Origin of the sequence: Ensifer sp. M14, assembly GCF_003355565.1 — a bacterium.
Classification (GTDB): domain Bacteria; phylum Pseudomonadota; class Alphaproteobacteria; order Rhizobiales; family Rhizobiaceae; genus Ensifer.
This window is the reverse complement of sequence record NZ_QJNR01000007.1, coordinates 228,620-286,290: the sequence shown is the minus strand read 5'-3', so window position 1 is coordinate 286,290 and position 57,671 is coordinate 228,620. Positions and strand designations below refer to the sequence as shown.

At 61.4% G+C, this 57,671-nt stretch carries 47 protein-coding genes (2 of these 47 running past the window's edge); 16 read left to right on the top strand and 31 right to left on the bottom strand.

The window, feature by feature from the left end; genetic code table 11:
* The 3 genes from BLJAPNOD_RS23060 to BLJAPNOD_RS23050 form a co-directional block, all read left to right on the top strand.
* Positions 1-798: the 3' portion of an ABC transporter ATP-binding protein gene (locus tag BLJAPNOD_RS23060; protein ID WP_115421609.1), read on the top strand. The gene continues 15 nt to the left of window position 1, outside the view; the window shows 798 of its 813 coding nt (coding positions 16-813); the start codon falls outside the window, past its left edge; the stop codon is at positions 796-798.
* Positions 792-1,538 (top strand): ABC transporter ATP-binding protein, encoded by a 747-nt coding sequence (locus tag BLJAPNOD_RS23055; RefSeq protein WP_115421608.1) that lies wholly within the window; start codon positions 792-794, stop codon positions 1,536-1,538. The genes BLJAPNOD_RS23060 and BLJAPNOD_RS23055 overlap by 7 nt, the downstream gene beginning before the upstream one ends.
* Before the next feature lie 192 nt (positions 1,539-1,730).
* Positions 1,731-2,435 (top strand): OmpW family protein, encoded by a 705-nt coding sequence (locus BLJAPNOD_RS23050; protein WP_077501967.1) that lies wholly within the window; start codon positions 1,731-1,733, stop codon positions 2,433-2,435.
* 111 nt (positions 2,436-2,546) lie between these two features.
* Here the strand turns inward: BLJAPNOD_RS23050 and BLJAPNOD_RS23045 are convergent, their stop codons facing one another.
* The 4 genes from BLJAPNOD_RS23045 to BLJAPNOD_RS23030 all read right to left on the bottom strand — a co-directional run bounded on the left by BLJAPNOD_RS23045 (position 2,547) and on the right by BLJAPNOD_RS23030 (position 7,275).
* On the bottom strand, positions 2,547-2,966 hold the full coding sequence (locus BLJAPNOD_RS23045) for a CBS domain-containing protein (protein ID WP_077501969.1): 420 nt from the start codon (positions 2,964-2,966) through the stop codon (positions 2,547-2,549).
* Between the two features lie 188 nt (positions 2,967-3,154).
* Positions 3,155-3,916: an FkbM family methyltransferase gene (locus BLJAPNOD_RS23040; RefSeq protein WP_077501971.1), complete on the bottom strand. Its 762-nt coding sequence runs from the start codon at positions 3,914-3,916 to the stop codon at positions 3,155-3,157.
* 99 nt (positions 3,917-4,015) lie between these two features.
* Complete coding sequence (locus BLJAPNOD_RS23035) at positions 4,016-4,480, bottom strand: Crp/Fnr family transcriptional regulator (RefSeq protein ID WP_077501973.1); 465 nt, start codon at positions 4,478-4,480, stop codon at positions 4,016-4,018.
* Between the two features lie 92 nt (positions 4,481-4,572).
* Complete coding sequence (locus BLJAPNOD_RS23030; RefSeq protein WP_115421607.1) at positions 4,573-7,275, bottom strand: ABC transporter ATP-binding protein; 2,703 nt, start codon at positions 7,273-7,275, stop codon at positions 4,573-4,575.
* A gap of 316 nt (positions 7,276-7,591) precedes the next feature.
* On the opposite strand from BLJAPNOD_RS23030, the gene BLJAPNOD_RS23025 reads away from it, so the two are divergent.
* Positions 7,592-8,266 (top strand): SAM-dependent methyltransferase, encoded by a 675-nt coding sequence (locus BLJAPNOD_RS23025; protein WP_077502092.1) that lies wholly within the window; start codon positions 7,592-7,594, stop codon positions 8,264-8,266.
* Here BLJAPNOD_RS23025 and BLJAPNOD_RS23020 read toward each other — a convergent pair.
* From BLJAPNOD_RS23020 to BLJAPNOD_RS22980, 9 genes are all read right to left on the bottom strand, one after another.
* The gene (locus BLJAPNOD_RS23020) at positions 8,244-9,410 is read right to left on the bottom strand and encodes a glycosyltransferase (protein ID WP_077501977.1); all 1,167 of its coding nucleotides are present in this window, start codon (positions 9,408-9,410) and stop codon (positions 8,244-8,246) included. The genes BLJAPNOD_RS23025 and BLJAPNOD_RS23020 overlap by 23 nt on opposite strands.
* Positions 9,407-10,651 (bottom strand): glycosyltransferase, encoded by a 1,245-nt coding sequence (locus BLJAPNOD_RS23015; RefSeq protein ID WP_077501979.1) that lies wholly within the window; start codon positions 10,649-10,651, stop codon positions 9,407-9,409. The genes BLJAPNOD_RS23020 and BLJAPNOD_RS23015 overlap by 4 nt, the downstream gene beginning before the upstream one ends.
* A 4-nt stretch (positions 10,652-10,655) precedes the next feature.
* Positions 10,656-11,873 (bottom strand): glycosyltransferase family protein, encoded by a 1,218-nt coding sequence (locus BLJAPNOD_RS23010; protein ID WP_077501981.1) that lies wholly within the window; start codon positions 11,871-11,873, stop codon positions 10,656-10,658.
* A gap of 75 nt (positions 11,874-11,948) precedes the next feature.
* The gene (locus BLJAPNOD_RS23005; protein ID WP_115421606.1) at positions 11,949-13,124 is read right to left on the bottom strand and encodes an ABC transporter permease; all 1,176 of its coding nucleotides are present in this window, start codon (positions 13,122-13,124) and stop codon (positions 11,949-11,951) included.
* Positions 13,121-14,119 carry an ABC transporter permease gene (locus tag BLJAPNOD_RS23000; protein WP_077501985.1) on the bottom strand — a complete coding sequence of 333 codons (999 nt, stop codon included), beginning with the start codon at positions 14,117-14,119 and terminating at the stop codon, positions 13,121-13,123. The genes BLJAPNOD_RS23005 and BLJAPNOD_RS23000 overlap by 4 nt, the downstream gene beginning before the upstream one ends.
* Position 14,120: 1 nt before the next feature.
* Entirely contained in the window at positions 14,121-16,022 is a 1,902-nt protein-coding gene (locus BLJAPNOD_RS22995; protein WP_115421605.1) for an ABC transporter substrate-binding protein, read from the bottom strand.
* Positions 16,019-17,911, bottom strand: a complete 1,893-nt coding sequence (locus tag BLJAPNOD_RS22990; protein WP_077501989.1) for an ABC transporter ATP-binding protein — start codon at positions 17,909-17,911, stop codon at positions 16,019-16,021. Before BLJAPNOD_RS22990 ends, BLJAPNOD_RS22995 begins: the two co-directional genes overlap by 4 nt.
* Positions 17,912-18,033: 122 nt before the next feature.
* Positions 18,034-18,984, bottom strand: a complete 951-nt coding sequence (locus BLJAPNOD_RS22985) for a polysaccharide lyase (RefSeq protein WP_077501990.1) — start codon at positions 18,982-18,984, stop codon at positions 18,034-18,036.
* Positions 18,985-18,992: 8 nt separating this feature from the next.
* A complete protein-coding gene (locus BLJAPNOD_RS22980; RefSeq protein ID WP_077501992.1) occupies positions 18,993-20,342 on the bottom strand; it encodes an adenylate/guanylate cyclase domain-containing protein in 1,350 nt (449 codons plus the stop codon).
* A 388-nt stretch (positions 20,343-20,730) separates the two neighbouring features.
* Between BLJAPNOD_RS22980 and BLJAPNOD_RS22975 the strand changes: the two genes are divergently transcribed.
* The gene (locus BLJAPNOD_RS22975) at positions 20,731-22,068 is read left to right on the top strand and encodes a nucleotide sugar dehydrogenase (protein ID WP_199566016.1); all 1,338 of its coding nucleotides are present in this window, start codon (positions 20,731-20,733) and stop codon (positions 22,066-22,068) included.
* Here the strand turns inward: BLJAPNOD_RS22975 and BLJAPNOD_RS22970 are convergent.
* Positions 22,058-23,218 (bottom strand): DUF3095 domain-containing protein, encoded by a 1,161-nt coding sequence (locus tag BLJAPNOD_RS22970; RefSeq protein WP_115421604.1) that lies wholly within the window; start codon positions 23,216-23,218, stop codon positions 22,058-22,060. The two genes, BLJAPNOD_RS22975 and BLJAPNOD_RS22970, sit on opposite strands and share 11 nt — an antisense overlap.
* Positions 23,219-23,545: 327 nt before the next feature.
* On the opposite strand from BLJAPNOD_RS22970, the gene BLJAPNOD_RS22965 reads away from it, so the two are divergent.
* A complete protein-coding gene (locus BLJAPNOD_RS22965; RefSeq protein WP_077501997.1) occupies positions 23,546-24,376 on the top strand; it encodes an MBL fold metallo-hydrolase in 831 nt (276 codons plus the stop codon).
* Here the strand turns inward: BLJAPNOD_RS22965 and BLJAPNOD_RS22960 are convergent.
* The 6 genes from BLJAPNOD_RS22960 to BLJAPNOD_RS36440 all read right to left on the bottom strand — a co-directional run bounded on the left by BLJAPNOD_RS22960 (position 24,363) and on the right by BLJAPNOD_RS36440 (position 33,066).
* Positions 24,363-25,133, bottom strand: coding sequence for a polysaccharide deacetylase family protein (locus BLJAPNOD_RS22960; RefSeq protein ID WP_115421603.1), 771 nt, complete (start codon positions 25,131-25,133; stop codon positions 24,363-24,365). The genes BLJAPNOD_RS22965 and BLJAPNOD_RS22960 overlap by 14 nt on opposite strands.
* 5 nt (positions 25,134-25,138) lie before the next feature.
* The gene (locus BLJAPNOD_RS22955) at positions 25,139-26,227 is read right to left on the bottom strand and encodes a glycosyltransferase family 4 protein (protein ID WP_115421602.1); all 1,089 of its coding nucleotides are present in this window, start codon (positions 26,225-26,227) and stop codon (positions 25,139-25,141) included.
* Positions 26,228-26,301: 74 nt separating this feature from the next.
* The gene (locus BLJAPNOD_RS22950; protein ID WP_244611056.1) at positions 26,302-26,586 is read right to left on the bottom strand and encodes a hypothetical protein; all 285 of its coding nucleotides are present in this window, start codon (positions 26,584-26,586) and stop codon (positions 26,302-26,304) included.
* 133 nt (positions 26,587-26,719) lie between these two features.
* Complete coding sequence (locus BLJAPNOD_RS22945; protein WP_077502003.1) at positions 26,720-28,174, bottom strand: lytic transglycosylase F; 1,455 nt, start codon at positions 28,172-28,174, stop codon at positions 26,720-26,722.
* A 25-nt stretch (positions 28,175-28,199) separates the two neighbouring features.
* On the bottom strand, positions 28,200-30,359 hold the full coding sequence (locus BLJAPNOD_RS22940; RefSeq protein WP_077502005.1) for a mechanosensitive ion channel family protein: 2,160 nt from the start codon (positions 30,357-30,359) through the stop codon (positions 28,200-28,202).
* A gap of 118 nt (positions 30,360-30,477) precedes the next feature.
* Positions 30,478-33,066 carry an SH3 domain-containing protein gene (locus BLJAPNOD_RS36440; RefSeq protein ID WP_115421601.1) on the bottom strand — a complete coding sequence of 863 codons (2,589 nt, stop codon included), beginning with the start codon at positions 33,064-33,066 and terminating at the stop codon, positions 30,478-30,480.
* A 269-nt stretch (positions 33,067-33,335) separates the two neighbouring features.
* Between BLJAPNOD_RS36440 and BLJAPNOD_RS22930 the strand changes: the two genes are divergently transcribed.
* The 6 genes from BLJAPNOD_RS22930 to BLJAPNOD_RS22905 all read left to right on the top strand — a co-directional run bounded on the left by BLJAPNOD_RS22930 (position 33,336) and on the right by BLJAPNOD_RS22905 (position 38,410).
* A complete protein-coding gene (locus tag BLJAPNOD_RS22930; protein WP_077502009.1) occupies positions 33,336-33,794 on the top strand; it encodes a helix-turn-helix transcriptional regulator in 459 nt (152 codons plus the stop codon).
* Positions 33,795-33,823: 29 nt separating this feature from the next.
* Complete coding sequence (locus BLJAPNOD_RS22925; protein ID WP_115421600.1) at positions 33,824-35,695, top strand: SARP family transcriptional regulator; 1,872 nt, start codon at positions 33,824-33,826, stop codon at positions 35,693-35,695.
* Between the two features lie 136 nt (positions 35,696-35,831).
* On the top strand, positions 35,832-36,062 hold the full coding sequence (locus BLJAPNOD_RS22920; protein WP_077502012.1) for a hypothetical protein: 231 nt from the start codon (positions 35,832-35,834) through the stop codon (positions 36,060-36,062).
* Between the two features lie 24 nt (positions 36,063-36,086).
* On the top strand, positions 36,087-37,331 hold the full coding sequence (locus BLJAPNOD_RS22915) for a YcaO-like family protein (RefSeq protein WP_115421875.1): 1,245 nt from the start codon (positions 36,087-36,089) through the stop codon (positions 37,329-37,331).
* On the top strand, positions 37,328-38,053 hold the full coding sequence (locus BLJAPNOD_RS22910; RefSeq protein ID WP_115421599.1) for a TfuA-like protein: 726 nt from the start codon (positions 37,328-37,330) through the stop codon (positions 38,051-38,053). Before BLJAPNOD_RS22915 ends, BLJAPNOD_RS22910 begins: the two co-directional genes overlap by 4 nt.
* 75 nt (positions 38,054-38,128) lie before the next feature.
* Positions 38,129-38,410 (top strand): hypothetical protein, encoded by a 282-nt coding sequence (locus BLJAPNOD_RS22905; RefSeq protein ID WP_139353912.1) that lies wholly within the window; start codon positions 38,129-38,131, stop codon positions 38,408-38,410.
* Between the two features lie 81 nt (positions 38,411-38,491).
* On the opposite strand, the gene BLJAPNOD_RS22900 is transcribed toward BLJAPNOD_RS22905, so the two are convergent.
* The 9 genes from BLJAPNOD_RS22900 to BLJAPNOD_RS22860 form a co-directional block, all read right to left on the bottom strand.
* Positions 38,492-40,069 (bottom strand): ABC transporter substrate-binding protein, encoded by a 1,578-nt coding sequence (locus BLJAPNOD_RS22900; RefSeq protein WP_077502019.1) that lies wholly within the window; start codon positions 40,067-40,069, stop codon positions 38,492-38,494.
* Positions 40,070-40,119: 50 nt separating this feature from the next.
* On the bottom strand, positions 40,120-41,214 hold the full coding sequence (locus tag BLJAPNOD_RS22895) for a DUF917 domain-containing protein (RefSeq protein ID WP_077502021.1): 1,095 nt from the start codon (positions 41,212-41,214) through the stop codon (positions 40,120-40,122).
* Positions 41,211-42,341 carry a DUF917 domain-containing protein gene (locus BLJAPNOD_RS22890; protein ID WP_115421598.1) on the bottom strand — a complete coding sequence of 377 codons (1,131 nt, stop codon included), beginning with the start codon at positions 42,339-42,341 and terminating at the stop codon, positions 41,211-41,213. The genes BLJAPNOD_RS22895 and BLJAPNOD_RS22890 overlap by 4 nt, the downstream gene beginning before the upstream one ends.
* Positions 42,334-43,893: a hydantoinase/oxoprolinase family protein gene (locus BLJAPNOD_RS22885; RefSeq protein WP_077502025.1), complete on the bottom strand. Its 1,560-nt coding sequence runs from the start codon at positions 43,891-43,893 to the stop codon at positions 42,334-42,336. The genes BLJAPNOD_RS22890 and BLJAPNOD_RS22885 overlap by 8 nt, the downstream gene beginning before the upstream one ends.
* Positions 43,894-43,943: 50 nt before the next feature.
* Positions 43,944-45,611: an ABC transporter ATP-binding protein gene (locus BLJAPNOD_RS22880; RefSeq protein ID WP_077502027.1), complete on the bottom strand. Its 1,668-nt coding sequence runs from the start codon at positions 45,609-45,611 to the stop codon at positions 43,944-43,946.
* Positions 45,612-45,615: 4 nt separating this feature from the next.
* Entirely contained in the window at positions 45,616-46,476 is an 861-nt protein-coding gene (locus BLJAPNOD_RS22875; protein ID WP_077502029.1) for an ABC transporter permease, read from the bottom strand.
* Complete coding sequence (locus BLJAPNOD_RS22870; RefSeq protein WP_115421597.1) at positions 46,476-47,504, bottom strand: ABC transporter permease; 1,029 nt, start codon at positions 47,502-47,504, stop codon at positions 46,476-46,478. The genes BLJAPNOD_RS22875 and BLJAPNOD_RS22870 overlap by 1 nt, the downstream gene beginning before the upstream one ends.
* A gap of 186 nt (positions 47,505-47,690) precedes the next feature.
* Entirely contained in the window at positions 47,691-50,057 is a 2,367-nt protein-coding gene (locus BLJAPNOD_RS22865) for a LuxR C-terminal-related transcriptional regulator (protein WP_115421596.1), read from the bottom strand.
* Between the two features lie 122 nt (positions 50,058-50,179).
* Positions 50,180-51,079: a LysR family transcriptional regulator gene (locus BLJAPNOD_RS22860; protein WP_115421595.1), complete on the bottom strand. Its 900-nt coding sequence runs from the start codon at positions 51,077-51,079 to the stop codon at positions 50,180-50,182.
* Positions 51,080-51,188: 109 nt separating this feature from the next.
* On the opposite strand from BLJAPNOD_RS22860, the gene BLJAPNOD_RS22855 reads away from it, so the two are divergent.
* The 3 genes from BLJAPNOD_RS22855 (at position 51,189) to BLJAPNOD_RS22845 (ending at position 54,765) form a co-directional block, all read left to right on the top strand.
* Positions 51,189-51,899, top strand: coding sequence for an SDR family oxidoreductase (locus BLJAPNOD_RS22855; RefSeq protein WP_115421594.1), 711 nt, complete (start codon positions 51,189-51,191; stop codon positions 51,897-51,899).
* A gap of 424 nt (positions 51,900-52,323) precedes the next feature.
* Positions 52,324-53,361: a 2-oxoglutarate and iron-dependent oxygenase domain-containing protein gene (locus BLJAPNOD_RS22850; protein WP_115421593.1), complete on the top strand. Its 1,038-nt coding sequence runs from the start codon at positions 52,324-52,326 to the stop codon at positions 53,359-53,361.
* Positions 53,362-53,403: 42 nt separating this feature from the next.
* Positions 53,404-54,765 (top strand): PLP-dependent transferase, encoded by a 1,362-nt coding sequence (locus BLJAPNOD_RS22845; RefSeq protein WP_115421592.1) that lies wholly within the window; start codon positions 53,404-53,406, stop codon positions 54,763-54,765.
* Between the two features lie 76 nt (positions 54,766-54,841).
* Here BLJAPNOD_RS22845 and BLJAPNOD_RS35435 read toward each other — a convergent pair whose 3' ends face one another.
* The gene (locus BLJAPNOD_RS35435) at positions 54,842-54,991 is read right to left on the bottom strand and encodes a hypothetical protein (RefSeq protein ID WP_158556153.1); all 150 of its coding nucleotides are present in this window, start codon (positions 54,989-54,991) and stop codon (positions 54,842-54,844) included.
* Here BLJAPNOD_RS35435 and BLJAPNOD_RS22840 point away from each other — a divergent pair.
* On the top strand, positions 54,990-56,018 hold the full coding sequence (locus BLJAPNOD_RS22840) for an NADP-dependent oxidoreductase (protein WP_077502038.1): 1,029 nt from the start codon (positions 54,990-54,992) through the stop codon (positions 56,016-56,018). The genes BLJAPNOD_RS35435 and BLJAPNOD_RS22840 overlap by 2 nt on opposite strands.
* Before the next feature lie 38 nt (positions 56,019-56,056).
* On the opposite strand, the gene BLJAPNOD_RS22835 is transcribed toward BLJAPNOD_RS22840, so the two are convergent.
* A protein-coding gene (locus tag BLJAPNOD_RS22835) for a hypothetical protein (protein WP_147294569.1) crosses the window boundary here: on the bottom strand, positions 56,057-57,671 show its 3' portion. The gene runs 158 nt beyond the window's last position; the window shows 1,615 of its 1,773 coding nt (coding positions 159-1,773); the start codon falls outside the window, past its right edge; the stop codon is at positions 56,057-56,059.

The window sequence follows — 57,671 nt, the reverse complement described above, 5'->3', positions numbered from 1 at the left end:
TCCGTTCAAGGTCTGACCGTAAGCACCGGTGGCAAGACACTGGTTTCGGACCTGTCTTTCTCCATCGGCTCCGGCGAGCGCATGGGACTGATTGGCGAATCCGGCTCAGGCAAATCCATGACCGCAATGGCCGTCACCGGCCTGTTGCCGGCCAACATTTCGGTCGCCGGCTCGATCGTGCTCGACGGCCAGGAAGTGGTCGGCACAGATGACAAGCACTTGAACCGGTTGCGCGGAGTGGCAACCGCCGTCGTCTTCCAGGAGCCGCTGACGGCGCTCGATCCCCTGATGAAAATCGGCAAGCAGATTGGCGAACCCGTCCGCCGCAGGCTCGCGCGCGAACAGGCGCATGCGCCGCGAGGTACGGTCGAGCGCGAAGTGCTTGATCTCCTCGACAAGGTTGCCCTGCCGCAACCGGAGCGCATTGCCAACGCCTATCCGCATGAAGTGTCGGGCGGCCAGCGCCAGCGCGTCGCGATTGCCATGGCGCTCGCTTGCCGCCCGAAGCTTCTCATCGCCGACGAACCGACAACGGCGCTAGACGTCACCACACAGGCCGAAATCCTCAAGTTGCTCGACGGACTGGTGCGCGAAACGGGAATGGCGCTGCTCTTCATCAGCCATGACCTGCCTGTCGTCGCGCAGGTGGTCGAGCGCGTCATGGTGCTGCGTGACGGCGTAGCCCTCGAGGAAGGCACGGTTGGCGACATGTTCGCCAACCCGGCGCACGACTATACGCAGACCCTCGTCGACGCCGCACGGATGTTCGATGAAGCGCTTGGACGGACGGGATCATGATGCTCGACCTGCAGAATGTGAACTTCGGCTACGCCCGCCACCGCAAGGTTTTGACCGACGTGTCGTTCAGCGTGCGCGCCGGTGCCAGTGTCGGACTCGTGGGTGAGTCCGGCTCGGGCAAGACAACGCTGCTGCGATTGCTGCTCGGGCTCGAACGGCCCACCAGCGGCACCATTCGCTTCGGCGACGAAACGCTCGATCCGGCCGATAACGCGTTCATGCGTCGTTACCGGCGCGCGGTGCAACCGGTGTTCCAGGATCCCTATTCGTCGCTCGATCCGCGCCAGAAAGTGCTCGACATCATCGCCGAGCCGCTGCAATCGCTACGCATCGCCGGCCCGCGCAAGGATGCGGTGGCGCAAGCGCTGGAGTCCGTCGGCCTGCCGCTCGACGCCATGCAGCGCTATCCGCACGAATTTTCCGGCGGCCAGCGCCAGCGCATCGCGATCGCACGCGCCATCGTCGCCCGTCCACAGATCATTCTGGCCGACGAAGCCGTCAGCGCACTCGATCTGTCGACCCGCATCCGGATCGTCGATCTGTTCAAGACCCTCTCGGCAACGCTGACGCTGGTGTTCGTGTCGCACGACCTCGGCGTCGTCGCCTCGCTGTGCGAGGAGATGGTTATCCTCGAAAAGGGACAGGTGGTCGAGAGCGGCAAGACGCGCGATATCCTGGCCGCGCCGCAGCATCCCTACACCCAGCGTCTGCTCGCCAGCATTCCGCGCATGCCGGCTTGAGCGTTTCGCTCCGACAGCCGTCTCCACCCTTAACGAATCTGCCGGCAGCGACCACCGCGCCAATCGACGGATGACCTTGATCTAGAACAACCCCTCGTCGAGCGGAGTTGCCCATAGTGCCGCTGGCCGCAGATTCCCTGCAGCCACCTGCCCTAAATGGCAAATTTGAAACTCTTCTGGGGGTCCGGAATCATGTCTACTCGCTCCATCCTGCCAACTGCCGCCGCACTTCTTTTGCTGGCGGCCTCGGTCACTACGGCTCGCGCCGCGGACCTGACTGCACCGAGCGAGCCTGCCCCTGAGTTGCCGGCCGCGAGCGAGCAGAGCCCATGGATGATCCGCGCCCGCGCGCTCGCCGTGCTGCCCGAAGACAAGGCGTCACTGCAGCTGAACGGCACGTCGCTTGACGGCGAAAAGATCGGCGTCAGCAATTCGGTCGTACCCGAGCTCGATATCACCTACTTCTTCACCGACAATATCGCGGCGGAACTGATCCTGGGCACGACCCCGCACACGGCCAGGGGCAGCGGCTCGATCGCCGGCCTCGGCGAGATCGGCAAGGCGTGGCTGCTGCCGCCGACGCTGACGCTACAGTACCACGTCAATCTGACCGACACGATCAAGCCCTATGTCGGCGCCGGCGTGAACTACACCATCTTCTACAACGAAAAGGCGAAGGGCGACTTCTCCAGCTTCAATCTCAAGAACACCTTCGGCGTTGCCTTGCAGGCCGGCGTCGACATCAAGCTCGACGATCACTGGGGGATCAACTTCGACGTCAAGAAACTGTTCCTCGAACCAGAGGTCAACGCGACACTGCCGGGGGCCGGCACGGTGACGGGCAAGGTGAAGCTCGACCCGTGGCTGATCGGCACAGGCATCACCTACCGCTTCTGACGTTCTCAGCCAGCGCGAAGCGGTCGCTCCATAGGATCGATGCCACCCGAACGACTGTGCGCCTTCGTCACCGTTCAGTGGCGAAGGCGCATCCAAGCCGTCAGTCGCCTGTCATGCGTGGTGTGCGGTTACGGCTTTTACCAATCCGGTCGTCAGTTCACGGCTGCTCGCATGGGAGATGTCACCGAGCGACAGCATGCCGACCATGCGCTTTTCGTCATCGATGACCGGTAAACGCCGTATCTTCCTTGCCTCCATAAGGCGGACAGCCTCTTCGACCGTCTCGCTGGTGCGGCAATAGACGATGTCCTTTGTCATGACATCGCGCGCGGTCAGCGACGCAGCATCGTGCCCATTTGCCCAGGCCCGAACCGCGATGTCCCTGTCCGTCACCATGCCGATGAGGCGATCGTTTTCGCCGACCGGCAGGGCGCCGATATCCTCATCGCGCATGATCCTTGCGACGGTGCGCAAATCCGTTTCAGGGGCTATCCAGCGCGCGCCGGGGTGCATGGCTTCCCAAGTTCTCATCGCATCCTCCTACGGTTTGGAGGAGTGACGATAGACGAAGATCGTGGCCAATCATTGATCCGCGCAGCCGACGTATTCACCGGACGTGGCTATTTCAACTCCGGCAGGAAGTATGTCGTCGGGCCGGACGGGATGTCGGTTGCGGTGTGCTGGAAAACCAGAGACTTTTCCACCTGGGAGTGGTGAGGTTACCGTCCGCTGACTTTGGCAACGAAGAGCAGGTCGAAACCGCGGAATTCACGCCGGGCGACGGACTTCTTGAGGGCAGTCCATATCGCCTGGGGATTGTCGAGGCGAAAGCCGCTGAAGCTGCGCACCAGGCCGAAGGTCGCCATGACGGTGCGAAACGCCCTGATGATGACGGGGCCACTCAGCGAGGCGAACAGGATTTGCGGGTGCACAGCGAGCAGGACGCCCGCCGTCCGCGCCCGATCGATATCCTCGAACTGAGCCAGAGACCGGTATTCATACCCCTCGATATCGATCTTGAAGCACAACTTGTCGGTTCGCGCCATCAACTGCAATTCGGCAATCGTGATCGTTTTCGCCTTGATTGCCTGCCCTGTCTCGTCCGCGATCAAAGCCGAGGTTTCCGAACTGCCAAAGCCGCCGCCCACCGAGTTCAGCACCAGCACCTCGTCCTCGGAGAGTGCGGCATTGATCAACGTAACATCGCCCTCATTCTGCGGCTCCATTTCCTTCAGTATGCCGAAGCAGACGGGGTCGGGCTCAACAGTAATGACATTGTCGGCAATCTGAGCCGCCCAATAGGGCGTCACGCCGATCCAGCCGCCGATATCGACAAAGGTCGTTTTACCGTCGACGAGGCGCTCGATGTTCTGGAAAGTGCAAGGCTCCCACTCGCCGCTCTGAAGGCGCGTAAAGAAACGCTTCTTCTCGGGCTTGTCGGGGAAATGGACTGTTTTACAGAAGTAGGTGATCGGACGCATGGCGCTTCTCTAGCCCATATCCCGGCGAAGCGGAATCGTTTTTGCGAAGGTCTTCCATGCGGCCAGGACATGTCAACGACACGCGCCGCCGGGCTGGTTTCACGCTTCCATGCGCTCGTTGCGGCTGCGCGCTTCCGTGAGTTCTGCGGTCGTCTGGCTCAGGCGGTCCGCCAGCACGCGCATGATCTCCACCGCCATTTCGGGGAAGTCGGCCAGGAGCTTGAGGAAATCGTCCTTGCGGATGCGCAGGGCCTCGAGCGGTGTGGTGGTGCGCACTGTCGCCGTACGTGGGGTATTACAGAGAATGGCGATTTCGCCGACGATCGAGTTCTGCTCGACCTCCGCCAGCTTCAGCGGTCCGCCTGCGGTCGTCACCAGCACGTCGGCCTTCCCGGAGAGGATGACATAGGCTGCGTCACCGATATCACCCTGGTAGAAAAGGGCCTCTCCAGCGCTGTACATGACCCGATCGGAGGTAAAGGCAAGAAGTTTCAATTTTGCAGGGGGCAATCCCGAAAACAGGGTTATCCGGCGCAGCATTTCCACTTCATCCTTGAGCAACATCACAATCCGTTTCTCCCAGTATTCGGTCGGGGGCAACCTGTGTCCCGCTTCGCGGCGGGACCTTATGCTCGTGCCCTGACATTAATATTACATCAAGATGCCATTTCCTTATAGTCGGGTCCTTCGTTAGCCCCCACTTCCGTATCGTCGTCGCGAAGCAGCCGGCCATTCTCGAAAACAGCGACGCGGTCGAACAGTTCCATCACTGCCGGATTGGCAACCACCCAGACGATTGCCGGGTTGCGACCATCCTGGCGCAGAAGCGCAAAGACGTTGCGGATCACCTGTTCCTGAACGCGTTGATCGAGCGCCAGCAGCGGCTGGTTGAAGATGTAGAAATCGCAGATGCGGATGAGCGCGCGAGCCAGATCCAGCTTCTGCCGCTGACCCGCCGTCAATCGCTTCCCCCCCGCACCGACGTTAAAATCGAAGCCGAAGGCGAGCACATCGTTGTAGAGACCGACAGCCTCGAAAAGATCGCGCACGATCGCCCGGATCTTCTCCGATCCGTCGGCGTGCTTGTGGCCAATGCGCCCGAAAAGCACGTTGTCGATGATGCTGCCGGAAGCGATGTAGCGGTTCGGACGATAGTGTTCGATCATGCCTGCGAGGTCCGCCGGCAGCCCTTCGTCGAACTCGCGTCTTGCTGCGACGATCTTTGCCATGAGCTCGTCGGTCAGGAGACCGAAACGGTGGCGAGGTTCGATGTAACCGAAACACAGCCGAATGATCTTGACCTGATCGTCCTCGGCAACATCGGCGCGCGCTCGGCCGCGAACCTTCTGCAGCAACGCCTCATAGACAGGGATTTCTTCCGCTGTCATGAAGGTCAGCTGCTGGAAGAACGGGTGATCCGGCGGCAGGTCGCGGAACAGTTCGACAACGTTCTCGGCAATCTCCAGACCCATTTCGTAGAAGACGTCACGCAGGCCGACCCGCTGCAGCACTGTCTTGAAAAACGGATGCCCCTCGAGCGCACCGTCCCACATCACCTGATCGGTGATCGTGCCGAAGAGCAGGTTTTCGCCGATGGTCGCTTCGATGTTGTACGAGCCGGGCTCGAAGAACACCACGAGATCGCTGAGCTTTTCCTTTTCGAGGCGCTGCCGGAGCGCACCACGCATCTCGACGATACCAGCGGCAAAAGCTGCATTGCGGTTCGGATCTATGGTAGAGCGGACCGCGAGCGCCATCACGTCGTTGGTGAGAAGAACGGCATCGAGGACCGGCCTGATCTTGACCAAAAGATCCTCGGGCCCGGTTGCGCCAGCGGCCCGATAGTCGATCCAATCGCTATTGACGTCAAAGTGCGGGTTCCCGGCGAGCTTGGCTTCGACTAGCTCCCACTTGCGATGGACCGCACTTTCACCTTCATAACGCACTTCCGTCAACGGCGCGTGCTTCAACCCGTAGAGCAGGTTGTCACCAAGGCTGCCCTGAAACACGTAGACATCCGAGGAAGCGTAGGAGATGCGCCTGCCGGAAACCGATTCCGGCATCTCCAGAATATCCTGGCTGCCGATGAGAATTCGACCGCTCGCCGGCCAGATCAGTCGGGCGAAAGCTTCGGCCAACACCTCGCCGCCGGGCTTGAGTGCGACCGCCTCGCCGGGCTGCACCTGCAGCGAAACGTGATCGAGAAGCGTCACGCCGCCATCATCAGTCACCGTCAGGTTGACCGCTGCAAGCGCGCCACTCAAAGGCTCGGGAGTTGTCGCTGCGATGGCGTGAACCTTGGGATCGAGCAACGGATCGACGCTGAATTGCTCGACGACCTGCGCATATTTGACCTGCACGTCCTGGCGCGCCTGATCCCAGTCGATCAGCTCCTTCAGCGGCCCGGGCAGATCCTTGTAGGCGCCGATGACGGCAACGAGCTGGCCTATGTCAAGCCGGCCCTGAAGCGCGAAATAGCCACCGATCGAGTAGAACAGGAAGGGCGTCACCTGGGCGAGGAAGTTGTTGATGAACTTGACCAGAAACTTCCACTGGTAAAGGTCGTAACGGATCTTGAAGATCCGGGCGAGCCGCGATGCGATGTCGGCGCGCTCGAAATTGGAGGTGTCGTAACCCCGGATCGTGCCGATGCCGTCGACGATCTCACTCACCCGGCCGGACAATTCTCGCGCGGTCAGCTGGCGTTCCCGCCCAAGGACGAGCAACCGCTTGCGCATGCGTGGAATGATGATTGCCTGCACGGCGACGATGACGCTGGCAATCAGCCCCAGCCAGAAGCTCTGAAGCAGGATGAAGATCAAGGCCGTCATTGCCTGGCCGCCAAGCAGCGCCGGCGACACGAAGGCATCACCTGTGAAGCCGCCGAGGGGCTCGACTTCATCCTTGATCATCGTCGAGATTTCGGCCGGCTTCACCCGCTTGAAATGGGTCGGTGGAAACCGCAGCACCCGATCGACGAGTTCGAAGCGGATGCGCCGCAAGAGACGCTCGCCGAGCCGCCCCTTGAAGGTGTTGATGTAGAACTTGAAAAGGCCGTTCACCACCACAAGCAGCAGGAAGACGAGGCTCAGTGCCAGAAGCATACCTTCGCGGCCGAGCTGGAACCCGTCGAACAGGTTGATCGTCCCCAGATAGGGCAGGTCAAAGGAGATCGCCAGGAACGCCTGCGTCGCTTCCGGACTGTCGAAGCCGTCACCTTGAATGGGTCCGTTGACGATCTGCTTGGGCAGATCGAAGGACAGGAAATACGGGATCATGGAAAACGCGACGACCACCAGAATCCAGAGCTGGTCCTTGCGCGTATGGGTCCAAATGTAGCGGGAGAGGCGTGCTTCCATGTTTCTGGCAACGGGACCTTATTGAACACTACGATGTGTGCGGCGAGGGCTGCCACCATACCCGGCCACGATATGCTTGCTTACCGCGCATTTCGACTGAACCGCCCGGCCTTTGGCCGCGAACGCGTTTCGGCAAAATCTAATCCGGTTTCGAATCCGGTTTATTAGATTATGCAGGTGCAAGAGAAATCCGCAATGGACACCTGCCTTCACCTTTGAGACCCGAGATCGAATTCCATGGCAAGAGATGGAACTGGTACGAAGGGAGAAGAGCGCCCTTATTGCACTCGAATGCCCGCCAGCTTACAACGGCAGCATGAAACACGCCAGCCACCACCCTACTCCTGCGAGCGACTGGTACGAAAATGCTTTCGACCTGACGCGCGGAATTGCCGCTTACACCAGAAGTCCGCTGATCGACGGTATCGCCAAGGTTATCGCCAAACATCCCGACGCCGATATCGCTAACGCCTTCAACCACAAGCAGGTCGCCTGCAAGATCTGGGCGCGCGATACGCTGCTGCAAGCAGCAGGAAAATCCTATCAGCGGATCGTGGTTCTGGGCGGTTGGTACGGGATCCTTCCGGCAATGTTGCTGGAGGACCGCCGCTTCGAGATCGCCGTGGCTGAAAGCTACGACATCGACCCCTCGGTAGAGACTGTGGCGCGCACGCTCAACGCAACCCATGCCGACCGCTTTCGCGCCGTCACCGCCGATATGTACGCGGTCGACTACGCTCAACTGGGCGCCGATCTGATCGTCAACACAAGCTGCGAACACATCGCCGATCTTCGCAGCTGGCTTGAGCTGATACCGGCGGGCACACGTGTCCTCCTGCAGTCCAACGATTATTTTAGCGAACCGACACACATCAACTGTGTTGCGTCCGTCGAAGCATTCGCCGACCAGGCGAAACTTGCAACACTCGATTTCGCCGGCGCCTTGCCGACGAAGAAATATACACGGTTCATGCTGATCGGGACGGTCTGACAGGCGCCTTCAAAAGCCACGCACGCAGGATCGCCGCCGTCTGGGCGGCGCCTTCGAGGTCAAGCGGCGGCATTAACGGCTTCGCGCGGGCAAGCTGCGTTTCAACATCGCGCGCCAGGCGAGCAGGCGTTACGTCGTCCTCCGGCAGGACGCCGGCGAGCCCGAGCTTTTCCAGTCGCGCTGCCCGCGTCGATTGCTCCGTCTCGCCGCCAGCCGTGAACGGGATCAACAGAGATGCACAACCCGCTCGAATGATGTCGCAGACGGTATTGTAACCGGCCTGTGAGACGGAAAGCCGCGCGCCTGAAAGCAGGCTGGCGAAATCCTGGCGAAACCGGAACAGCTTCACATTCCCCGGAGCGGCGGCTTCGAATGCGTCGTAGTCGACCTGCGGCAGATTGGGCCCTGTCACCAGGCACCATTTAAGCTCCGGCGGCAGAAGTTTCGCGGCCTCCAGGCCGGCGCCGATCAACTCCTTACCGACCGCGCCGCCGCCGGCCGAAACGACCACATCGAACCGCTCCAGCGGCAGCGCAGGCGCGCTGCCCGCGACGAGGCCGGTATAGGCGACCTTGTCGGCGATCTCCCCCGCGTAGGGAAACGTCTCTTCAAGCCGGGCAAAGGCGGGATCGCCATGGACGAGCACGAGGTCGAAATGCGCCTGCACCAGCGCCAGCATTTCCTCCGCCCGGCCCGGCTTGTTCCGCTCCTGCAGGATATCGCGCAAAGATGTTGCCACCAGCGGGCGCAGGTTTGACGCCTCGATCAGGTCGAGCAACGGCATCAGTTCGAACCGCATCTGGCGGCGTCCGAACGGAAACGCCTCGAAAATCACAACATCCGGGTCACAGGTGCGGAATGCATCCAGCAGCATGTTCCGCCGACGTTCCTTGAAATCATCATCCACCGGCTTTCCGGTTTCGTCGGCGAGGCCCGAAAACCCCTTGTCGCCGGCAACGACCGGCGGTAGCGCTACATGCTTCAAATCGGACGTTGGAAAGCCGGGAACGGGTGTACCGCCGGTGACCACCGTGACGTCGAAACCATCGACAGCGAGCGCACTGCAAATGCGGCTTGCCCTTGCCAGATGGCCGATCCCCAGCAGATGCTGGACATAGAAGAAGACCCGCAGCTGCCGTGTCATGCCGATTTCCACTCGTTCGCAAACAGGTTCGTCAGCTGGTCGATGCTGGAGTGATGGTCAAACTGTGTCCTCACCCGCCGTTCAGCAGCGGCCCCCAGCTGGCTGCGGCGCGCAGGGCTGCGGATCAACTCTTCCAGGGCGAGCGACAGCGCCTGAGGATCTTCCGAAGGAACGACCCGGCCGTTTTCACCGTCAGTCAGGAGCTCGGGCACGCCTGAGATTGCCGTAGATACGCAAGCAAGCCGCTGGCTCGACGCTTCGACGAGCACATTCGGCAGGCCATCGCGATCACCGTCGGCCGTCACACGGCAGGCGAGCGCAAAGATATCACTGGTTCGATAGTGTGCGAGCACGTCCGTCTGGTCGAGCGCGCCCTTCCAGGCAATTCTGTCGGAAATGCCGAGCTCGTCGCCCAAAACCTTGAGCTTCCCCGTCAGTTCTCCGGCGCCGATGTGCTCGAAGCGCCAGTGCAGCTCGGGTGGCAGCAGGGCGAGCGCCTTCAGGAGGACATCGTACCCCTTCTTGCCGACTGCCCTGCCGACGCTGACGATGCGGACCGGTTCTGCCCTGTCGGAGCCATCGCGGATCGAATGTTCGCCGTCGAAATGTGGGAAGCGCTGAAGGTCGAGGCCATGATAGCTCAGTTTCACCCTTGCCTTCTGCGATGTCAGGCTCTGCAGGTGTTCATATCCGGTGCGCGTGCACGTCACCGTCCAGCGCGCTCGGGCGAGCTTTTCGGTAAGCTCCCAGTCAGGCGATGTCCAGATGTCCTTTGCATGCGCCGAACAGGTCCATGGCGTGCCGGCGATCACGCTCGCATATGCCGTGACCGAAGCGGGCGTATGGATGAAGTGCGCATGCAGCCAGCCTGGATCACCCGGCCACTCCGAGGCAAGCACCAACGCCTGCCCGAAACGACGGAAGCGATTGCGGGTCGGATCCCGTGCAAGGTCCTTCGAAAATTGCCCAAGCGCCGGCCAGAAACCCGGTTTCGGCAGCGAACGCACCAGCGCCTTAAGGACCCGCAGCGGCTCCTCGTGCAGATACTCCGGCAGATAGTGGACATCGGCACGGATTTCGTCATGCACCGGATGGCGCTTGCCATCGGTCGGACGTCTCAGCGCGATCAAGACGAGATCATGCCCGGCCTTCTCAAGCCCGAGCAATTCCTGCGCAATGAAGGTTTCCGAAAGGCGCGGGTATCCTTTCAGAACAACGGCAATCTTGCGGTCTGTTGGCAATGCTTCAGCTCGATTTCTTGACGATGCTCAGATGCTCGCTCGACTGCTCGCCGAGCCACCCACCGACAATCTCCGAGATATGGACGAGCCCCTCGAGCCGCAGCCCGTTGGCACAGCTTTTAGACGGCGGCGCACGTTGCGGCAGCGCCTTCAACGCAGCGGCGAAACGCAACGGGTCTTCGGCCTCCTCGGGCAGCAACATGTCGATGAGACCCAATTCCGAGGCGCGACGCGCGCGGATCAATTGCTCTTCACGCGGCTGGATACGGGGCACGATCAGCGCCGGCTTGTCGAACGAGAGGATTTCGCAATAGGTGTTGTATCCGCCCATCGCCACGACGCCCTTGGCTCCAGCGATCAGCTCTTCCATGCGGTTGTCGAATTCGATGATCTGGATGTAGGGGATCTTGCTTCCCTTCCTGATCAGCTTTTCACGCTTCTTCACCGGCATATAGGGGCCGAGGACCACCAGCGCCTTATGGGTCAGCTCCGGATCCTGCTGGTAGGCATGAATGAAATCGTGGATCAGGTCGGCGCCATCGCCGCCGCCGCCGGTCGTCACGAGAATGTAGTCACCTTCCGGCTTGTGGCCGGGCAATTCTTCGCGCGGCACGCTCCTCTGCAGGAAGCCGACGAAATTCATGCGCTCGCGCACAGCAGGCGGTACTTCGAGTTCCGTGAGCGGATCGTAGAAATCCGGCGGCCCATAGACCCAGATCGTATCGTAATACTGCTCGATCTTGCGCATGGTGTCGCGGCGCTTCCACTCCGCCTCGAGCAGATGCGGCGCATCCATGACCTCGCGCAGGCCCAGCACAAGCGTGGTGCCATGCGCCTTGAGGTAGGTAAGCGTCTCTTCGACCTCGCCGCGCAACCCCATCGGCTCCTTATCGACGATGAAGATGTCCGGCTTGAAGGTTTCTGCCGTGTGCCGGATGATCGACTGGCGCATCTTCAAAGTCTCGTCCAGCTCGATATGGCGATCGAGGGACGTGTATTCGCCGTTATGCAGCTTGATTACGCTCGGAATCTTCACGAAATCGACGCGTGCGCGATAGTCGAAGGCGCCGGCAATCGTTGCGCCCGAAATGATCAGGATGTTCAAACCCCGATAGTCTTCCACCAGCGAATGCGCAATCGTACGGCATCGGCGCAGGTGGCCGAGCCCGAAAGTGTCGTGGCTGTACATGAGAATTCGGGCATCTTCTAAGCGCCGCATCATGCCAGAAACCTTTCGCTCAGGAAAAAACGTACCAAAAAACGCGACGCCGGCTTGAGGCCGGCGTCGAAACGAACCTCATTTGTAGGGATCGGCGGCATCGCGCAAGCCATCTCCCAAGAAGTTGAACGCCAAAATCACAAAAATGACCGGGATCGTTGGGAATAGCAGCCAGGGGTAGAAGGCAATGACGCTTACGCTTTTCGCCTCCGTCAGCAGGATGCCCCAGCTGGTGATCGGGGGACGCAGCCCCAATCCAAGGAAGCTCAGCGCCGTTTCGCCGAGGATCATGCCGGGGATGGAGATCGTCGCGGTGGCGATCAAGTGAGACATGAAGCCCGGAACGAGGTGGCGGCCGATGATGCGGCCGCTCTTGGCGCCCATCAATTGCGCGGCAAGAACATAGTCCTCCTCGCGCAACGCCAGCAATTTCGAACGCACCGCTCGGGCAAGACCGGTCCAGTCCAGAAGTCCCAGGATGATCGTGATGCCCAGATAAATCAGGATCGGGCTCCAGGTCGCCGGCATGATTGCAGCCAGCGACAGCCACAGCGGAATGCTTGGGATCGACTGCAGCACTTCGATGACGCGTTGGACGATCAGGTCGAAAACACCGCCGTGATAGCCGGCGAGACCACCGATAACGATGCCGAGAACGAAGCTGACGGTAATGCCGAGGAGACCGATCGTCAGCGAAATGCGGGCGCCATAGATGATTCGCGACAGCACATCACGGCCAAGCCTGTCGGTACCGAGCAGGAAGAGCTGCCCATCCTTTGCAGGGCACACAAGGTGCAAGTTGCTTTCAAACAGCCCCCAGAACTTATAGCCGTCACCGCGGCAGAAGAAGCGGATCCGTTCGATTTGCTCCGGGTTGTCGGTGTAGGTGCGCCTCAGCGTCTCCATGTCGAGTTCCATCGTCCGCCCGTAGACGAACGGCCCGATGAACTGGCCCTCGTGAAACAGCCGTACGGACTGCGGAGGCGCATAAATAAAGTCCACATTGCGCGTGTGCAGATTGTAGGGCGCCAGGAACTCGCAGATGAGGATCATCAGGTAGAGGGCGACCAGGAAGATGCCGGAGATCAGCGCCAGCTTGTGCCGGCGGAATTTCCACCACATGAGCCGCAGTTGCGACGCCTGATTAACCCGCACCTGCTCTTCCGTCATCGCTTCGACGGAATAGGGATCGAATGGTGCAGTCGATACGTAGTGCGGCAACGGTTCGCCGGGCGCCGGAAGGAATGACGTCACTTGGTGCTCCTGCCTTGCAGCCGTATCCGAGGATCAAGAATGGCCAGCGCGAGATCGGAAATCAGCACGCCGATGACGGTCAGAAATGCGAGGAACATCAGGAAGGATCCCGCCAGATACATATCCTGGCTCTGCAGCGCCTTGATCAACATCGGGCCGGTGGTTTCGAGCGAAAGCACGATCGCCGTGATTTCCGCACCGGAAATGATTGCAGGCAGGATGGAACCGATATCCGAGATGAAGAAGTTCAGCGCCATGCGCAGCGGATACTTGACGAGCGTACGCATGGGCGAAAGCCCTTTTGCGCGTGCGGTCACGACATACTGCTTCTGCAATTCATCGAGCAAATTGGCCCGCAGGCGCCGGATCATGCCGGCGGTCCCTGCCGCACCGACGATGATGACCGGTATCCAGATATGTTCAAGGATCGATTTCGCCTTCGCCCAACTCATGGGTTCGGCCATGTATTTCTGATCCATGAGGTGACCGATCGAAATGCCGAACCAGATATTGGCGAAATACATCATGATCAGCGCCAACATGAAGTTGGGGATGGCTATACCAATCAACCCCACCAGCGACAGGCCGTAATCGCCCCAGCTGTATTGATGCGTAGCCGAGTAAATACCGATCGGGAATGCGATCAGCCAGGTGAAGATGATCGTCAAGAAGGAGACGAGGATCGTCAACCATAACCTGTCGCCGACGACATCGCTGACCGGCAACTCGTATTCGAACGAATAGCCGAAATCGCCCTGCAGCATGCCGCCGAGCCAGTGGATATATCTCAGCAGCGGCGGTTGATCGAAGCCATATTCCTTCCGGAGCGCCTCGATCTGCTCCATGTTGACGCCTTCGCCCTGCGCCCTGATCTCGGCGACGTAGCTCTCGAAGTAGTCGCCGGGCGGCAACTCGATGATCGTGAAGACAAGCGCCGAAATGATGAGCAAGGTCGGAACCATCGCCGCGATACGCCAGAGAATATATCGCAGCATGTCAGCCTTCCTGCTCGATCCAGAACGTATCGGGTTTGTAGACGCCGAAGTAACTCGTCGGATCGAAACCGTAGAGCGCGGATTCAGGGACGTTCTTTATCTTGTTGGCGACGAGGATCGGTTGCTGCGAGGAGTTCACGAGGCCGATCGAGAAAACCTGATCGGTGTAGATCGATAGCATCCGCCCCCAGATTTCCGCGCGCTCCGTATCCTCGGCCGAGCGCCGCCAGCGCTCCAGCAGCTCCGTCAGCTCGACTGCGGCCGGCAGATCGGGCGCCTGTCCCATCTCACCATGCGAGAGATAGTTGAGCCCCCAGACCGGCCATTGCAGCTGATCGTCGGCGGTCGGCGCCAGCTGTCCGGGGTTCATGTCCGCCGTCGGAACGCCGTTGTCGAGCCCGAACCACATGGACATGGTGATCTCGCCGCCGACGGCGCGGCTACGGAACGTGTCGCGTTGCGACGTCCGGATGAACAGGGAAATGCCGACTTTCTGCCAGTAGTCGGTGATCAGTTGCAAGACATCGGTCTCAAGCGTGCTTTCGCCCGCCGTCTCGACGACGATCTGCGCGGCGCGGCCGTCCGGAAGAATACGAATACCATCGCTGCCGCGGTCTGTCAGGCCGGCTTCATCCAACAGCGCGTTGGCCTGCACAGGGTCGTGAGCGATCCAGGCTGCTGCGTATTCCGGCCGGAACAGCGGGCTGTCGGGTAGAACCGTGTCGGCGCTTTCCTTGGTCAGCCCGTAGAAGACGGCCTTGTTGATCTCCGAACGGTCGATCGCCAACGACAACGCTCGCCGGACACGCACATCCCGCAGCAGCGGGCGCCAGACCGGATCGGAGCAGTTGAGGTTGGGAAGCAGCGCAAGCCGTGAGCCTTGCGTCTTCTTCCACAATTTGACCGTTACGGGATAGCGCTTCTCGGCATCCTTCAGGAAGGTGTAGTCGATGAAGTCGATATTCGTCGCTTGCAGGTCGCTTTCACCGGTACCCGCTTTCGCGGGGATCAGCGCCGGCGAACTGACATTGAGGACAAACTTATCGATGTAAGGCAGCTGCAGACCGCGCTCGTCGACCCGGTGATAATAGGCATTACGCTCGAAAACGAACTGTTCGGCCGGCATCGACGTCGTGTTGCGCCAGGGATCAAGCGTCGGCAGATCGGGATTTTCCGGGCGATAGGAACGGGCCATGCGCATATGCAGCTGGCTCCATTTCTTGACCCTTTGTTCCTTCATGATCGCCTTGAGCTTGTCCTCATCCTGGTACTTTTCGTGGAACTGCTTGAGGTAGGCGGCCGGCATTGCCAGCACCAAAGGCTGCGGCGCCGCGAGCTTCTGCAGGAAATCTGGATTGGGTGTGGACCAGGAATAGCGCACGGTCCGCGCGTCGATGAGCTCGAATTTCCCGGCTTCGCCATCCATCACCAGCGCAGTCGACAAGCCTGCCGGACTGAGCTTCTCATTGAGCAGCACATCTTCCCAACAATAGCGGAAGTCTTCCGTCGTCAGCGGACTGCCGTCTGACCACTTGTGTCCCTCGCGCAAATGGAACGTGAAGATCCGATCCTCGACCGTCTCGTAGCTTTCCAGCACATCTGCGTGCATCTCGAGTTTTTCGTCGTAGCCGACGAGGCGCGAATAGCCATAGACGGTCATCAACCGTATGTCCTTCGCGCTGCCGATCAGGCTTTGAACGGTGCCGCCATGCTTGCCCGGCTGGCGGCCCATGCCGGCAACATTGATGATGCGCGGGGTCTTCGGCACCCGCTCATTGACGGGCGGCAGCTTTCCCTCGGCCACGAGCGCCTCGAAAAACTTCGGCTCGCTTGCCGCCGCAAGCAGATATTTGGGAAACGCCACTGTAGCGAGTAGGGCGAGCGCAGTTCGGCGAGTGATCATGGCCGTAACTCCCTTGCATCCACTGACTTGCGCGCCAGCACGTAGTGGTCGCCGCCGAGGTCAGCAGGAAAAAGCGCATCCTCCTCGCCGTCGTCATTGAACTGCGGCCCCCACCGTCGCATATCCGATCCCTCAACTGCCTTGAGCAGATCGAAATCCAGCGGACGATCGAGATCCGGATACGGAACGGCAGCGAGCAGCGATTTCGTATAGGGATGCACCGGATTGCGCATCAGAACTTCGCGCGGGGCGAGTTCGACGATGCGCCCTGCACACATCACCGCAATCCGATCGGCCATGTAGTCGACCACCGCGAGGTTGTGCGAGATGAACAGGCATGTCAGCCCGAGCTCCTTCTGCAGATCCTTGAGCAGATTGAGAATCTGGGCCTGAACGGAAACGTCGAGCGCCGACACCGGTTCGTCGCAGATCAACAGTTGCGGCACCAGGGCAAGCGCCCTGGCGATACCGATGCGCTGGCGCTGGCCACCGGAAAAACTGTGCGGATAACGGTTGACGAACCGCTGATCGAGGCCAACGGCCTGCAGCAGCAAGCGGACGGTTTCGACGCGCGACTTCGCCGTACCACGCCCGTGGATCTCAAGCGGTTCGCTCAGAATATTCTTGACGGTCATGCGGGGAGAAAGCGACGACACTGGATCCTGAAAGACCATCTGGATCTTCGAGCGCAGCGTCTTCAGCTCGTCACCTTCGGCCTTGAGGACATCAATCGGCCCCTCGCCGTCGTCGAAGCTGACGCTGCCGCTGTCCGGGGTGATGGCACGCATCAGGATCTTGCTGACCGTGGTCTTGCCGCAGCCGCTTTCGCCGACCAGCCCCAGGCATTCGCCGCGACGGATATCGAAGCTCACATTGTCCACCGCGCGATGCCGCGACGGGTCCTTCTTGCCGAACCATGAGGTTTTGCGCGTCCCATAGGTCTTGGAAAGGTTGCGCACCGACAGAAGGACGTCGGGGCCAGCCGCCTTTTCGGAAGCCTTTGCCCCGAGCAACGTGCCTGCCTTGACGGGTACTTCCCGCAGCGCCTTCAGCCGTTCGCCGGGCTTCATGTCGAAATGCGGAACGGCGGCCATCAGACCCTTGAGATAGGGGTGCTGCGGGTTGCGGAAGATCGCATCGACCGGACCTGCTTCGACGATCTGGCCGTGGTAGATCACCACGACTTCGTCAGCCATATTGGCGACCACGCCAAGGTCGTGGGTGATCAACAGCATCGCCATGTTGAGCTTGACTTGCAGCTCACGCAGCAACTGCAGGATCTGCGCCTGAACCGTTACGTCGAGCGCCGTCGTCGGCTCGTCGGCAATCAACAGGGCCGGCTTGCAAATCAGGGCCATGGCGATCATTGCGCGCTGCCGCATGCCGCCGGAAAGCTCGAAAGGATACATGTCATAGGCGCGCTTCGGGTTGGCAAACCCGACGTAACCGAGCAGTTCTTCCGTTCGTGCGCGCCTCTCGGACTTCTCCGCATCCGTATGAATCTTCAGAACTTCGGAGATCTGGTTGCCGATCGTATGGAGCGGCGACAGCGATGTCATCGGCTCCTGGAAGATCTTGCTGATTCGCGTACCGCGCAAAGCACGGATTTCCTCACCTTCGCGCTCCAGCGAAAGCAGATCGATCGGCTTGCCCTTGGCATCGGGATCGTTGAACAGGATCTGTCCGCCAACCCGCGCGACATTCGGAAGAATGCCCATGACGGCCTGGCTGATGGCCGACTTTCCGGAACCGGACTCGCCGACGAGGGCGGTCACCTTTCCTGGCAAGATTCTGAAATTCGCTTCCTTGACGGCTTCAACCTTGCCGCCGAGCACCGAGAATGTGATCCGCAGACCTTCAACTCGAAGCAGGTCCGCCCCTGATGTCATCGCAGCACGCTTCCCTCATTGCCCGTGTATCCGTCGCCTCTAAAAAAGACTATCGCAGCTTCAGGAGGCTGTCCAGCTTAGGCCTTGCAACCACAGCATAGTTCACGGTCGCGTCGCAATCGTCAGGGAAAGGGGCAAGCCTCCTTGGCAAGCACGTCGGCGCAGCTCGGCGACCGACGGAAATCGTCGTAATAGAGCGTCCAGTCCGTCACGTCGGCCGCACGATATGGCCCGAACTTGAAATACTGGTTGTGGCCGAGCCCCTTGTCCGCGTGTCCGACATGACCCTTGACGGTGATGATCGGCTTACCATTGGCATAGAGTTCGATATGGCCGGTGCCGTCGGCGCCCGGCTTCGTGTAAATCGCGAAATCGATCCAGCCCGATTTCGGATCTGGCAACGCATTGCCGTGGTGCGTCACGGCGATGGCGTCGGTGCAGGCATTGAACAGATTGCCGTCGTCCACCCTCCACGCGGGATCGGTCGCCACGAGCATGCGCATCTGGTTGCCGCCCGGGCGCCCCCAAACCGGCACTTCACCCGGCCGGCATACGGCTGCAACGCCGTCTGGCCCCGAAGACGCCGGCGCGATGTAGTTGGTCTCCACCGTCGCAAACAGCTTGCCGAAATTCATACGCAATGCCAGGAACGGACTGAAATCGCCTTCCGCCCCCGGGTCAATTTCGCGCTTCCATTGCGCAACGAGATAGCGGTGGTCGCCTGATGGCACCGGGTCGGCAAACTTCACCGAGAAGCCGTACCAGATACCCTGGTCATAGGGCACCCGAAGATCCGTCTTCTCCCAGATCTCCGCTCTCTCGCTGCAGCCATCAAGTGAATCCGGGCAGTTCGGCACGACACTCAGCTTGAGCCCGCCATTGCCATTGCGTTTGACGGCGCTCTGAAATTCGACAGTGCCCGCGCTCTGCTCGAAATTCTCCCGGTAGTAAAGCCCGCCATCCGGCGAGAAGCCCTTTCCCTCGAAACCGTCGTAAAGCTTGGTTTCCCACGGTTGCGCAGCCGCAACGCCAGTGATGAAGAAGCTCGCGATGATGAGGGCTGTTCGGAACATTGCGGTCCTTACTGAAGCATCTTGTCGATGAGGCCGCGCGGCGGCTGCAACGGACGGGTGTTGCGATGAAGCAGCATGACATGTTCGGCCTCCGAAAGTCCATCCTGCAAAACATCGTCGAGGCGCTCGTCCGTCTTCGGTAGAAGTGCTGCCTCGTTCGGGTAGAGAATGGTGAACTTCTGGCGGACACCGCGCAGCTTTTCCTGACCCAGCGCCGTCCAGTCGCCGCCGCAATAATTGACGAAGGCCTCACTGGCGACGATGCTATGGGCGTATTTCTTCGTGAGGTTCTGCAGCCGCTGCACCTCGTTGACCGCCGAACCGAAGGCCGAGAAGGTCAACCGATCGCGAAGACCGACATTGCCGAACATCACATTGCCCACATGCAGGCCGACGCCGTAACCGATCGGATCGCGCCCCTGCTTGCGCCGCTCGGAGTTGAGCAGCTCCATACGGGCCGTTGCGGCGCGCACCGCGCCGAACGCTTCGCGGGCAGCAAACTCGGAAGGCTCCTTGTGCCGGCCACAGGGATAGACCGCAAGGAACCCATCGCCGACAAAGCTCAAAATGTGGCCGCCATTGCGGTTGAACGGTGCGGCAATCGCATCGAAGTAGCCATTCAGCGTTTCGATATAGGACTGGCGCCCCTCCTTTTCCGCAAGCATCGTCGAGCGGCGCATGTCGGCCATGACAAGGATGGCGCGCACCGTCTCGCCGTCCCCGCGCCGAACCTGCCCGCTCATCACCCGACGGCCGGCACTCGATCCGAGATAGGTGGTCAACATGTTGTCGGCGAGCTTGCCGAGAACGGCCATCTTGGCCGCAACCGCCAAATGGTTCTGCAGTCGCAGCAACGCACCGATCACATCATCGGTGAAACCGCCATGCCGGTCCGTCGTCCAGGAGCCGACCATCCCGTGGCCGGAATCAGCACCGAGCGACTGCATGAAGGCGATATAGTCGGTCGCCCCCTGCTCCTTCAGTTCGTCGAAGATCGGGAACTCGGACGGCGTATCCTTGTAGAGGCGCCGCCGCACATGCTCGAGATTGTTGTTGAGCAGGTAATAGTAGGGACTGCGCAGGAACCGCTCGGGGTTGAGCGCTAGCTCCTCATGTCGAAGGCCGCTGACCTCGACGCCCTTGCCCCGCACCCAGGTGAAACCGAGCGCGTCGTAAAGCGGGTGCAGCATCGAAAAGGACAGGTGCACGCGCATCAAGGGCAGGCCGGCTGCAGCCAGCCGCTCGCAAAAGCCCTTGACGATCGTCTCCAGCGACTCGTCGCTGAGCGACGTTCGCATGAGCCAGTCCGCGACCTTGTCGATCAGAATTTCGGATACGTTGTCGTTTACCGGGCCCATTTCGCGTCCTCACCGTGACAGACAGTCCAGCACCATGCCCCTTGCGATGGTCGAACAGCCCGACGATGTGTCGGCGTTCGCTCGCGGCGGGTGATGATGATACGTGCCCGTTAAGAAAAATGCTCCAACCGATTCCAGCGTCGATGACGTGCAGGCACCCGGAATGCGGCCGTTCTATGCTGCAGATATTGATGGCCCTCTGCAATTTCCAGAGGTGCGACAAGTTTTATTCGTTCATCCGGCCAGACGAAGATTTGATGGCTGGCTCACCAAGCGTGGTCACTGCCGGGCAGAGGTGCCGCGCTTGACTTGCGGCCTGTTTCTATCCAACAAACCACGGCATGTCGCCAAGTTGGCGCTTCCCATTCACGAGAGCTGGAACCGAACTTTGACCTCATCCCACCACGAAAGGCTGCTGGCGTCGATTTCGGCCCGCGCCGCCCATGTCGGCGTCATTGGACTCGGTTATGTCGGCTTGCCGCTGGCGATCGCAGCGGCGCGCGCGGGCTTTTCCGTCACTGGATTCGACATCGACCCGGCAAAGATCACAACGCTTGATGCGCACAAATCGTATATCGCTGCCGTCCCGGACACGGTCCTTGCCGAGCAAGCGACGGCCGGACGGTTTCGCTCGACAACGGATTTCGAAAGGCTTGGCGGCTGCGACGTCATTGTAATCTGCGTGCCGACGCCGCTGACCAAACACCGCGACCCCGACCTTTCCTTCGTCGAAAAGACGGCGCGCGCGATCGCTGCGACGTTGAGGGCCGGTCAACTCATCGTTCTCGAGTCGACGACATATCCAGGAACGACCGATGACGTCGTGCGCACCATTCTCGAAGAAACAGGCCTGAAATCCGGCCTCGACTTCTTTGTCGGCTTTTCGCCCGAACGCGAAGACCCCGGCAATCCAGTCTACGAGACGACGAGCATCCCGAAGGTCGTCGCCGGCGACGGACCGCTCGCCGCAAGCCTGATGGAGGCTTTCTATGGTGCCGTCGTCAAGACGGTCGTTCCGGTATCGTCCAATGCTACCGCTGAAGCGGTCAAGTTGACGGAGAACATCTTCCGCTCGGTCAATATCGCCCTCGTCAACGAGTTGAAGATTGTTTTCGAGGCCATGGGCATCGACGTCTGGGAAGTGATCGAGGCGGCCAAGACTAAGCCGTTCGGCTACATGCCCTTCTATCCGGGCCCCGGCCTCGGCGGTCACTGCATCCCGATCGACCCCTTCTACCTCACCTGGAAGTCGCGCGAGTACGAATTGCCGACCCGGTTCATCGAGCTGGCGGGGGAGATCAATTCGGCGATGCCGCGGCACGTGGTCAGCCGGCTCGCCGAGGCGCTCGATCGCCACCAGGGCAAGGCGCTCAGCCGATCGACAGTCCTCGTCATCGGCCTCGCCTACAAGAAGAACGTGCCGGACATTCGCGAAAGCCCTTCATTGAAATTGATCGAACTGATCGAGGAACGCGGCGGTCATTGCGAATACCACGATCCCTATGTTGCCGAGATTCCGTCGACGCGCGAATACAGCGCCCTGAAGGGCAGGAGATCCGTAGCACTCGACGAACAATCGATACGCCAGTTCGATGCCGTGCTGGTGGCGACCGACCACGACCAGGTCGACTACGCCGCGCTTGCCGCAGCCTCACCGCTCATCGTCGATACCCGCAACGTATTTCACCGCCAAGGACTGACCGGCACGCACATCGTCAAGGCCTAGCCAAGGCCGCCTTCAACTTGGCAGCGGCAACCGCATAGCCACCAGAGGCTCCGTCGACGAAATGCATATGGTCCCGGCTCATTGGCGTGGGGACGATGCAGGTCATCAGTGCGGAATCCTGCTGATGCAGGCCGTAGCGACTGACACCGGCCGCTACGGCCTGGCGCAACCGAGCTTCGATCAGGGCGAGGCGCGCGGCGCTAATGTCGATGGTCATCTTGAGACCGTCGTCGAACTTGCGAAAATCGGTGTTGTTGGCGAGGTCCCGTCTGTAGCGGTTGGTATCAAACGTTCCCAGATTCCAACCCATGCGAAAACAGACGAACAGCGCCAATGTCTGCAGCGTGATCCACAGGCGCGCCAGAAGGCGCCCTCCTCGGGGTGACCGCGCGCGCGATTCGGCTTCGATGCCCTGGATGGAGAACCGCGGTTCGGGTCCGAGTTCGGGTACAGGGTGCGCGTGTCGTTCCTCCTCGTCGGCGAGGGCGACAATATCGGCGATCAACGCCTGAAACTCGGGTCCACTGCCCTTTTCGCCTGGCACCGCGATGATGGACGCGATCGAACCGTGACGCGACTGGATCGGGTTCCAACGGCAGGAAAGACCAGTGAGATCTGGTCGCGTGCCCGGCGGTGCGGCCTCCACCTGGTATCGACCCGCCTTCATTGCCGCTTCCGCCCAGCTTGCTCCGCCACCGGCAAACATCGCATAGGAAACATCCTCGCTCGCCTTGAAGCGCGCGACACGCATGTCGAGGCCGGCGGCCCTGACATCGCTGACCGGAACCAGTGCGGCGCGCAGTTCCAGACCGAGTTCTTCGAGCACCCAGGTCTTGACGGCAGAAAGCGTATCCTTCGCGCGCCCAGACATCGATGCCGGCAGGACCGCCAACGCTCCGTCGCCGCCAAAGACGAACGGCATCGACTTCACGTCGAACGCGTTCATCAGCGCCGAGATGACGCTCGCGCCAGCCATGTTCACGGACTTGTATCGACCTTCGGCGATCGCCCCGGTGGAATTGACGATGTCCGCAAGGGCCAGCACCCAGTCATCAGGCAAGGCCCGATAATTCGCCTCGTCTGCCACGCCTTCGAAGACATCGAAGAGCGGCACGCTGTCGTAGAATCCTGTTTCGCCTGTCTGTGCCATGGGTCCTCCGACCTGCTGACCGTCGGCTATGTCGATAGATGTTCCACGCGAGACCGCAAGAAAAAGTTTCATGTGGCTTGTCCGTTACGGCACGGCAACACAGGCGGTGAACGGACCGCGCTATCGCTAGACAGGCCAGGTCTGCCACTTATCGCGGCGCTCCACCGTGCCGCTGTTACCTCGGGCACAGCGGCGCATGTGTGAGCATCGATAAGGTTAATGTCTAAACAATAACCCATGGCATTGCAGGGGGGGGGCATATGTGCTTGTCTATTGGGCAAGCGCAGGCAACCAGGTCTGCGTGGGCAGCGTAAAGCCGAAACAGGAATGCAAGAAGACAACTTTCGAGTGCGGTTCTGGGGCGTAAGAGGGAGTTTGCCGGTCTCCGGCGAGCAGTTCCTTCGCTATGGGGGAAATACATCCTGCATCGAAATTCGGTGCGGCAAGGAAGTGTTGCTCTTTGATGCCGGATCCGGATTGCGAGAAGCCGGCGCTTCGCTGATCGCCGAAGGCGTCGACAACTACGATCTGTTCTTCACCCACAGCCATTACGATCACATCATCGGCCTGCCCTATTTCAAGCCGATCTACAAATGCCAGTCGTCGGTGCGGTTCTGGTCAGGGCATCTGCACGGTCTGATGACCACAAAGGAAATGATCCGCGACTTCATGCGGCCCCCGTGGTTCCCGGTCGATCCGGACATCTGTCAGGCGAGCCTCGAAGGCATAGACTTCAAGCCGGGTGACGTCCTGACGCCGCGCGACGGCGTGACGATCCGCACAACGAGCCTCACCCATCCCGGCGGATGCGTTGGCTATCGCGTCGAATGGAATGGTCGCGCCGTAGCGCTTGTCTACGACACGGAACACGAACCCGGCATCCTCGACCCTGCGGTGCTGGAACTTATCGCCGGCGCCGATATGATGATTTACGACTGCACCTATCTCGAAAGCGAGATGACGTATTATCGGGGCTTTGGGCATTCGACCGGGGTCCATGGTGCACGCCTTGCGATGGCCGCCGGCGTCAAGCACCTGGCGATGTTCCATCACGACCCGGCGCGAACGGATGCACAGTTGGACGCCATGGAAATCGACGTGCGATCCCTCTTCGCCGGCGCATTTGCCGCCCGCGACGGCCAGACTATAGACCTGTAAGGTCTCTTGTCCGGCGCCAACGGCACGCGGGATGTCCTGATGTGGCGGTGAAGAGTTTTTCAAGAAAATCCCACACGGCTGCATCGTGCACGAGGTGATGGGTTAAAAGCCCGAGCGTGCCGCCCGACTGATCCTCCCTGCCCTCCACGTCGCCGCAGACCTGCCGTATGCGCTCGACGATATCGGCAATGATCAACGTGTGGTCTCTGCATCCCCGCGTGCCGCGCCAGTCCATGACGTCGACGTGGGTATTGACGAGCGGGAACGGCGATGGCTTCTCCGGACCGAAAACCGAAAGGACCGAAAACCCGATCTCGGGCAACCGTGGCGATAGAGCCGCGTCGATCCGGTTCCATGGCGGCACGAGCATCGGGACGAAGTGTTCGGGAAAAAGCGCCTTCAGGCGCTCTACGCCGCATCGCAGTTCATCGAGGACCACCGCCGGGGGGCGATGCGCACCGAGTTCCTGCTTCTTTTCCTCTCTCGGCGCATGGTTCCGGTGTGCCCAGCCATGCGCCGCCACTCCGATATCGGCACGGCCCGAGAGATGCCGCGCCAGCGCTTCGGTTGCCGGCGCAGGCGGCACGGCGAGTGTCAAGGGCACCGCATGGCTTGCTGCAAGCGACAGAAGTCGGTCGAGTGGCGTGGTCGGCTCGACGGCGTCGTCGTCTCTCAACCAGAAGTCGATTTGCCGCCCCCGCGCATGGACGCGATCGAGTTCATCGACGAGCAATTGCCAATTCGCATCAACGGTCACGAAATCTACTCCAGGAATTGACTGAAAATCTCGTCCAATCGTCTTGCCGCGGCGGCAAAGGATCGCTCTTCGTGAACAAAGCGGCGGGCGTTTTCGCCAAACTGTCGGCGAGTCTCCGGCTGATCGATCATGTGGCGGATCGCGGCTGCATAGGAATTGATATCGCCTTCCGGCGTCAGCAGCCCGGTCACGCCATCCCGCACCACCTCCGGCACGCCAGCCGTCCTTTGCGCGATGACCGGAAGTCCCGCCGCCTGCGCCTCGAGATAGGCCAATCCGTAGGCTTCGCCGCAGCCAGGCCAAAGGTAGAGCGCACTTTCGCCGAGGATGCCCGGGATCTCGCTCGCGTCTTTTTCGCCGAGCCATGCCAGCCGACCCGCCGGCAACGCGGCAAAAGCATCGCGGACATCCGGCCGGCACGGCCCATCGCCGACAATGGTCATGGTCCAAGGGCGATCGGCAACCATGGAAAGGGAACGGGCAAGCATCTGATAGCTGTGCATTTTGTCGCCGCTACGCATCATCGCCACGGTGACAAGACGGCATTCGTCGACGGCACCGGGGGATACCGATGGGAACCGCGTCGTATCGATAAAGGGGGCCAGCATCGCATGCCGACATGCGGGCGCCGCCTCAACCAGGCCATCGCGATCCCGCTGCGTCAGGCAGATATTGACCGCGGCCTGCTCGATGGCGGCAAGCACATGGCGTTGCGCGACGGCGCGGATACCTTCGTTTCGCCGCAACGAGTAGGAGGCTTCGGCAGTGACGTAGGGGATGGAAAACTCGGCCGCAAGTCCCGGCCCGATCAGATCCGGCGCCTTGTAGTAGGGGTGGTAGCAGAACCAGGCATCGGGCGACGCTCCTGCCAGCCAAAGCTTGCGAAGACGCTCTGTTTCGCCCGCGGCCGCTGCCATCGTCAACGCAAACTGCGTCTCGGAACCGTCGGCCATGAAGCTGCGCAGTTCGCTTGCGATCGACACTTCGTGCCCGGCTCGTCCCAGCGCATCGATCAGCATGCGCGCCATCAACCGGTCGCCGGACGGAACAGGGTGGCTGGGCGATTTCAGCGGTGCGTAGAAGGCGATTTTCATGCAGGCGGAGCTATCTCGTCTTCCTGGTATGGTGTCAACGGCGGCGGGTCGTGCAGGCGCAACCTTTGCTCGCGTCAATTGACGGGGATGTCGAAGTAATCCCTTCGAACGAGCCTCAGCGATCGGTCGGGCTGGATGATATAGCTTTCTTTGACGAAACTGCTTCCGCTCATGAAGGTGTGCGGCACGATGCTGCCGACCGGTGCCTTCGTCAGCTTGGTGCGCGGTTGCCCACCATAGGTGATGCTGCCCGGTATCGGCTCCAGATCTGGCGTCGTGCAACTGGCGAGACTAAGGCTGATGGCGGCAAACAGCAGCAGAAATCTGCCTGAACGTGACATGCGCTTGGCTTCAGCCATGACCAGTGCCTCCTTGCGGCCGGCCCCAACGAGGCGCATAGGGCCCATGGCGTTGCCGCCATATCATCCATCTAGCTCTCTTACCCTTATCGTCAAGAACGGCGCCGGCCACTCAAGCAGACGTGATGCCATTCTACTGTGCACTGGCGTCTGACGCAGCCGGCGATTTGGCCGCAGACGTTTCCTGGGCGTGTTCCGCCAAAAGTTCGTAGGCGACATAGTACTTGTAGATATTGCTGACATATTGCACCGTCTCGCGCCCGACGATCTCGGCGGCAGCATTCTCGACATTGCCGAACCACAGGTCAGGATCAAGCCCCATGTCTTTTGCCTTCGCCCGAAACTTGTGCAGGTTTCCCGGACCGGCGTTATAGGCCGCAAATGCAAAAAGGAGTTGGTTCTGCGGCGTGATCTGCGGGTCATTGATGTAGACATCGACAAGATGTCTTAGATATTTCGATCCTGCCTCGACGTTGCGATCCTGATCCTTGTCGATCCCCTTGATCCCGACGGACTTGTCGGCCGCGGTCGATGGCAGCAGCTGCATGACGCCAACGGCGCCGCGCGGGCTTCGCCTGGACTGATCGAGCTGTGACTCCTGATAACCTTGCGCCATCAGCATGAGATAGTCGAAGGAGTATGTGCCCCCATGCTTGCGGAAGATCTCTACTAGCTTCTGGAAGCGCTCCACGTCCGCCGGCGCATAGGCGCGCTTCAGCATCTTGTCGCTCTTGTAGTACGTGTTCTTCAGGATGTTGCCGAATGTCGTGCCGACGCGATGCGTCTTGACGAAGGCATCCAGCGTGGCCTTCAGCCTGGGACTATCCTTGCGGATTGCCCAGGCGATCTGTCCGTGGTCCGACACCAGGATGTCTTCCCGCGCCTTGATATCCGCAAAGACCGTCGCCCAGATGTCGGCCTTGTACTTATCGACAACCGTCCACGGCAGCAGGCCGGCGTTGACCATCTCGAGCACGTCTTCGTCCTCGAGGTTTTCATCCATATCCTTGATCGATATCGGCGCACGGCCGGCTTTGACGAAGCCTTCACTCAAGGCAGCCAGATGTTCATAGTAGCTGCTTGATTTCCGGACGCGGATCTCCTGCCCACTGAGATCGTCCAGGCTGGCAATCGCCGGCGCCGATGGCCCCGTTACCAGCACTTCCTTGGCCTCGTTGAACAAGGGGTCGGTAAAATCGACCTTGGCGAGCCTTGCCTCGGTTATCGTGAGGTTGCCCATCACGATATCGCCGCGCCCGTCTTCCAGCGCCGTCAGGAGATGCGCTCGCGGTACGGGCACGAAGGCGATGCGAATTTTCTCGATCTCCTTCTTCCGGGCCGCATTGAGCTCCTTCTCCAGTGACGTCCCGAACTCCACGGCCGTGCCGAACTGCCGGCCGCGGTCGATGAAGTAGATGGTCTTGCTGAATGGAACGAGAATGCGAATGAGGCGTCGTTTCTCCATGACGTCGAGATCGCCCAGATGCGGGGCGGTGATCGCCTGGAATGTGCTTTCGTCCGATTGTGCCCACGAAGGTCCGATCCCCGCCATTGCGAAGAGCAGGACAAGTAATGCCAGCCGTCTCATCTTGGCCTCCCCAGCCCGAGAGAACCTACTCCTGCGGTGCGCCCTCGCCGAGCGCGACCGCGGCATTCTTCTTGGCGATTGCATCGCGCGTTGCCGCCGCTGCGGCCGCATTCTGCTCGTCGCCAGCCACCTGCACCGTCGGCGAGGCAAAGGAAATGCCGTTCTTGTCGAAGGCCTCCTTGATCATCGCCTGGGCCCGGCGCCTGATCTGCGTCTGATGTCCCGGCTTCGTCGTCATCGCGAAGCTCAAGGAGATACCGTAATCACCGAAGGTCTCGACACCCTTCATCTTTACCGTCTCGATAATCATCGGCCCCAGCTCCGGATCCGCGAGGAGCTCCGCGCCTATACCCTTCACCACCTTCTTCACCTTGGCAATGTCGGCCTCGTAGGACACGTTGATCAGGAACTTGTCGATCACCCAGTCGCGGCTCATGTTCTGGACGGCCCCGAGAGAGCCGAATGGCACGGTGAAGACCGGTCCGCGGTGATGCCGGAGCCTCACCGAGCGGATGCTGAAGGATTCGACAGTGCCCTTGTAGCTGCCGCTTTGGATATATTCCCCAATGCGAAAGGCGTCATCCGTCATGTAGAAGATGCCGCTGATCACATCCTTGACCAGGGTCTGTGAGCCAAAGCCTATGGCGACGCCGAAAACACCGGCGCCGGCGATCAGCGGACCGATCTGCACGCCAAGGCCCGAAAGCACCATCAACACGGCCACGACCAGAATGAAGGCTGCAAGGAAGTTGCGCAGGATCGGCATAAGCGTCAGCAAACGAGTGTTGCGGGCACGTTGGGCGGGGTCAGTCGTTTCGAAGGCCGCATGCTTGACGCGCAGGCTGATCAGGCTCTTCGTCAGCTGCCAGATCAGATCAGCCGCCAGCAGTATGACGATACCAGCAAGGACACCACGGAAAATCCGGTTGAAGGCGTCGTCCTGGATCATCATCGATGCGTTGACGCGGAAGACAAGCGCAAGCCAACCCGCCGCCAGGGCAATGATCACAAGTCTGGCGCCGCGTTCGATCAACACGTTGCGCATCACGCGCATGTCGTCGTCGGCCGACGTGTCCAGCATCGTCTTGGCAAAGGCGCTGGTGAAACGCAGAAGCGGCGGCAGGCCGATGATGTAGAGGCCGATCCAGAACAGAACCCGCAAGTCCGCCACCCACAGCAGCCACAACAGCACGAGAAATGCGACCATCATGATATTGCCGACCACACGGCGCGAGCCCGTGGTAGCGCCCGCAGGTCGCCGCAGCACGGTAAGGATCGCAAGCGCAAGCACGATAAGACCGAGAATGGCAGCAATAAAATTGCGAACGTCCGGGGAGACCGAAAGGGCGGTCATGGCGTCGCCGATGCCCCATATGCCGACCGCCATGCAAATTATCGCCGCTGACGAGCGGTACCAGAACCGTGCACCCTCAGCCGTCAGCGAAAAATAGCCGGTTCGGCCGGACGAATCCGTCGCATCGACCGGTCCACCCGACAGCACGGCGGATGCAATGGTGATCAACAGACGAGCCCCGATCCAGGCAACAAGGAGCGGCGCGATCGTCTTTTCAAGCCGCAACGGCCAGTCGGCCACGGCAAGCACGGTGGTCGCGGTAACCGCGAACACGAGCAGCGGCAACACTTTGACGAGCATAGAGCGGGCGGGGCCGGTCAACTGGGTCGAACTCAATGTTCGTCTCAGCAGGTAGCGCAACAGGTATTCGGCGCCGTAGCCGATCAACAGGATGAAGAAGAAACCTTTGAGGATCGGCGCGGTGCCGTGGTTTTCCATCTCGCCCTGGAGGCGGACGCGCGCCGCATCGAATTCGGGACCAATGCGCGGAACCGCGTTGGTGATGCCGGTCATATGGCGGCGGAGCACAGCCGTCCAGCGCGCCGCAAACCCGGCCGCCGGAGCAGAATCGGCAGATGCCGCCGCCTCGGGCGTCGCTGCCGCGGGCCCAGTACCTTCAGGCGTATCCGGCTGTTTCGTGGCCAGCCACTGCCGAACCTCCGGATCGTTAAGCAATTCGATCAGTTGCTGAACTTTGGCCGGCTCGGTGGCCGGCGTGGACGCTGGGGTCTGAGCCTGGCTCGCAGATACAAGTCCCAAGAATACTGTCAAAAAGATAAAAGAACGGGCCACCACACCCCGGAAACCACGCGACGAACCGACACCGGCCATACTGATCTTACCCCCAGCGATCGGCGCAGTGCCGATCGATTCCTGTCCTCATCCGCACAAACGCTAACACAGTCCCCGGCGTTTATGCCAACTTCCGTTTTCAGTGCACCATTTCCGATCAACGGCGGCGGAAACCGCCACCACCACCGCCATGAAATCCGCCTCCGCCTCCGTGAAAACCACCACCGCCGGAGAGCCCGCCTCCGCCATGAAAACCACCGCCGCCAAATCCGCCACCGCCGCCACCAAATCCGCCGGGCCGATCAAAGCCACCGCCGCCGTAGCCGCCACCGCTCGGGAGATTCAACGGACGCTGGTTGTATGACTGATGCTCGAATGAACGCTGATTGCCGATCTGACGCCCGGCACGGTCGATCGCCAGATGGTCGGGCGCGCGATTGCCGATCGCGTTCCCACCGCCCGTGGCAAGACGATTGTCGCTACGCCTGTTCAGGTTCTGCGCTGCGTCCGGGTGCTGGGTTGCGAACTGCTGACCTGCCTTCTTCGCATCCTGGATCGATGGCTTTTGCACCGGCTGCCATCCATCCGGCGTGTGCTTCTGCCATTGGCCGTCATCGCGGCGATAGACGTTGCCATCGCGTCCGGCGTAGACGTCACCGCCCTTGCCGCCGGCGACAAAGCCATGATTGCCGTCGGAGGTGTGCCAACGGGCAGCGGCACCGCCGGCCGTTGAGCCGCCGCTGATGCGCGCAAAGTCCGAACCGTTCTTGACCGCAGCCGTCCCCCAGCTGCCATAGACATTGTGCCCGCCCCGCGCGATCGCCGCGTTGCCAGTGCGAGGATTGTAGGCGGCAACGAAACCGCGTTCGCCGGCAGGCCCATAGCCTGCCGCACCGCGGATGTAGGTGCCGGTCCGCGGGTTGTAGGCGGCACCTGCCGCAATACCGCGATAAGGCCCGTAGGCATAACCGTAGCGTCCAAATGAACCGACCGCCGGGTTATAGAATGCGCCGACGCCATAGGTTACCGGCCGCGGGTAATAAGGATAGTAGCCCCCGGCCCAGCCATAGTCCCAGTAATCGTCATAGTACCAGCCGGTGCCATAGACGAACGTGTCCCACGCGAGATATGCCCCGAGATATCCCATGGTATATCCGAACCAGACCGCGTCCGGCTCGGTCTCGTAGACTCGGACATAGGTAGCGTTGTAAACCGGCGACGACGGCGGGATCGTATAGATATCGTCGGGAACGGCCTTTGCCACGCTAAACGGCCCCGTCGGTGTATCGCCGACGAACCAGACCCCGTCTTTCAACACGAAGTACTTGTCGGCGACCTTGATCACCGTCTCGTTGGTGTTGACGGCGTAGGTGAGCGACGTTCCATGGATCGCCTCGAATTTCGGGTCGCCACTGTAGGCGACGTCCACCTTCACCGAACCGTCGAGCGAGACGCGGGCCTTCTCGGGGATGCTCGCCTTCAGCCGGGCTTCGGCATTCTCCGAGGTACCCGGAACCGACGAGCGGACCGTGTAATAGGAGGCACTTTCCGGAATATTCTGGAAATCCCGCGGAAGGTTGGGGGTCGCGAAAATCCAGGGGCCATCAAGCGACGCAGCAGAGAACCAGCGGCCCGAAACGAGCACATACCAGTTCGAATCCGCAGGCAAATAGAAAACGTCGCTTTCGGTATTCGTCGCAATCTTCAGCGCGGTCCCCGGCACCGGTTCAAGCTTCGGCTCACCGTTGAAGACGATCAACTCCGACGGTTTGTCGGAATAGACGATCTTTGGCGCCGTGCCCTCCCCGGCAACCAGAGGGATCGCCGCCTTCGCATCCTTCCAGTTGTCGTCGTCGGGCAACTTAACGAAGAGATCGGGCAGCGCGATTGCTGGCTGCCAGCCATTCGACAGGTCTTTCGATTGTAGCCACGCCTTCTCGTTGCGCAGGTAGTAGGTGCTGTCGGCGTCGAGCTTGAACAGATCCCAATTGGTGTTGACGGCAAAAGAAAGGCCTTGAACGCCTTTGACCGGCGCGAACACCGCCTTGCCATTCGTCTGGACAAGCAGCGCCGGCGCCTTGCTGACATAGATCGGTGGCGGATCGGCTTTCAGCCCCTCGACGTTGCCGAGCCGTTCATAGTCGGCAAGGCTCGCGGTCAGCTTGTCCTCCGACAGCGTTATCGTGCCGACAGGCATCAACTTGCCGACGTCCAATGCCAGGTCGGCGAGTTCCTGCCGATCGAGAACCGAGAAATTGATTTCGTCGACCTTGATGTCGGAGACGATCACCTCGTTCGAGGCACTATCCGTCACGGTCTTGCCCGTCACCCCGATGACACCGAAGATCGGCTTGGCATCGTCGGACTGCTTGTACTCGGCAGCGATCAGGGCATCGAGATCGGTAAAATCCTTCCAGGCATTAACCTGGGGTTGGTGGAGCGTGATCGTCGCCCCCTTGTCGGTCTTGTAGGCGCGCGGCCATCCGAGACCTTTCGGATCTGCATCGCTCAGGTATTTGCCGCTGACGAAGCCATCCTTTCCCTCGAAGCTGACGGCGCACCATGTGCCGGCATCGTCACATTCCTTGACGTCGACCTGCCCGCCCTCGTCTATCGTTCCCATGCTGTCGAACCCGGTGCCAGGACCGGCCCGAAAGTTGACCGACGCCGTGGTCGTGGCCGGACCTGCCCACGCTGGAGCGGAAGCAATGGCGAGCAGGGTCAGGGTGAAACTTATTGCGCGCATCTCGCATCTCCGACGTGGTCGAAACTGTCTTATTGCCCGCGGGTTTATACGCGGGTCGGGCCCACATTCTTCAATACCATCGCTCCGGCCCGATCCGGCGCAAGTACGTAACAGTAACAACAGCCGTAACTTCGGGCCTGCCTGGGCGCGTAGCAGCTCGTTCCGGAGCAATTATGCGTGTATTGGCGCCTAGTGATTGCATCGAGTCATTTATTCGAGCAAACTCATATGTATGATTTGGTGACGCCCTACATGCGGAGGAAACACACGTGAACACGAAAGCACCCAGCCAGATTGATGTCTTTGTCGGTTCCCGCGTCAGGATGCGTCGGTTGATGGCCGGGTTGAGCCAGGAAAAACTGGCGGATGGACTCGGAATCACCTTCCAGCAGGTCCAGAAATACGAAAAAGGCACGAATCGCATCGGCGCCAGCCGGCTACAGGCCATTGCCGACGTTCTCGGCGTTCACCCAAGCTTCTTCTTCCAGGAAGGCGAAGAGGGCGCAACCCCGCGGGCGGGCCTTGGCGATGTGCGCGAACCCAACGAGATCTCGTCCTTCGTGTCGTCGAAAGAGGGCATTGCGCTCAACCGGGCCTTCCTGAAGATTACCGACCCGGTCCTGCGCAAGAAGATCATCTCGTTGGTCGCGGCTGTCGCACAGACGCCCGAGGCAGAAGCTGTCGCAGCCCATGGCGGCGCGACGCACGCCCCTGACCTCCACGGATAGGCACAACCGGTTGCCGATGAGATAGCCAGATGAAATTTCGTTTGCAGACCCTCGGACGGTTACGTCTCGTCGATGAAGACGAGTGCGACGTCGCCTTCCCCGAAAAGGGTCTGCTCATTCTCGCGCAGGCGATCGCCGGCGGCCATCGCGAGCAATCCCGAAACGACGTCGCCAAGCTCTTGTGGAACGAAGTCGTTCCAAGTCAGGCCTTCGTCAATCTGCGCAAGACGATATCCCGCGTCACCTCGCGGCAGGAGGAACTCGGCCACACGTTCCTCAGTTTTTCGCCATCAACCGTCCGGATGGAGCCCGATGCGATTGAGAGCGACCTCGACGATATCGTCGGGAACGACGATCAGGATGCGTTATCGCGTTTCCGGTGGGCAGCAGAAAAATTCCGCGACGACTTCCTCAAGGACCTGAAATCGCAAGGCCAAGCGCTCCGCGACTGGATCGCCCAGCAACGCTCCGATCATGCCGCTCTCCTGCGCGAAAGCCTCATCAACGCGGCCGAGAATGCGACCGGTCCGGATCGAAGGCTCGTCAGATCGACTGCCGTCAAGCTTCTGGAGAGAAACCCCGAAGACGACGAGGTTCGCAAGATCCTCGAGACTGCGCTCGCATTGGAGGGGCGGCAATATGATGCGCGGCTGCTTTCGAGGGGGGGGCCGCTGCCCGTGCCTGCCAAGGCGGCGCCATTGCCGGCCGCCGCCATTGAACCGCTGCTGGAGACCATGGGCGAGATGCGCCCGCCGCGCGTGGTGTTGCTGCCGCCAGGCGCCGGCAATGCCGACGCGACGGCAACATTGTTTGCTCATTCCTTGATCGAGGACGTCACCATCGGTCTTTGCGCACTTCGCTCGGTCTCGGTGATCGCACCCTACACTGCCGCCCAGATCAGCCTGCAGGCAGACAAGGCCAGCACCTACGAACAACACGCCATCAGCTACATCCTCGATACCCGCCTGACCAATGAGGGCAGCCGCCAGACATTGTTTACGCAGCTCATCTTCTTTGCGAACGACGAAGTGATCTGGGCCGACCGCTTCACGCTCGATGACCGCGGCTTGATGAAGTCGCGCCAGGAGATCGCGCGACAGATCGCATTCGCCATCGCCAGTCAGGTCGAGCGCAACGAGACGATGCGCAAGACCTACGAAGGCAATGGTGGCTCCTATCGCAGTTACCTGCTTGGCCAGCGCTACCTCAAGCAACTCAATCTGCCGGAGGTGCGGCGCGCCCGGAAGAGTTTCCGCGAGGCGCTCAACCAGAATGCCGACCTGGCTCCGGCTATGAGCGGGCTTGCGCGCAGTTACTTCGTCGAATGGCTTTTGACCGCCCGCGGCGACAGCGAGCTCCTGGCTCTTGCCGAACAGCACGCCCGAGATGCGATTGCCATCGACGACACGCTTGCGGCCGGTTATCGCGAACTGGGCGTCGTCAAACTTTACAGCCGACAATTCGACGAGAGCATCGAGTTTCACGAAAGGGCCGAAGCGCTCAGCCCGCAGCACGCCAATGTGATTGCCAGCTACGCCGATACGCTCGTGCAGGCCTCCCGGCCGGATGGCGGCCTGCGAAAAATCGAAGCGGCGATCAATCTCAATCCAATCGCTCCGGACGAGTATTTCTGGACCGCTGCGGGCGCCTGCTATTCGCTTGGTCAATACGATCAGGCCGTTGACTATATCGAGCGAATGCGAGACCCCACTCCCGCCGATCGGCTCGCCGCAGCGAGCTGGGGAATGCTCGGCAATCGCAAAAAGGCAAGCCAATACGTGCGCAAGACGTTTGAAGTCCATCCGGACTTCAACCTGGAGAAATGGATGGCGATCGTGCCGTTCCGTGAGGAATGGCAGAAAACCCATTACGGCGAAGGTCTGCGCAAGGCTGGTTTCTAAACTGGAGCATCCCGCTTTCAAGTGGCTTCACTCAAGACGGATAAGATGCTTTAGAATCAAAGCGCACGGAGCGTCCTCCGTGCGTTCTTACGCACGGCGCTCTCGCGCAATCACATGAGGGATAAGGGGAAAATCGATGACGGCACAAACGACACAGGTAGTTGTATTTGGCGTTGAGGGTGACGATGGCCTATGGCTTGCCGATCTCGCGGCGGGAACTGTCACACGCATCGTAGATCCGCTCACCGGCGCCTTGGCCTCGGCAAACGAGCACAGAAATGCCGGTGCCACTGTGGTCAAGGGCGTGAACTTCGCCGTCAGGGCCAATTCGGCCGGCTCCGTCTCCGGCGGGTTCATGGACGGCTAAGCCTCGACGCGCCTGCGCATGACGATGGTTATCAAAACGGATCGGGCGAACGAAATTCGCCCGATCTCAGACAACTCCGGCATTGCGGACAGATACTCCGACCGCGTCTGTGCGCCCGAAGAAACCTTTGCGCGCATCGCATTGCTGTTGCCCTCTTTCGGCATCAGCAGACTTGCACGCCTGACCGGGCTCGACAGCATCGGAATTCCCGTCTGGAATGCTGTCTCGCCGAATGCAAAATCGATCGTCATCAACCAGGGTAAAGGCATCACCGATATCGACGCCAAGGTATCGGCAGCGATGGAAGCACTGGAGCGTTCGGTCGCCTGCAACCCGTCAGCTCCGGTACTGGACGCGACAAGACGAGCCCTTCTGGAAAGCGGCGAAAGAGCGCTCAACCTGCCCGGCCTCGTGGCGGCAGGCGAGAGCGATCTCGACGATGATGAACCGGTGTCATGGCTGCGCGGTTTCGATCTCATCGGCCAGCACACGACTTTCGTGCCGTTTCATGCCGCATTGCTCGACCGCACGCTCGAGGGGTGCCGCTACTGGCAGTCGTCGGACGGGCTTGCCTCCGGCAACACCGAAGACGAAGCAATCCTGCACGGCCTGCTGGAACGGATCGAGCGCGATGCCGAAACCTTGTGGCGGCTGCTGCCACTGACCGCGCGTCAGCGCACGTGCATCGACGCCGGCTCGTTCCACGACCCCATTCTCGATGACATGGCAGGCCGGATTGCCGCAGCCGGCCTTACGTTCCGCCTTTTCGATATGACCAGCGACATTGACATCCCGTGTCTGACGGCGGTCATAGCGGATGCCGGCATCCTCGAGGCGAAAGAACCGCGCTACCATGACGTGACCATCGGGCATGGCGCCCATCCCGATCCGCGACGCGCCGCGATCCGGGCCGTCACCGAGGCTGCACAATCCCGCCTCACCTATATCAGCGGCGCACGTGACGATGTCTTCCCGAAGACGTTCACCCGCAGGCTGCCGCGTGAGACGCAGCAACTGTTTGAGGCAGAACCGCGCCCACAAAACCGGGTTGCCCCGGTTGCCGGCAACACAGCAAACTCGTTGCTCGAATATGTGCTCGAAGCCTTGAAGCGCGCCGGCATCGGCACCGCCGTTGCCGTTCCGTTGCTCGCCGAACCCTTGCCGTTTTCCGTGATCAAGGTCTTTGTGCCGGAACTCGAAAATCCGGATGGAGCACGCAAGCGCCGTTTCGGCGCGCGGGCTCTGTCGCGCGCCCTGGAGATCGCATGAAGATCCTCTTTTGCGGCCCCACCTTGCCCGATGCGCCGGCACTGATTGGCACGGACATCGTGCTGCGCCCGCCAGCCGTGCAAGGCGACATCTTGCGCGCCACGCAGGACGACGCAACGGTCATCGGGCTCGTCGACGGCCACTTCGAACAGGTCGCGCCGGTCTGGCACAAGGAGATCCTGTTTGCGCTTTCCCAGGGTGTCCGCGTTTACGGCGCTGCCAGCATGGGCGCGCTTCGCGCCGCCGAATGTGCAGCCTTCGGCATGGTCGGAGTTGGCAGGATCTTCCAACAATACGCCGCAGGCGAACTCGAAGACGATGCCGATGTTGCCCTGCTGCATGGACCGGCGGAACTGGACTACATGCCATTGACCCTGCCGTTGGTGAACGTCGTGGCGACGCTTGAGGATTTGTGCGCGCGGCGACAGATAAATCCTGCGCCTGCCGCGCAACTTCGGCTGGCCGCCACCAAGATCTTCTACAAGCACCGCAACTGGCGCGCGATTGTGGCACGTGCCAACCTTCCACCCGGCACGGATCTGAAACGCATCGAAGCGTGTCTGGCGAGGGGTACGATAAATCAGAAGCGCCTCGACGCCCTGCAACTGCTCGACATCCTGCGCTCTGCCCCCGCCCTAAGGTCGACAGCGCCTGAAGGGTGGACATTCAATTCCACAAGTCTTTGGAAGCGCTTGCTCAATCAACTTGTCGCTTCATCTTAAGCACACCAATTTCCCATGCAACGTGTGTCACGCTCGTGTCACGCGCATCGATAAAAAGTCACGCTATGATTTGCCATGTTGAAGCGGATCGGGCTGATCCGCAGGGAACCGGGGAAAATCATGCAATCTTCGATCGCCATGTCCTTTGAACCTGAAGACAAGGAGAGGGAGCTGCTGGCGCTGGCCCGCCTTGTCACCTATGCGCGCGATTCGTCGCGCACACTGAATGTCGAAGGGGTTCAATATTGCCTCGAGCTGGCGCTCGCTGCACTGCTCAAGGAAGTCGAGGAATGCGGCGACAAGACCGCACTGCTGACCAACGAACTCATGAGCCGCGCCAGCCTCGGAAACTGCTGAGCAGGCGAGGTTGACGTCAAATTCGCTGGTGGCATAGAAAAAGGCCCTGCTTCGCGCTCCCGCAAAGCAGGGCTTTCCATTTCAATCGGCCTGGCAATCCCACCAGAAGCGCGAGAAGTTCAGATCCCAGCTCTGCATCGGGATATAGGCATAGCCCTGCAGGCATTTGCTTGCTGCGTAACGCTGCGACTCCACCGTCAGGAACACATCAGCCTGCGCATCGGTGACCTTGCGCTGTATCTGCTTGTAGAGATCGTTCTGCGCGGCCGGATCGACCGTCTCGCGCGACTTGTCGATCAGGGCGTCGACTTCCGGATCCTGCAGCCATTCCATCGAGGCCCAGGTGCCTTTCGCCTTTGAGTGATACTGCACATAGAAGACGCTGTCGGGCGACGGATAGGTCGGGCCATAGAAGACCTGGGTGGTCGCCGGGGTCGTCTCCACCTTGGCGGCCAGCTCGGTGATGCGGTTCCAGGGCTCCGGCTTGATGTCGAGCTCGATACCGATCTGCTCGAGATTGGCCTGCATCAGCAGCGCGATGTCCTCTTCGAAGGCTAGGCCCGTGACATAGGTGTGGCTGAGCTTGATAGGCCCCTTGCCGGCATATTTCGACTTGGCAAGCTCTTCCTTCGCCTTCTCCAGGCTGTATTCCGGGGCGGACAAGTCGTTGAGATAGGCATCCTTGAACACGGATGCCAATGGCCCGTTCATCGGTTCGCCGGGATGGATGACGTTGCGCACCGTTTCGTAGTCGGTTGCGAGCGCTATCGCGCGCCGGACGTGGATATCGTCGGTCGGCGGGACCTGGGTGTTCATCTTGATGTAGAAACCGGTCGCCGTCGTGCCGCGCAGGATCTTGTAGCCCGGCATCTTCTCGATCGCCTCGAAGGTCTCGTTTGCCTGGGCGCGCGCCGACATGCCAAGTTCGCCCTTGGCCGCAAGCGCCTTCACCGTCGCTTCGTCATGGGTGATGACGAAACGGATCTCATCGATCGGCTTCCCCTTGCTCCAGCCGCCGTGATAGCCCTCGAAACGGTTGACGACCATCTGCGAGGCGCGCTGCCAGGATGACAGCATGTAAGGTCCGGCGCCGGCCGGATGATCGGTCAGGTAGTCCGTGCCCCACTCCTCCTTGCTGTTTTCCCTGATCAGCTTTTCGTTGAGAACGAGGATCAGCGGCGTGTTGCTGATGAACGGCGCGTAGATCTTCTTCAGCCCGATCTCCACGGTCCGGTCGTCGACAACCTTCAGCTTGTCCGGATCGACGATATCGGTGAAGAGGTAGGACGGACCTTCGTTGATCGCGAGCAGGCGCTTGACGGTGTAGACAACATCGGACGCCTTGACCGGGGTGCCATCCTGGAATTTTGCGTTCTCCTTCAGCTTGAAGGTATAGGTCTTGTCGTCGTCGGAGACGCTCCAGCTTTCGGCAAGCTCCGGCACCACGGAGCCATCAGGATTGACCGTCGTCAGGCCTGAATAGAGGTTCACGGCGGCCATGTATTCCGTATAGTCGTTGATCTTGCCGGGATCGATGGTGCCGAATTCCTGCGTCGCGTTGACGACGATCGACACCTTCTCCTGAGCCGCGGCCGGGGCGGTGAGTGCCGTTGTCTGCACCAGCCCCAGAAGCAGCCCTGTGATGAGTGTTCTCTTCATGTCTCAGTTCCCTTCTTGTTGATTGTCGTTGTTTTTCGGTCCGGTCGCAGTCAGGCGGCCGGATTGAGCGCCTCGACCGGCTCATAGGCGTGGTCGTAGCCAAAGTAGCCGGGACCGGCGAGTTCGAGCCCCTTGGCCGTTCGCCATTGCCGATCACAGGGAAGTCCGGTGAATTCGACCGTCAGGCCGTAACGCAACTGCTCCGTCGTGACCGGCAGCCCGCCATCGGCGTCGAGCGCGCAGATGAGATCCGGCGTCGAGGCGATGACCTGTCCGCCATCGCCACGCGCAACCAGGAACTCGTTCTGGAACGCGACTTCGAACGTGCGGCCCGCAAAACCGTCGATGCCCTTGAGCACGGCCCTGCCGCGCGCAAAACCGCCGGTCGTCGCCCGTTCGACATCGACGACGCGTCCGGTAAACAGGTGCCGCCCGTCGAACTGCTCGCGAAGGGCGATGCCGGGATGACGCTTGGCGACGCGCTCGGCGGCAATCGTCTCGCCGATACCCTTGATGAGACTGAGCGTGCCGCGAAGGATTCCGGCCTTCATCTGCGCCCCGGTCATCGGATAGGCGGCGACAAGGCTGGCGCCACCCATCTGGATGGCCTGGACGCGGGCGAGACGTTCGGTCCAAAGGTTCGAGACTGCATTGATGATCGCGCTGTTGCCCTTGTCGTCGGCATGAACCAGCGGCGTGGCGCTAATGTCATGCATGGTGAAACTCACCATCTGCAGCTCGGGAAAGGCGCGGCCCATTCCGTCGCCGTCGATCAGCGGCAGACCTGTTGCAGCGGCCACGGCGAAGGGGATGGTCGAGTTCAACCCGCCGGCTTCCACGCAGATCAACGCATCGGCCTTGCGTCCGAGGAACCTTTCGAGCTGGCGCAGCGCCTCCAGCGCTTCGTCGCCGCGCGGCAGTTTCTCCACCATTACGGTCGGTGCGCCCATCATGAAGACGGGAACACAAAGCGCGTCATCGGCAACGGTTTCCGGCTGAACCACGCGGACCGGACCGTTCGCCTCGATTGCGGTCCGGGCCATCAACTTGCCGATGTAGGGATCCCCGCCGCCGCCGGTGCCGAGATAGGCACCGCCGATGGCGATCGCCTCCATGTCGGCAGCCGTAATCAGCTGCTCGGTCATGGCTGCATCTCCTCGATCGGCCGGAAGGTGACATCGTCGAAGCCGAAGGCTTTCGGGCCGACAACCTCCAGTGCGGCGGTCGAGCGCAGCAAGGAATGGCAGGGCAACGCTACGATCGCGACGCGCTGGCCGTATCGCAGCATTTCCGTGGTGATCGCGTTGCCGCTGTCGACATCGAGCACGATGATCAGATCCGGCACCGACACTTCGACTTCGCCGTTGCGGCTGAAGACGAGGTTTTCGTTCTGGATCATCACCGAGGCGGTGTCGCCGTTGAAGGCATCGATGCCGGCAAGCTTCGCTTCGCCGATGACGAAGCCGCCACGCAGATGGCGTTCGAGATCGACGATCTTGCCGGAAAAGACCTGGCGGCCGTTTTCCTGGGCGCAGATCGCTGCGATCGGATCAGCGTGCTCGCGCCGCGCCTTCAGCACGGCCCGCCCGAGCGAGACCGCCTGGGTGTACGAATGCGGGATCGAGTACTTCTTGAGGAAAGCTCCCGTCATCGGCGCCGATGCAAGCGTCGAGGCACCGCCTTGCGAGACGACGCAGGCGCGCGCCATGCGCTCGTGCCACAGTTCCGATGCCGCATGCTGGAACAGCACGACATTGCCGTGCAGGTCGCACATGACGCTTGGGGTCGAGCGATGACCGTAGATCGAGAAGGTGGTCATCTGCATTTCCGGGAAGGCGCGCCCCATGCCGTCACAATCGACAACGGGCAGGCCCGCAAAGGCGGCCGCAATCAGCGGCTCCATCGAATTGGCGCCGCCGATTTCCTCGCAGACGATGGCGTCGATGGCGATGCCGAGATGCTCTTCGAGTGCGCGAACGCACCGCAGCCCTTCGCGCCCTTCCTTCAGCCGCTCATAGGCAACGACCGGTGCGCCAATGCCGCCGAGCGAGATGCAGCGCGCATCGTCCGCCAGCCGGTCGAGCGGCAGGATCGACAGGTTGTAGCCGCTGCGCATCGCCAGCCGCGCCCGTAGCTTGCCGATATAGGGGTTGCCGCCGCCGCCGGTGCCGAGAATGCCGGCACCGATTTCCAGCGCCTCCAGATCCTCTTCGTCGAGCACCCAGAGATCGGACGGATCGTAGTTCAAAGCTTTCAATGCACGCTCAGCCATGGAAGCCTCCCATTTCGCCGACAACCTTGACGTGGATGCGGGTAGCGTTCCCCGGCAGATAGGCAAGCGGCACGTCCTCCCGCTCGATGACCTGGATGGTTTCGGCAATCGCACCGGCCGAAAGCGCACGCTCCGTCGCTTCCTGCTCTGCCTGCTTCAGGCAGATCTCGCGCGTCAGACCCTTTTCGAGTGCAAAGACGCGGTCGACTTCGCCGCTGATCTGGGCGATCGCTGCACCGACGGCGTTGGCGACGGCGAAATTCTCCGGGCGGATGACGTCCAGATCCCCGAGCCTGTCCGGCATCAGGATCGAGCCGCCACCGACGGCGATGACCGGGATCGGATCGGCCGAGACGCGGCTGCGTTCGACCGAGTTTTCCAGCATCTGCACGATCCTTACATGGGCCTTTTCGGCCAGCGCCCGGTCGAGATGCGCGACCTTGGACGCGTCCCCGATATCGGCCTTGCCGAGGGCGACGGCGATATCCGTCGTCGTCAGGGTCTGGCCTCCGAAGACCAAAGCATCCTTGGCGATGCGATAACCGACCGACTGCGGGCCGACCGTCACTTCACCATTGGCGAGTTCGCGTACCAGCGATCCGCCGCCAAGACCGATCGAGAACACGTCGGGCATGCGGAAATTGGTGCGCACGCCGCCGACGTCGACGATGGTCGCCGCCTGGCGGGGAAAGCCGTGGTGAAGCGCACCAACGTCGGAGGTGGTGCCGCCGATATCGACGACGATCGCCTCCTTGCGGCCGGTCAGGAACGCCGCACCGCGCATCGAGTTGGTCGGGCCGGAGGCAAAGGTCAGAACCGGGAAGCTTCTGACTGTCGCAGCCGCCATCAGCGTGCCGTCGTTCTGGGTGATGAAGAACGGGCAAGAAAGCCCGGCATCCTTCAGCGCCTTGGCGAAGGCGTCGACCGTCTTGGCCGCAAGCGAAAGCAGGCTGGCATTCATGATGGCAGCACTTTCGCGCTCCAGCAGGCCGATGCGGCCGATGTCGCCGGAGACGACGACCGGAAGGCCCGGGCAATGCTTTTCGATCACGGTCTTGGCGCGCTGCTCCATCTCGGCATTGATGGGGCTGAAGACGCAGGTGATGGCTGCCGCCTTGACGTTCTTGAGGCGGATGTCGGCAGCGATCCGGATCAGCTCTTCTTCATCGAGAGGCGCGATGGCACGGCCGTCGAATTCATAGCCGCCACGCACCAGGTAGGCGTGATGACCGACAGCTTCGGCGAGATCGTTCGGCCAGTCGACCATCGGCGGCAGGCAGGCGGTCGCCGGCAAGCCGAGGCGAATGGCGGCAACATGATTGATGTGCTTGCGCTCGATCACCGCATTGGTGAAATGCGTCGTGCCGATCATCACGGTGCCGATCTTGGACCGGTCGATACCGGCCTTGGCGATTGCGCCCTCCAGTGCCTCGATGACGCCTGTCGTCACGTCTTCCGTCGTCGACGCCTTAACGCCCGACAGAACGTGCCGCCCCTCCATGATCACGGCGTCGGTGTTCGTGCCCCCGACATCTATTCCCAATCGATACACGGACAGTCTCCTTGTTGATGGGCCTTCGGCCCTGTTTCCTCGTTCGGCCTCTAGGCCGTTGATCTCACCAGGAAGCACGCTCTCTCCTCGACGCTTACCGTGGGCTTCAATGCTTCCTCCTCGTCGCTCATCACCGGGATCGCCGAGATGAGCGCGCGGGTGTAGGGGTGCCGGGGATCGGCGAAGACATCCGCCGTTCTCCCCTCCTCGACGATCTCGCCCTTCAGCATGATGGCGATGCGGCTGCAGAAATTGCGCATCAGCGAAAGATCGTGAGAGATGAAGAAGTACGTCAGCCCAAGCTCGTCCCTGAGGCGCTGCAACAAGGCGATGACCTGCTTCTGCACCGAGACGTCGAGCGCCGAGGTCGGTTCGTCGAGCACGATGATCTTCGGCTCGGCCGCAAGCGCCCGGGCGATTGCCACCCGTTGCTTCTGCCCGCCCGAAAGCTCGTGCGGATACTTCGAAAGGTAGGCGGACGGCAGGTTGACGAGCGCCATCAGCTCCTCCATCCGCACCGTCGCCGCCTTGCCGCGAAGGCCGACATGGCTGAGCGGGACTGCCAAGGTCTGCGTCACCGTGCGCTTGGGGTTTAAGGACGTACCGGGATTCTGGTAGACGATCTGGGTCAGCCGCTGCGACGCCATCGCTTGCGTGGGCGAGCCGACGCGGATCGTGCCGGAACTCGGCGCAATCAGCCCCATCACCATGCGGGCAATCGTCGTCTTGCCGGAGCCGGACTCGCCCGCAAGGCCGAAGATCTCACCCTCAGGCACAGACAGCGTCACCGGCTTGACCGCCTCGTGGCGTTTCATTCGGCCGAGGAAGGGCTTTTCGACATAGACCTTGCCGGCCCCCTCGAGCGTGATGATCGGCGCATTCGACGAAACCGGCTGGTCAACCACCTTCGGACCGTACAGCGGTGGGATCGCGTCGATCAGATCGATCGTGTAGGGCTGCCGCGGCGTCTGGAAGATCTGGCGCAGATTGCCGCTTTCGACGATCTCGCCATGACGCATGACGAAGACGCGATCGGCCGTCTGCCGCACCACGCCGAGATTGTGCGTGATCATCAGCAGGGAAAGCCCCTCGCTGTCGACCAGGCGGTTGATCAGCTTCAGGATCTCGTCCTGCGTGGTGACGTCAAGCGCCGTGCCCGGCTCATCGGCGATCAGCAGTTGCGGCTGGTGCAGAAGCGCAAGGCCGATCAGCACGCGCTGGCGCATGCCGCCGGAAAGCTGCGAAGGATAGGCATCGAAGACCCGTTCCGGGTCCTGGAGCTGTACACGGCGCAGCACATCGAAGATGCGTTGCTTGCGGTCTATCGCCGTGGTTCTGACGCCGTCGCGTCGATCGGCATAGAACATCACGTCATCGAGGTGCCGGCCGATCCGGAAGACTGGATTGAACGACGACAGCGGGTCCTGCATGATGATCGAGAACGCAGTGCCCTTCAACGCCTCGCGCTCGCGGCCGGGCATATCGAGCACCCGCCTGCCGTCATATTCGATGTTGCCGCTTTCGATGCGGGCGTTGTCAGGAAGCGTGCCGAGGATCGCCTTCGAGGTGACCGATTTGCCCGATCCGGTCTCGCCAATCAGCGCCACGCGCTCGCCCCGGCTGATCTCGAACGAGACGTCCTTCAGGATATGCTGGCGGCGGCCATAGGTGGTGAAGGCAATGTTGAGGTCTTCGACCTTGAGGAGAGGAGTGCTCATCGTCTCAGGCCTCCACATCGAACATGTCGCGCAGACCGTCACCGAGCAGGTTGAAGCCGAGCGTGGCGTAGAAGATCGCAAAGCCGGGTGCCAGAACCTCCCACCATTTCTCCGGCAGGAACTGCCGGCCGTCGGCGACCATCGAGCCGAGGTCCGGTGTCGGCGGCTTCACACCGAGCCCGAGGAAGGAGAGCGTCGCGCCGAAGAGGATGACGAAGGCGGCGTCGAGCGTCGTCTTGACCGAGATGACCGAGATGCAGTTCGGCAGGATCTCCTTGGCAAGGATATGCAGGTGGCTGGCGCCGGCGAGCCGCGCTGCCTCGATATAGTCTTCCGCCGCGATCGATTTTGTCACGCGATAGACGAGGCGTGCATGCCAGGTCCACCAGAGCAGCGTGATCGCCAGCATGGCGTTGACCAGATTGGGCTCGAGCACGTTACCGATGGCGAGCGCCATCACCAGCGGCGGGATCGCCAGCATGATGTCAGTGAAACCGGTCAGGAGCCGCTCGGTCAGGCCGCCGGCATAACCGGCGATCATGCCCAGCGCCGAGCCGATCGGCACCGCTACGCCAAGCACGCCGATGACGAGCAGCAGCGACACGCGAAAACCGAAGACCGTGCGCGAGAAGATGTCGCGTCCAGCCTTGTCGGTGCCGAACCAGTTGTCGACATCCGGCGGCATGTGGCGGTTGCGGAAGTCGACGACGGCGCCGACATGCTCGGGAAAGCGCGCGATCAACGGCGCAAAGACGGCCATGGCGATGACCGAAAGCACGATCAGTGCGCCGATGACGGCGGCCGGGTTCCGGCTGAACCGGTACCAGGTCATGTAGCCGGCGGACAGGCGGGTTGCATCCTGCATCAGCGGGCCTCCTTGAAGCGAAGCCGCGGGTCAAGGAAGCTGATGATCAGGTCGATGACGAGGTTGGCGGCGATGAAGAAAATGCCCGAGACGAGGACCACGGCCATGACGGCGTTGAGGTCCTTCTGCAGGATTGCGTCGAGGCCGTAGGAGGCAAAGCCGCCCCAGGAGAACACCATTTCGACGACGAAGGCGTTGCCGATCAGCGAGGCGAATTCGAGCCCCATGATCGTCAATGGGGCGATCGAAGACAGCTTCAGCAGATAACGAAACACGATGACGCGGTCCGGCACACCGAAGGATTTCAGCGTCAGCACATGATCGCGACGCTGATGGTCGATCATTGCCGAGCGGGTGATGCGAGTAATCTGTCCGATGCCGGCCATTGCCAGCGCCAGCGCCGGAAAGACGAGATGCTGGAGGGCGCTCAGGAACACGTCGAGGCGGCCGGCAGCCAAGCTGTCGACCAGCAGGAAGCCCGTGGGGCCTGCTGGTGCGCCGAGCTGGAAGTCGACACGGCCGAGCGTCGGCCATGAGGGGAAATGGTCCGCCGCGAGGATCTGCAGGGTCACCGCGAAGAGAAAGCTCGGAATGGTGACGCCGATCAGCGAGAAGAAACGGCCGCTATTGTCGATCCAGCTGTTCCTGTAGCGCGCCGTCAAAACGCCGAGCGGCACGGCCACCGCAAAAATGATGGCGATGGTGACGATGACAAGCTCGAGCGTCGCCGGCAGGAAGGTGGCGATATCGGCGCTGACCTCCCGGTCGGACACGATCGAGCGCCCGAGATCGCCGGTCACCGCATGGCTGACATAGCTGACATACTGGGTGATCAGCGGCTCATCGAGCCCCATGCGCTGGCGCAGCTGGTCGACCTGCTCCTGCGTTGCGCTCGGACCGAGGGCCATGCGCGCCGGGTCGCCCGGCACGATGCGGGCGAGCACGAAAATCATCAGCGACAACACGAACAGCACCATGAGGAAGCCGACCGCGCGCCGCGCAAACAATGCGACGTAATAATTGCCCATTGGCAACCCTTTCCCCTCGGCCGGTTATCGTCCGGCCTGTCTGCCGCTTTTTGCGGTCGAGGGCAGTTTCATGCCGAAAGGGTCATTTGCACAACGGCTAGAAAGGATAGGTTTTTATAAGAAAGGTATAGGTTCTTGTATCGACCAAACGGAAGAACGGCGCATACCGCGCGGACCGCAACCTGATCAGGAAATGACGCCGAGCGCCTTTGCCGCGATGATCGCCTCCCGTCGACGGCTGCAGCCAAGCTTGCGATAGAGATTGCCGAGGTGGAATTTCACCGTGGCCTCGCTCAAGCCCAGAGCATGGGCGATGAACTTGTTCGACGCGCCCTCGGCAATCATCAGCAGCAGGCGGGTTTCGCGCCGGGTCAGGCCGTTCTTTTCGCCGAGCGTCGTGTTGGGCAGACCGGTATCGCGCAGGCGGCGCAGGATCTGTTGCGACGTCGGCGTGGTCTGCAGGAAGTCGCTGATGCGCCGGTCTCCCGTCAGCTCCCGCAAAAATTGCCGCTCTTCCGACAGCGGCGCAATGGTGCCGAGCCGCGCCGCATTCTCGAAGGTTTTCTGCAGGATAGCGCGCGCGCTGGTGAGGTTGTGCCGGCGGCGGGCGACATAGGCCTGCCAGACCTCGATGCACAATCGCTGGCGGCCCGTCAGGTTGAGGTTGCTCGCCAGTGCCGCAAGCTGCCGGTCCAGATGCACGCGCCCCGGCATCTCGAAGACGATATGGCGCAGCCAGACGACAGCCAATGCGATCTCGTCGCGGTCCTGCAGGCGGGTCAGTTCGTCAACGGCCGCCTCCACCCAGGTTCTGTTGATACGAGCCTGCACCGCCGCAAGCTTTTCTGCCGCTTCCTGCCAGCGGTTGCCGTTCTGGAGAATGACGGCGTCCCGGACCTCGATCATCAGGCGGAACTGCCTGTTATAGACCTGATAGGCGCGCCAGCGATCGAGGAATCCGCGTGCGGCAATCATGGAAAAATGCTCGCTCAGCGCCTGGCTGCCGTATTGCAGCGCGAACTCGATCAGGCTCGGCCAGATCTCGCCATGCGAGAAATCGTCCATCTCAGAGGTCAGAAAGCGTGCCAGCGGCTCCGGCTTGCCGTCCTCATATTCAACGCATGCTTGCAACAAGGCGAGCAGCCGCGCATCCATCGGACTATCGAACGGCACGCGCGAAAGTTGCTCGGCAGCGTCGGTCGAATTCTTGCGGGCACGCACCGCGTCGCCGCTCATCAGGTGCATCATTGCCTGGTGCAGGTTGATGTAGAAACACAGAAGCGGCACCCCGGCGCGCTCATAGTGGAACAACGCTCGATCGGCGATATCCTGGGCAACGGCAAACCGCCGCCGGCGAATGTAGAATTCCAGGATCGAATTGTAGATGCTGCCGCGTTCCAGATCGGCGTCGAGCGGAAACTCCGACAGAAGCGTCGTGGATTGCTCCAGCAGATCATCGCCGAGCACCACGTCCTCGTAGATCAACATCACCAGACGGAAAGAGCGGAAGGCGGCCGAGAACGCCGCACGGTCGCTCAACACCTTCAGCACATTGTTGGCGCGCGAGCCGTAACAATCGGCAAGCAGCCGTTGCGCGCGCAGCACCTCGCCGCGCTTCAGCGCCTGCATCGCAAGCGCCGTGACGATGCCTTCATGCTGCGTCGCCAGCTCGGCCGGAAACCCGGCGAGAACCCGGTCGAACGCTTCCGAGCCGTGGAAGAAGATGTAGTACCGGCCGAAGTTCGCAACGAAAGCGCGGACCGCCAGTTCGTGAAGCCCCGCCCGCTGCAAGACGAGGATCGCTTCCGTTTGCATGCCGTGCGCGGCATAGGCGGTCGATATCGCCGGGACGCGAGCGCTGTCTCCGAGACGCCCGGCCAGCACCATGTCAACCGCTGCGGCAAGCGCACCGGCGATGCGACTCGCCTGCAGATAGACAGGCACCGCTTCCTTCCCTTTGGCCGGCGACCTTGCCGCCTGCTGGGCAAGGCTGAGCTGGACGAGCTCGAAATCTGCCGTTTCATTCAGGACATCGTTTGCCAGAAAACGCGTGAGCGTCGCCTCGTCTCGCGACGATCGCGAGTGCAGCCCAACCAAAAACGGCCACCCTCCAGTCTCGGTCAGGAGCCGCGGCGCCTCAGTCCTGCCGTAGGAAGCCTCCAACTCTCCGCGTGAAAAGCAGATATCGGCCGCACCAAGGCAGAGTGCCTTGCCGTAGGCAATCGCACGATCGAGACCGAAGAGCCGGGTTCGCGGCCGCTTCGCGATCACGACGCGTCGTCCCTCGTCCTGCCAGATTGCAGGCATTTCGACTTCCTGCGTGTCCGTCGGCACGTCCCAGAGCAGCACGTCGTCGCAGGTGTCTTCCTCGCCGGGAGGACGCGCCGATCGCCATATGCGGCATTGAAGGTGGGACGCCAGTTGCGACAGCAGCGTCGACTTTCCCATGCCCGCAACGGCGTCCAGAACCACGATAGGTTCGCTCGCCGTCACGATGCGTCGCAGAAGTTCGTCTCGCCAGATGTCGATCGCTTTGTGGAACGTATCAGCCATTCATTCTCTGCCCAATGGGGCGAAGCGCGGTTGCCGTCGAAACCTAGACAAGGACGCTCGGGTTGGCAAAGGCGCAATAGGCTGGCCGACATGCCTCGCTCGCAATTTGTCGCTGCCCCCGGCTAGAAATCGCGAAAACGATCGACCAGTGCGTCGACCGCGATGCGCACGCGCGGGGTCGTGCCGAGCCGATGCGGCCAGAGTGCATAGATGGGAAGCGGCACAGGCGCAAAGGCCTCCAGAACAGGAACGAGGCGACCCTCCGCGATCGCATTGTCGACAATCCAGCCCGGCAATTGCACGAGCCCATGTCCACGACAGGCGGCGTCCGCCATCAAAGCGTGATCCGCAATGCTGAGCGCGCTGCGCACCGTGATGTGCTTCGTCTGTCCGAATTCGGTAAACCGCCAGGTCTCTGCCGCAGGTCCACGCGATTGCGTCACGCAGTGATGCGCAACAAGCTCCGCGGGGCGCGACGGCGTCCCGTGCTTTGTCAGATAATCCGGCGCACCGCAAACCGTCAGGCGCTGCACGCCGAGCTTCCTGACCATCAGATCACTGCCGCCGGCAAGCTCGCCGACACGCACACAGAGGTCGATGTTCTCCTCGACCAGGTCGACCAGCCGGTTGGTAAAGGCAATGTCCAGTTCAAGCTTCGGGTAGTCGGCCGCGAGCGCGATCAGGCTTGGTCCGGCAATACGCCTGCCGAGCAGTTCCGGCAGGCTCACCCTGAGCCGGCCGGCCGGATCCGCCATCCGCGATGCGAGCGCCGCCTCCACGGCTGCCAGTTCCGCGACGGCACGTTCACAGCCATCAAGGAACACCCTGCCCTCCTCGGTCAACGCCAAGTGGCGTGTGCTGCGCTGGAACAGGCGCACGCCTAACCGCCCCTCGAGCCGGGAAACCGCCTTGCCCACTGTCGACGTGGAAAGGCCGAGCCGTTCGGCGGCTTCGGAAAAACTGGATGACCGCGAAGCTTGCATGAACGCACGGATGGCGCTGAGATGATCGCCGGGAAGCAAGGCACACTCCAGATTTCATATCGCAGGTTTCGCGATAAGTGTTCTCATAAACGATTTCAGATCGCGGATATAGTGCCGCCTGGCATTCACATCCCAAGGATCCGAAAGAATGAGAAAGCAGAGAGTAGCAATCATCGGCGGCAGCTCCGGCATCGGTTTGCGCGTTGCGGAGCGCGCTATCGATCTTGGTGCAGAAGTCATCATTGGCGGCCGCGACCCGGAACGGCTGCAGCGCGCCGGCGTCAAGCTTGGCCCGGCCAGCCGCGCCATTGCCGTCGACAATGTCGATCAAGAGTCCTTGCGTCTTTTCTTCGAACAGTCCGGGCCGATCAACCACCTCTTCACGCCCGGCGCATCCTACGCGCGCGGACGGATGGACCAGGCCTCCGACGAGGTCGCAGAAAGCTCCTTCCGATCGAAGTTCTGGGGGCAGTATTATGCCGTGAAGCATGCGCTGCCATATCTGGACAAGAACGGATCCATCACCCTGATGGCGGGCGCCTACAGCGTCAGGCCGGCGGCAGAAGGTGCCGCCTATGGTGCCTGCAATGCCGCGATTGAAGGCCTTGGGCGAGCGCTCGCCGTCGAACTGGCGCCGATAAGGGTGAATGTCATTTCGCCCGGCACGATCGACAGCGACCTGTGGCGCCGTCAGCCGGACGCCATCCGGGAGGCTTCATTCTCCAGTTATGGGGAGGCCGCGCTGCTCAAGCGCGTCGGCACCACCGATGAGGTTGCGCACACTGTCATCTACCTCATGGAGAATGGCTTCATGAACGGCTCGACGCTTTACCCTGACGGGGGCTTCGCATTGCGTTGAGCCGAACGGCGGTGATTGACCGCTCCCGTCACGTCAACACCATTCCCGTAGCATCGGGAATGGGCGGGGCCGCGGCGCCGTATCACTCGATCAAGAGCGGCCAATTTCCGTTGCTTTTGTTGGTCAAAGACGACTGAAGGCAGCCGCTCAATGTCCGTCGCCGGTAAGGCGTTGGTGTCCAGCGCGGGCGGAAAATCCCTCGGCAAAACCCCAAAGGTTGAAAATTCTCGCAGCTCACTCGTTGTCCGCACGGCTCTTGCGCCAACGTCGCGATATTTAGTCTATACATTCAATAGACAATGTTGAATGGACGCAAACAACAGGTAGGCTTCTCATAGCATTTGCTGCCAGCCACTGCAGAAGGGTGTCGGCACACCCAGGTGAAGACGGCAGCGCCGCAGCACAGACAGTGAAGGAGCCTCCATTGACCAACGCCAACTCATCCCTGCCCATTCTCGATTTGCAACGCTTTGCAGCGGGCCATCCCGAGCGGGCGGCGGCGCTTGACGAATTGCGCAGCGTCGCCCGCTCGGTGGGCTTCTTCTATCTGGAGGGGCATGGCATCCCGCAGGAGCAGATCGATGGCGTCCTTGATCTCTCACGCCGTTTCTTTGCCCTGCCGGAACAGGACAAGCTGGCGATCGAAATGCGCAAGTCGTCGCACTTCCGCGGCTACAATCGCGCCGGCCTCGAATATACCCGGGGCACGCAAGACTGGCGCGAGCAGGTCGATTTTGGGCCAGAGCGTGAGCGCATCGAGCTCAAGGCCGGCGATGCGCCGTGGAAACGGCTGGTCGGTCCCAACCAGTTTCCCGACGCCCTGCCCGACCTGAAGCCGGCGATCCTCGCCTGGATCGAAGCGGTCACCCGGCTTGGCATCCGCCTGATCGAGGTCTTCGCCGAGGCACTCGGACAGCGCGCCGACGTCTTTGAGCCGATTTACCGCGACGGTCCCAATCAGTTGTTGAAGATCATCCGCTATCCCGGCCGCGACAAGACCGAAAGCGACCAGGGTGTCGGCGCCCACAAGGATGGCGGTTTCGTCACCATCCTGCTTCAGGATGAAGTCGGCGGCCTGCAAGTCGACGACGGCAAGGGCGGCTGGATCGATGCGCCGCCGAAGCGCGGCACCTTCGTCATCAATGTCGGCGAACTTTTGGAGCTGGCATCGAACGGCTACCTGCTTGCCAATATTCATCGCGTGGTCACGCCGCCCGCTGGCGGCGATCGCCGCTCGGTCGCCTTCTTCCTCGGCGCCAACCTTGCTTCCACCATTCCGGTTCTCGATCTACCGCCCGAGCTTGGCGCCGAAGTTCGCGGTGTGACGCAGGACCCGCTCAACCCGCTGTTCCACGAGGTCGGGCGCAATGTCCTGAAATCGCGCCTGAGATCACACCCTGACGTCGCCGCTGCCCACCACGCCGATCTGGTCGAGCAGTTGAAGGTGCCGGTCCCAGCCTGAAAAATCCTACTGCATCCACTCAAACGCTGAAGGAAGCAATCGATGACAATCCATCAAAAGCCTGAGGAAGCTGCAGTCGAAGTCAAAGCGCCGAGCGGGCTGCGCGATAGGTCGCGGCCGCTTCAGCCCGAGACGCTGGCGCTTCATGGCGGCAGCTATCGTTTCGATCCGGTCACCGGCGCCGTCGCTGTGCCGATCTACCAGACGACCTCCTACCAGTTGCCGGGGACCGAAGGCGCCGACAAACTGTTTGCCCTTGAGGCGGCCGGGCATCTCTACACCCGTGTCTCCAACCCGACGCAGGATGCATTCGAACAGCGCCTTGCCGAAATCGAAGGCGGCGCGGTAGCGTTGGCGCTCGGGTCGGGTCAGGCGGCCTCGGCCTATGCCGTACTCAACCTCGCCCGCTCCGGCGACAATATCGTCAGCGCCGCCGGGCTCTACGGCGGCACTTGGGCGCTCTTCGCCTCGACGCTGAAAAGCTTCGGCATCGAAGTGCGCTTCGTCGACGCGTCCGATCCGGACGCATTTGCCAAGGCAACCGATGACAGGACGCGGGCCTACTATGCGGAATCCCTTCCCAATCCAAGCCTTGAGGTCTTTCCGATCGGCGAGGTCGCCGAGATCGGCCGCCGGTTCGGCATTCCGCTTGTTATCGACAACACCGCGGCGCCGTTGACCATTCGGCCGTTCGATCATGGTGCTGCGATCGTCGTCTATTCCACAACGAAATATATCGGCGGGCACGGCACCTCTATTGGCGGCGCCATCATCGATAGTGGCACCTTCCCCTGGCACGAGCATGCCGAGCGCCATCCCAATCTGCACGAGCCGGACGCGAGTTATCAGGGAAAGACCTGGCTGGAGAAGGCCGCCACGATCGCCTTTCATCCCTACATCCTGCGCGCTCGCGCCGTCCTGTTGCGCGACCTCGGGGCTGCCGTCAGCCCGCAGAATGTCTTCCAATTCATCCAGGGGCTGGAGACATTACCGCTGCGCATCCGCCAGCACAGCGAAAACGCCATCAAGGTCGCGGACTTCCTGCGCGCCCATCCCAAGGTAGCGCGGGTTATCTTCCCGAAATTCCAGGAGGGCGCAGCCAAGGCGCGCGGTGCAAAATACCTGCGCAACGGCCATTTTGGCGCATTGGTCGGTTTCGAGCTGAAAGACGGACGCGAGGCTGGCCGTCGCTTTATCGACGGGCTGCAGCTGCTCTATCACGTCGCCAATATCGGTGACGCGCGGTCGCTTGCGATCCATCCGGCAACGACGACCCACTCGCAACTCTCCGAGGCAGACCAGCTGAGAACTGGTGTCACGCCTGGCTATGTCAGGCTGTCGATCGGCATCGAGCATCCCGATGACATCATCGCCGACCTGAAACAGGCCATTGACGCCGCCTGAACCGGCGACGTCCACAATCTGCTCTTTGGCCCAACCGTCAGCAGCCGTTGGGCTTTTGGCATAATGGGTGACCGGCTCAATGCTTGGGCAGTTCGAGCATCCGCCCGAGGGTCAGAAGTCGCGGCTTGCCGTCTTGCACGACGCCCGCGAAGGTAAGCCCGACCAGAAACACCAGACCCGCCGCGCTGCCGCCAGACGCATCGCCGGCGGTAGAAGGAAGCCTCATGACGTCCGAAAACACCCAGATCCTTCTTGCTTCCCGTCCCGACGGCAAGCCAAAACCGGATGATTTCAAGATCGGCCATTCCGCGATACCGGAACCGGGCGATGGCCAGATCCTGCTGAAGATCCTTTACCTGTCGCTCGATCCCTATATGCGCGGGCGCATGAATGCCGGAAAATCCTACGCCAAGCCCGTCGAGATCGGCAGCGTCATGGAGGGCGGAACGGTGGCTCGCGTCGTGCTTTCACGCCATCCTGATTTCGCCGAGGGCGATTTCGTGCTGTCCCATTCCGGTTGGCAAAGCTACGCGCTCTCCGATGGTGCGGGCGTGCGCAAACTCGACCCGCAGGCAGCACCACTCACAACCGCGCTCGGCGTCCTCGGCATGCCGGGCTTTACGGCCTATTCCGGCCTCTTGACGATCGGCAAGCCGAAGTCGGGCGAAACGGTCGTGGTTGCTGCGGCCAGTGGCGCCGTGGGATCGGCCGTGGGCCAGATCGCCCGCATCAAGGGCGCACGTGCCGTCGGGATTGCCGGGGGTGCGGCGAAGTGTGCATTCGTTCGCGACGAGCTCGGCTTCGACGCGGTCGTCGATCACCATGCAGCCGACTTTGCCGAGCAACTGGCAGCGGCCTGCCCCGGCGGGATCGACGTCTATTTCGAGAATGTCGGCGGGCATGTCTGGGATGCGGTGTTTCCGCTACTCAACGACTTCGCCCGCATTCCCGTCTGCGGCTTGATCGCGCAGTACAACAGCCGCCCCGGCGAACAGACGAGTGGCGACCGCCTTCCCGCCGTCATGCGCGACGTTCTGAGCAAGAGCCTGTCAATACGCGGCTTCATCCAAAGGGAATTCGTCGACCAGCGCCCCGACTTCTATCGAGAAATGGCCGCATGGATTTCCGCGGGCGAGGTTCGCTATCAGGAAGATATCGTCGACGGTCTCGAAAACGCGCCGACCGCTTTCATCGGCCTGCTGGAAGGCCGCAACTTCGGCAAGCTTGTCATCCGCGTTGCCGACGAGGCGTGAAAGCCGGAGCGGCGGCGCGCGGTGCCGCCGCTCCAAGCCTAAGGATTTCCGGCAATTTGGAGGTTGGCCTTGCCGAGGCCGTCTTCGATAACCGCCGCCAGTTCCGGTGCATAACTCCTCATAGCCGGTTCAGCCGTCAGCGAGATTTGCTGTGGACCTTCCGGCGAACGCACTTCGCCAAGAGCGCTGGTCGCCTCCTGCGTCAATCCGAGCTGACCGGCGACGGCCAGTCGCAGCATATTGACGGCCCGGTCCGACGAGTTTGCAAGCTGTCGCACGCGAAGCAGGGCCTCTTCGTAGCGGCGCCCTCGATAGGCATCGAGGGCCAGCGTCAAAGCCGCATCGTGATGCGTATACTCCCCATTCTCCTCAGCCAATCGCGCCAGCCTCAGGCCTTCGGACCAATGGCCGGAGATGTACTGCAACAGACCCATTCTGGCTGGGATAGCCTCATCCAGCGGATTGAGTGCGCTGGCGCGCTGTCCCGACAGAAAGGCCGCTTCCCGGTCGCCGGCAGCAAAGCGCGCCATCATCTGAGCCACGTAGCTCTGGCTCGCCTGGGGCGCAAGCGCGACAGCTCTGTCGGCAAGCTTCAGCGCTCTGTCGCGAACGGTCGGCGAAGCGCCTGCCTCGCCCGTCGCCACCAGGACCATCGCCAGGCTGGCCGATACATCGGCATCATTTGCCTTGTAGGCGAGGGATCGCTCCAGGCAAGCGAGCGCATTTGCGAAATTTTCAGCATCGTTCCGCGCGAGGGCCATATCGGCCTGCAACACGCAACCATATCCCAGCGAAGGCGCTGCAATCTGGCGTGCGGCCTCCAGCCTGGTGACCAAACCGTCTTCACCCGCAAGCGCGCGCGCAAGTCGCACCAGAATGGCCTGTTGGATTTCCTCGGCGTTGCCGCCGTCTTCGAGCGTCAGTTTCGAGACACCGGAGCGCAAGACCTCGTTGCTCTGCGGGTCGACCACCTGCCAGGCAAGCTCGTGAGCATCGTTTGCCATATTGTAGCTGATCGACAGTTTATATTCCTTGCTGCCGGCAAGGCGGACAGCGGATCTGGGCGCAACCCAGCCGGTAACCGATGCGACGTCGACGCCCTCAGGCGGCTCCTGCGCCAGCGTCCGCACCGACGAGAACTGCGACAGCGCGTGGACCAGATAGCCCCCGACCCTCCGCCGCTCTTCGCTGCCCTTCAATTCTTGCGGTTCAACATCGACGATGATGGTCGGTTTTTCCGACAGGATCGGCTTCCAGGGAAATTGATCGGCCGTCAAAGCATAAAGGGCAAAGGCAACCGCCAAAACCCCCGCGCCGGCAAGGGCAACGTTCGCCATGGATAGGCGACGACCGACAACAGCCGTCGAAGACAATTGTTCGGGTGGCTCCGGCACATAAGAGGATATCGGCGGCGGAGCGAGCAGAACCTGCGACGGTTTGCCGTCAGACCTGACAAAGAGTGGCACGTAATTGCCCTTGGGCAGCTCGATGCGCAGTGTGGCTTCATCGCCAAGCGCCTCATAGTACTGTGCCAATGCAGCGCGAAGCCGCGACGCTTCAACCCGAACGATGGGGTCGGTTGCCGGATCGAACGAACTCGGCCGGGCGAAGACGTCGATCGCGATCGTATAGGCTTTCACCGACGCTGACCGC

What these genes read in the sequence shown, in the direction of transcription:
- BLJAPNOD_RS22980 (WP_077501992.1), bottom strand. Translation starts at nt 20,342, where the DNA reads ATGGGCCCGGTAAACGACAACGTATCCGAAATTCTGATCGACAAGGTC.
- BLJAPNOD_RS22855 (WP_115421594.1), top strand. Translation starts at nt 51,189, where the DNA reads ATGAGAAAGCAGAGAGTAGCAATCATCGGCGGCAGCTCCGGCATCGGT.
- BLJAPNOD_RS22920 (WP_077502012.1), top strand. Translation starts at nt 35,832, where the DNA reads ATGACGGCACAAACGACACAGGTAGTTGTATTTGGCGTTGAGGGTGAC.
- BLJAPNOD_RS36440 (WP_115421601.1), bottom strand. Translation starts at nt 33,066, where the DNA reads ATGCGCGCAATAAGTTTCACCCTGACCCTGCTCGCCATTGCTTCCGCT.
- BLJAPNOD_RS22970 (WP_115421604.1), bottom strand. Translation starts at nt 23,218, where the DNA reads ATGGCACAGACAGGCGAAACAGGATTCTACGACAGCGTGCCGCTCTTC.
- BLJAPNOD_RS35435 (WP_158556153.1), bottom strand. Translation starts at nt 54,991, where the DNA reads ATGAGGCTTCCTTCTACCGCCGGCGATGCGTCTGGCGGCAGCGCGGCG.
- BLJAPNOD_RS22915 (WP_115421875.1), top strand. Translation starts at nt 36,087, where the DNA reads ATGGTTATCAAAACGGATCGGGCGAACGAAATTCGCCCGATCTCAGAC.
- BLJAPNOD_RS23035 (WP_077501973.1), bottom strand. Translation starts at nt 4,480, where the DNA reads ATGTTGCTCAAGGATGAAGTGGAAATGCTGCGCCGGATAACCCTGTTT.
- BLJAPNOD_RS22870 (WP_115421597.1), bottom strand. Translation starts at nt 47,504, where the DNA reads ATGGGCAATTATTACGTCGCATTGTTTGCGCGGCGCGCGGTCGGCTTC.
- BLJAPNOD_RS23045 (WP_077501969.1), bottom strand. Translation starts at nt 2,966, where the DNA reads ATGAGAACTTGGGAAGCCATGCACCCCGGCGCGCGCTGGATAGCCCCT.
- BLJAPNOD_RS22890 (WP_115421598.1), bottom strand. Translation starts at nt 42,341, where the DNA reads ATGGCTGAGCGTGCATTGAAAGCTTTGAACTACGATCCGTCCGATCTC.
- BLJAPNOD_RS22845 (WP_115421592.1), top strand. Translation starts at nt 53,404, where the DNA reads ATGACAATCCATCAAAAGCCTGAGGAAGCTGCAGTCGAAGTCAAAGCG.
- BLJAPNOD_RS22985 (WP_077501990.1), bottom strand. Translation starts at nt 18,984, where the DNA reads ATGTTCCGAACAGCCCTCATCATCGCGAGCTTCTTCATCACTGGCGTT.
- BLJAPNOD_RS22955 (WP_115421602.1), bottom strand. Translation starts at nt 26,227, where the DNA reads ATGAAAATCGCCTTCTACGCACCGCTGAAATCGCCCAGCCACCCTGTT.
- BLJAPNOD_RS23025 (WP_077502092.1), top strand. Translation starts at nt 7,592, where the DNA reads ATGAAACACGCCAGCCACCACCCTACTCCTGCGAGCGACTGGTACGAA.
- BLJAPNOD_RS22905 (WP_139353912.1), top strand. Translation starts at nt 38,129, where the DNA reads ATGTTGAAGCGGATCGGGCTGATCCGCAGGGAACCGGGGAAAATCATG.
- BLJAPNOD_RS22965 (WP_077501997.1), top strand. Translation starts at nt 23,546, where the DNA reads ATGCAAGAAGACAACTTTCGAGTGCGGTTCTGGGGCGTAAGAGGGAGT.
- BLJAPNOD_RS23010 (WP_077501981.1), bottom strand. Translation starts at nt 11,873, where the DNA reads ATGATGCGGCGCTTAGAAGATGCCCGAATTCTCATGTACAGCCACGAC.
- BLJAPNOD_RS22950 (WP_244611056.1), bottom strand. Translation starts at nt 26,586, where the DNA reads ATGGCTGAAGCCAAGCGCATGTCACGTTCAGGCAGATTTCTGCTGCTG.
- BLJAPNOD_RS22865 (WP_115421596.1), bottom strand. Translation starts at nt 50,057, where the DNA reads ATGGCTGATACGTTCCACAAAGCGATCGACATCTGGCGAGACGAACTT.
- BLJAPNOD_RS22945 (WP_077502003.1), bottom strand. Translation starts at nt 28,174, where the DNA reads ATGAGACGGCTGGCATTACTTGTCCTGCTCTTCGCAATGGCGGGGATC.
- BLJAPNOD_RS22990 (WP_077501989.1), bottom strand. Translation starts at nt 17,911, where the DNA reads ATGACATCAGGGGCGGACCTGCTTCGAGTTGAAGGTCTGCGGATCACA.
- BLJAPNOD_RS23020 (WP_077501977.1), bottom strand. Translation starts at nt 9,410, where the DNA reads ATGACACGGCAGCTGCGGGTCTTCTTCTATGTCCAGCATCTGCTGGGG.
- BLJAPNOD_RS23040 (WP_077501971.1), bottom strand. Translation starts at nt 3,916, where the DNA reads ATGCGTCCGATCACCTACTTCTGTAAAACAGTCCATTTCCCCGACAAG.
- BLJAPNOD_RS23030 (WP_115421607.1), bottom strand. Translation starts at nt 7,275, where the DNA reads ATGGAAGCACGCCTCTCCCGCTACATTTGGACCCATACGCGCAAGGAC.
- BLJAPNOD_RS22875 (WP_077502029.1), bottom strand. Translation starts at nt 46,476, where the DNA reads ATGCAGGATGCAACCCGCCTGTCCGCCGGCTACATGACCTGGTACCGG.
- BLJAPNOD_RS22895 (WP_077502021.1), bottom strand. Translation starts at nt 41,214, where the DNA reads ATGACCGAGCAGCTGATTACGGCTGCCGACATGGAGGCGATCGCCATC.
- BLJAPNOD_RS22900 (WP_077502019.1), bottom strand. Translation starts at nt 40,069, where the DNA reads ATGAAGAGAACACTCATCACAGGGCTGCTTCTGGGGCTGGTGCAGACA.
- BLJAPNOD_RS22880 (WP_077502027.1), bottom strand. Translation starts at nt 45,611, where the DNA reads ATGAGCACTCCTCTCCTCAAGGTCGAAGACCTCAACATTGCCTTCACC.
- BLJAPNOD_RS22840 (WP_077502038.1), top strand. Translation starts at nt 54,990, where the DNA reads ATGACGTCCGAAAACACCCAGATCCTTCTTGCTTCCCGTCCCGACGGC.
- BLJAPNOD_RS22910 (WP_115421599.1), top strand. Translation starts at nt 37,328, where the DNA reads ATGAAGATCCTCTTTTGCGGCCCCACCTTGCCCGATGCGCCGGCACTG.
- BLJAPNOD_RS23000 (WP_077501985.1), bottom strand. Translation starts at nt 14,119, where the DNA reads ATGCTGCGATATATTCTCTGGCGTATCGCGGCGATGGTTCCGACCTTG.
- BLJAPNOD_RS22940 (WP_077502005.1), bottom strand. Translation starts at nt 30,359, where the DNA reads ATGGCCGGTGTCGGTTCGTCGCGTGGTTTCCGGGGTGTGGTGGCCCGT.
- BLJAPNOD_RS22995 (WP_115421605.1), bottom strand. Translation starts at nt 16,022, where the DNA reads ATGATCACTCGCCGAACTGCGCTCGCCCTACTCGCTACAGTGGCGTTT.
- BLJAPNOD_RS23050 (WP_077501967.1), top strand. Translation starts at nt 1,731, where the DNA reads ATGTCTACTCGCTCCATCCTGCCAACTGCCGCCGCACTTCTTTTGCTG.
- BLJAPNOD_RS22925 (WP_115421600.1), top strand. Translation starts at nt 33,824, where the DNA reads ATGAAATTTCGTTTGCAGACCCTCGGACGGTTACGTCTCGTCGATGAA.